The following is a 57,671-nucleotide window of genomic DNA, read 5'->3' on the forward strand; positions in this document are numbered from 1 at the left end:
ATCACAAAAAATTACGGCCGCTAAAAATACATTTGATAACATTCGAATTAATATCGATAATAAAAATACGCTTTACAATGCATACATCGAGTTAGATAGTATCAAAACGCCTTATTATAAGATTCGTGATTTTAATTTGATTAATGTTACATCAAAAGATACGCTCTTTGTACGTTCTGAATTTAAAGGCGGTAATGCAGGTGAAGATTACTTCAATCTCGATTTGTATCATACTATTGACAAGAATAAAAACAATATTGTCGGAATCAAGAAATCAGAGATGAAGTTTAAAGACTATATATGGTATTTAAACGAAGATTCTGAGAAAGATAATCAAATTGTTTTTGATCAGTATTTTAAAAACTTTACGATCGATAATATTATTTTATCGCATGAAAATCAGAAAATTGATTTAAATGGTGTCATTAAAGGAAGTGATTATAAAGATCTCGTCCTGAATTTTGAAGATGTTGACATTAATAAAATTACGCCTCTAAATTCCAAGTTTGTATTTAATGGAAATTTAAATGGAAACATAAATTATAAACAGAATAAGAATGTTTATCAGCCTACCGCGTCTATAAAAATAGATCATCTTGTTTTAAATAATACAGAGCTGGGAACACTTAATTTTGATATTTCTGGAGACGAAACTTTTAGGAAGTTTACGGTCAATTCGTCTATACAAAATGGTTTTACAGAATCATTTAGAGCCGGAGGAACTTTTGCAGTTGAGAACAAAGAAACGATATTGGACATGAACTTAAAACTGGAAGGTTTTAATCTTGCAACTTTAGGAACGGTTGGAGGGGATGTCCTGTCGAATGTGAGAGGTTCTGTTTCTGGAAATGCAGCTGTTGTAGGGAATTTGAAAAAACCAGAAATAAACGGACGATTGTATGTTGAAAAGGCAGGAATGACTGTGCCCTATCTAAATGTCGATTACGAATTAAGCGATCGAACAGTAATTGATTTGACAAATGAGAAATTCTTGTTTAGAAATAATCAGCTGACGGATACTAAATATGGAACAAAAGGTTTGTTGAATGGAAGTATTGAGCATCATAATTTTGGAGATTGGAAATTAGATCTAAACATAACTTCTAAACGATTATTGGCACTTGACACAAAAGATAGTGACGATGCTGCGTATTTTGGTACGGCTTTCATAAACGGATCGGCTAGTATAAGAGGTCCAGTAGAAAGTTTATTTATTAAGGTTGATGCCAAGTCTGAGAAAGGAACTGAAGTTAAGATACCTATTAATAATGTACAAAGTGTTGGAGAGAGTAGCTGGATTCATTTTGTTACGCCAAAAGAAAAATTTAATCTCGCAAACGGAATTGTTGAGAAAACCAGAAATTATAACGGACTTGAACTAGAGTTTGATTTTGATATTACGCCAGATGCAGAAGTCGAAGTTATTCTCGACCGAAATTCTGGCCATGGTATGAAGGGAAAAGGATACGGGTCGCTTTTATTTAAAATTAATACGCTGGGTAAATTTAATATGTGGGGAGATTTCCAGGCATATGAAGGAACTTATAATTTTAAATACGGCGGACTTATCGATAAAAAATTTGCTGTTAAAAAGGGAGGCTCTATTATTTGGGAAGGAAACCCGATGCGTGCTCAGCTGAATTTAGAAGCAGTTTATAAAACTCAGGCCAATCCTGCTGTACTTTTAGATAACACTTCTTCATTCAATAAAAAAGTTCCTGTAGAAGTTGTAATTGGATTGAGAGGAGATTTGGCAAGTCCAGAACCTAATTTTGATATTCAGTTTCCATCTGTGAGTAATGTCTTGAAATCGGAGATACAATATAAGTTAGACGATAAAGATATTCGTCAGACACAGGCGTTATATTTATTATCTACAGGTTCGTTTATGAGTACAGACGGTTTTAGCCAAGGAGATTTCTCTGGTACTTTAACAGAAACTGCATCTAGCTTATTAGGCGGAATTATAAAATCAGATAATGATAAAGTCAACATAGACTTAAACTATATTGCTGCCGATAGAAGAATGGGGCAGGAAGTAGATGGCCAGTTTGTGGCGAATATATCTTCTCAGGTTAACGAAAGAATTACAATCAATGGTAAATTGGGAGTTCCTGTTGGAGGTGTAAATGAATCTGCCATCGTAGGAGATATTGAAATTCTTTATCGTGTTAATGAAGACGGTACAATGAATCTTCGTTTATTCAATAAAGAAAATGATATTAATTATATCGGGCAGGGAATTGGTTATACACAAGGAGTAGGTATTTCTTATGAAGTCGATTTTGATACTTTTAGTGAATTAGTCAATAAGCTGTTTAAGAATCATAAAATTGAAAAAGCTGTAAAAGGTTCGTCAGACGATCTTCAAGATTCTTATTTAAATCCTGATTACGTGAACTTCACCAGTAAAAAGGATGCGGAAAAAAATAAAAAGAAAGCGGAGAAAGAAGAAGAGAAAAAGAAAAAGGAGGAAGAAAAGAAGAAAAAACAAGAACCAGTTAATAATCAAGGTTTAATTCCAGATAACGATTATTAACAGTTTGTTAAAAATATACATTTATAAACCATTATACTTATAATGGTTTTTTTTGTGCTAAATTTAGGGCCTCTATTCGAATTTTTCATGTGAGAGAGAAATTCCGATTTTTATAACACTTCATTTAGGTATTGTTAATTTTGACGATTTAATTAAAAAAATAGCGATTTATTATTTTAAATGAAATTTTTACCTATAAAAAACTTATTAACGAAAACGTTTGAATTTAACATATTTTATTAATTTATAATAATCATAACCTAATAAGTGCTGAATGTTTGCTAATTTTACACTTTAATACTTAAATAATGCCAAAAACAATAAAAAAAGTAGGTGTTCTTACCTCAGGAGGAGATTCACCTGGAATGAATGCTGCAATTAGATCAGTTGTTCGAACTTGCGCATATCATAATATAGAATGCATCGGAATTTATAGAGGGTATCAAGGAATGATTGAAGGAGACTTCAAAGAAATGGGACCTCGTAGTGTAAATAATATTGTAAACAAAGGTGGAACGATCTTAAAATCGGCTCGTTCAGTTGAGTTTAGAACCCCTGAAGGTAGAAAAAAAGCACACGAAAACCTTGTAAAAGCAGGAATTGATGCTTTGGTAGTTATTGGTGGAGATGGAAGTTTTACTGGAGGTTTGATTTTTAATTCAGAATATAATTTCCCAGTTATGGGAATTCCAGGTACAATTGATAATGATATTTATGGTACAAGTTTTACTCTAGGGTACGATACTGCTTTAAATACTGTTGTAGATTGTATTGATAAAATTAGAGATACAGCAAGTTCACATAACCGTTTATTCTTTGTAGAGGTTATGGGTAGAGATGCTGGTCACATTGCACTTAATGCAGGTATTGGAGCTGGTGCAGAAGAAATTCTTATTCCTGAAGAAGATTTAGGTCTTGATAGATTATTAGATTCACTTCAAAAAAGTAAAGCTTCAGGGAAATCATCAAGTATAGTTGTTATTGCCGAAGGAGATAAAATTGGTAAAAATGTATTCGAATTAAAAGATTATGTTGAAGCTAATTTACCTGAGTACGATGTACGTGTTTCTGTTTTAGGACACATGCAGCGTGGTGGTTCTCCATCTTGTTTCGACCGTGTATTGGCGAGTCGTTTGGGTGTAAAAGCAGTAGAGTCTTTAATTGAAGGAAAATCAAATTATATGGTTGGACTTAAAGAAGATAAAGTGATTTTAACGCCGCTTGAGCAGGCAATTAAAGGAAAATCTGAAATCGACAGAGAATTATTAAGAGTGTCTGACATCATGTCAACATAACCTAATATAAAAGTTTAAAAAGAAGAGAAGTTTATTGTGAGGAAATTAGACTTTGAAATAGTGTAATAAAAACAAAAGCAAAAATTTAGTAAAATGTCAAAAGTAAAATTAGGAATAAACGGATTTGGACGTATCGGAAGAATCGTTTTTAGAGAGTCTTTCAATAGAGATAATGTAGAAGTTGTTGCAATCAACGATTTATTAGATGTTGATCACTTAGCTTATTTATTAAAATATGATTCAGTTCACGGTCGTTTCGACGGAACTGTAGAAGTTAAAGAAGGAAAACTTTATGTAAACGGAAGAAATATCCGTATCACTGCAGAAAGAAATCCAGCTGATTTAAAATGGAACGAAGTTGATGTAGATGTTGTTGCTGAATGTACTGGTATCTTCACAACTATCGAAACTGCAAGTGAGCACTTAAAAGGTGGTGCTAAGAAAGTTATCATTTCTGCTCCTTCTGCTGATGCTCCAATGTTTGTAATGGGAGTGAACCACGAAACTGCAAAAGCTTCTGATTTAGTTGTTTCTAACGCATCTTGTACTACAAACTGTTTAGCTCCATTAGCTAAAGTTATCCACGATAATTTCGAAATCGTTGAAGGTTTAATGACTACTGTTCACGCAACTACTTCAACTCAAATGACTGCTGACGGACCTTCTAGAAAAGACTGGAGAGGTGGACGTGCAGCTGCAATCAATATCATTCCTTCTTCAACAGGTGCTGCAAAAGCGGTTGGAAAAGTTATCCCTTCTTTGAATGGAAAATTAACTGGAATGTCTTTCCGTGTTCCTACTGCTGACGTTTCTGTAGTAGATTTAACTGTGAAAGTAGCTAAAGAAACTACTTACGAAGAAATCTTAGCTGTATTGAAAAAAGCTTCTGAAAACGAATTGAAAGGTATCTTAGGATATACTGAAGATGCTGTTGTTTCTCAAGACTTTATTTCAGATAAAAGAACTTCAATCGTTGATGCTACTGCAGGTATCGGTTTAAATTCAACTTTCTTCAAATTAGTTTCTTGGTATGACAATGAGTATGGATACTCAAGCAAATTAATTGATTTATCTGTACATATTGCAGGTTTAAAATAATAATATATATTTTTGCAAAATCCCGTTAGTCAAATAACGGGATTTTCTTATTTTGTTACCTCTATAATTAATGTAAAAAGTACACTTTTAAGTTGAGAATAGGGAAGACCTAATCCAAAAACAAAAAAAAATGAAATTAATAGTTGATAGTGGATCTACTAAAGCCGATTGGATTGCAATTGATGATAATGGAAAAGTATTATTCACGACACAAACCTTAGGATTAAATCCTGAAATTCTTGACGGTCCAGAAATTATTGAAAGATTAAACGATCGTTTTGATATTTTACAAAACAAAAAAAATGCTACTCATTTATTCTTTTACGGTGCCGGATGTGGTACTGATAGAATGAAAACAGCACTATCACAAATTTTCCAAGAGTATTTTGTTAACGCTATTGTTGATGTTCAAGAAGATACTTACGCAGCCGTTTATGCAACAACTCCAAAAGGACAAGAAGCAATCGTTTCTATTTTAGGAACAGGATCTAACTGCAGCTATTTTGATGGTAAAGTATTACATCAAAAAGTACAATCATTAGGATACATTGTTATGGATGATTGCAGCGGAAATGTTTTCGGAAAGGAATTAATTAGAAAATACTATTTTAATAAAATGCCTAAAGAATTGGCTGTTGAACTTGAAAAAGAGTACGACGTTGATCCAGATTTTATTAAAAATAAATTATATAAAGAACCAAATCCAAATGCTTACTTAGCAACCTATGCGAAGTTTTTAATTAAGCACAAAGACACTGAGTTCTGCAGAAAAATTATCTTTAAAGGAATGAAATCTTTCGTTAAGAATTATATTAAACAATTCGATAACTGTAAAGAAGTTCCAGTTCATTTTGTAGGTTCTATTGCATTTTATTTGAAAGATGAATTACAAGAAACATTCAATAAATATGAACTACAATTAGGGAATGTTTTAAGAAGACCTATTGATGGATTAATTGCGTACCATGTTGCTAATCAATAGTTCTGGTTTTATGGAGATTGCCATTATTGCTCATGATGGAAAAAAAGCTGATTTAATTGATTTTTTAATCAAAAATGAAGCTGTTTTGCATAATGAAAAGATAAGGCTGATTGGTACAGGAACTACGGGAGGAAAAGCCGAAGCTGCTGGTTTTAAAACACAGAGAATGCTTTCTGGTCCGCTGGGCGGAGATGCGCAGATTGCGGGAAGAGTAGCGGAAGGAATAACGCAGATGGTTTTCTTTTTTAAAGATCCTTTGTCAAGTCATCCACACGAAGCAGATATCAATATGTTGATTCGTGTTTGCGATGTACATAATGTGCCGCTGGCAACAAATGAAGCAACGGCACAATTATTATTAGATGCTATTGCACAGCAATTATAGAAATCTCAACATTTACATTTTTTGGCAGACAAGCCACTTGAACCGTTTCACGAGCTGGAGCGGTTTTTTCGTTAAAATAAGAACCGTAAACGGTGTTAATAGCGCCAAAGTTATTCATGTCCATAATGAAAATAGTAGACTTCACTACATTTTCAAAAGTCATACCTGCTGCCTCCAAAATAGCTGCAATGTTCTGCATAACCTGATTGGTTTCGTCATTAATGTTAGCTGTAATCAATTCTCCTGATTCAGGATTGATTGCAATCTGCCCAGAAGCATAAAGCGTGTTTCCAGATAAAACGGCTTGATTATAAGGTCCGATTGGAGCCGGAGCTTTCTCGGTAAAGATGATCTTTTTCATAATAAAATTATTTTGATTCGAAAGTAGTTTATCTATTAGAAACGCTTCGTTTGTTCCATTTAATATCACTAAGCATACCAGATTTAATTCCGATGAAGAAATTCCAGTTAGAGTTTGTTCCAAGAGGCTGCCAGTTAAATGCCATTCTCCAGCTTAATAAATCTCTTTCAAAACGGAATTGCGTAAAAGTAACCCCTTTTTGTACGAAATCGTAACCAGTAGAAACCCCGCCTTTCCATTTTGGCGTAATATCTGTGTTAATCGAAATCATAATAGAGTTTCCTGAAATTTCATTTTGCCTGTTGGTATTTGAATACGTTAATGAGTAGGCTAAAGTCATATCCCATGGAATTTTCGAATTAAAGAATTCCGTAATTACATCCTCTTTTTCAGGTTCATTAGCAAACTGACTGTTTCTGCTGTCATTTAAATCTGTATTCGTACCAAATAAGTCATCACTTCGTCCTCCATTCCGCTGACTCTGAGTATTTTTTTCTTTGCCGGTTCCTTTGTTCGAAAATGAATAATTAACCGTTAAATTGGCACTTGTAAGTCTAAATAAACTTCCGCCATTGTCAATATTGAACTTGTCGATTTTTTGGTTACCACTGTCCAGCGCATACGGATCAAGTGTTGCACCAAAATTCATATTCATTTTATTGTCAAAAAACTGTGTTCCACCGCTTACTAAAACAGGCTGCCAGCCGAAAGTAGTTTTTCCGTCAGCATCAAAATTATAACTTGTGCTAAAGTTTAAATTGTTTAGCAGCATTATTTTTTTAGGTTCTGTTTTTGTGCTGTCTCGGTCTCTTACTTTGGCTTCAAAAGTATTACTCAAAGCAAAACCAACTATGTTTGAATTGTCTTTTCCAGGCTGTCCAAAAAGACCGTTTTCAAATCTTGTATATTCAGAAGTAATTCTTCCAGTAGCATCAACCGCATATGTGTCGTAATAACGTTCAAAACTTGGTGTGTAAGCATAAGTAATGCTCGGACGCATTACGTGTCGAATCGATTGAATTCTTTTGTCATCACCAAAATTGAAAGTTCCGTAAATAGTAGTTCCTAAATTGGTACTGAAATTATAAGTTCTAAAAGAGTCAAAACCATTTACAGTTGTATTAACTGCTTTTCCTTCAGCTGAATCGTAATTTTTGGATACGGTTTTATTAACCCACGTTTCTTGATAAGTCGTTGAAGCTCCCGCACTAAAATATTTAAAAATTTTAAAGTTGGTACTAAGCGGAATGGTATGCTGCATTCCTAACTGAGCATCGTTAAACATCTGCGGCTTAAAAAACAAAGAATCTTTTGTTTTAAAATAGTTTTTACCGCTTACGCTATATTGTAAGTTAATGTTTTTAATTAAGCCCTTTTTAACGCCGTCTTTTCCAACAAAAGGGTATACACGGTCAATACTTCCCTGTAATGACGGAAGAGTCATGATAATGTCTTCTGTTTGCGTATTTTGCTGATGCGTTGCCGACAACGAAATACGAGAACCAGGAATAGTGTTAAAAGTTTTATTGTAAGATATCGACGAACTTAATGTGTTGTTCAAATTCGATCCAATATTCGCCTGGTTGATAGATTGTTTAAAGTACTTACTGCTACCCATGTTAACCGATGCAGAAAAGGTTGAATTAGGATTCGATTTCGTATCTTTAGAATGAGACCACTGAATATTATAAATGCCTTGTTTGCTGTAGTCAGGATAGCCGCGTTCGCTGCTAATTAAATTCTCAAAACGAACATTTATATTTCCTCGATACTTATATCTTTTGGCATACGATGATTCAAATCGCATGGCATAACTTCCGTTGGTGTAATAATCTCCAAGTACCGTAAGGTCATAATTGTCGCTAAGAGCAAAATAGTAACCCATATTTTGCAAAGAGAAACCTCTTGTATTAGAGTCATTGTAACTTGGAATGATAATACCAGAAACACTTTTTTCTTGACTCATCGGGAAATAAGCAAAAGGCAGTGCAAGTGGAGTAGGAACATCAGCAATTACCATGTTGGTCAAACCAGTAATTACTTTTTTTCCTGGAATAAATTTTACTTTATTGGTTTGGAAATAATACTCTGGATTGTCAACATCTGTAGAAGTTGTAAAACGGGCGCCTTTTAAGAAGTAAACAGAATCATTTTCTTTTTTAGTAACAGCAGCTTTGATTTTAAATTCGCCTTGTTCAGTTCTCGAATTGTAAATTAAAGCTTTTTTGGTTTTGAAGTTAAAACGAATAGAATCTGGCTGTACTTCGCTGCCTCCTTGTTTGAAATTTGGATATTGAGTCAAAACACCAGCAGAGTCTTTAATTCTTCCAGCGTAAACTTCATCTTTTTCATAATTAAGAACAATTATACCAGATTTTAATTCAACATCTTTATAGTATAATTCAGCTTCATTATACAAAGTAATAAGCTTTTTCTTTTGATCTATCTTGGCGTAATCTTTTGCTTTGTATCTTACTTTTCCATCCAAAAAAGTCTTTTTGGGTTTAACAGTATCAAGCTTTATAGTATCTGTAATTGCAGGAGCTTCTTTATCTGTTTGTTTTACAGCAGGTAAAGGCTTTTTTTTATTTTTTATTTCTTGCGAATATAAATTACCACAACCTATAGTTAGGAAAAATGATATTAAAACGATATTAAATAAGTTTGTATGCAAAGGTTTAAATGCTATTTTTGTAAAATTATGGCTTGTTTTTTGACATGTCAAACTTACATATAATTTTTTGGCAAAAATAATCAATTCTAAAAATTATAACAGCTGCGTTTTATTAAAATTAACTTTTAGATTTATGAATAGAATTAACAAATTTAAGGTAATATTTACTTTATTTCTAACAATACTGTCTTTTTATGCTCATAGTCAGTCAAATGTGTTTAAGGTAACTTTGGATGCCGGACATGGAGATCATGACTTTGGAGCAGTTTATAGTGGGAGAATTGAAAAAAATATTGCTTTAGCTATTGTGTTAAAAGTGGGCAAGATTTTAGAACTTAATCCTAATGTAAATGTAATTTATACTCGTAAAACAGATGTTTTTATAGATTTGGTCGAAAGAGCGAATATTGCCAATAGAGCCAATTCAAATATTTTTGTTTCTATTCACTGTAATGCCAATAAAAATACGGCAGCCGATGGAACCGAAACTTATGTAATGGGTTTGAGTAAAGTTGCCTCTAATCTTGAAGCGGCGAAAAAAGAGAACTCTGTAATTACATTAGAAAAAGATTATAAACGTAAATACGAAGGATATGATCCTAATTCTCCAGAATCAATGATTGGTATGACTTTGATGCAGGAAGAATATTTGGATAATAGTATTTCCTTAGCGAGTAAAATTGAAGAAAACTTTGAAAAATTAGGTAAAAAGCTTCGTCATGGCGGTGTAAAACAAGCACCATTTATGGTACTTCATAAAGCTTATATGCCAAGAGTTTTAGTTGAAACTGGTTTCGTTTCAAATCCGACCGAAGGTAATATTTTAAATTCAGAAGAAGGGCAGGATGATATTGCAAGAGCAATTGCAGAAGCTATCTTAAGCTATAAAAGAGAATATTTTGGTTCTGGAGCACCAGAAGCAGCTGAGAGTCGGCCCATAAGAGATACTACTCCAGCAAAACCAAAAGCAACGGCGCAGGTTGCAGCGGTAAAAAATGCTCCTAAAGGAACATTCTTTAAAGTACAGCTTATTGCCAGTATTAAGAAAACACCTTTAGAACCTAAAAATTTTAAAGGTCTTAAAAATGTAACTATGATCTACGAAAATAATATTTATAAATATTTCTACGAAGAAACTTCAAGTTACGAAACAGCGCAAAAATACTTGCAAGAAGCTAAAAATAAAGGATATGGCGCAGCATTTTTAGTAGCAACTAAAGATGGAGAAAAAATCAGTATTCAGGACGCAATTAAATAATAAGCGTAAGTTCGAATATTTATATTAATTTTGTATAAACACTTAGAATTTTGAAACTAACAAGAGAAATTAAAACGGCTATATTAGTCATCGCATCGATTTTATTATTTATTTGGGGTTATAGTTTTTTAAAAGGCAGAGATCTTTTTACAAATTATAAAGTATTATATGCTGAATATGATAACGTTGAAGATCTATCACCATCAGCTCCAGTAACACTTAACGGACTTGCTGTTGGTAAAGTAAATAAAATTACTATTGATGAAGTAACAGGTAAATTATTAGTTGAGCTTCAGCTTAAAACTGATTTTCCAGTTTCGAAATCAAGCGTAGCTGCAATTTATTCTCCAAGTTTAATTGGAGGTAAACAAATTAAGATTGTTCCAAATTTTGCTGATAAAGAATTAGCAGAAGATGGGCAGAAACTAACTTCTACTGTAGAGCTTGGATTGACGGAATCTTTAGGCGGAAAAATTGAACCAATTCAGCAAAAACTAGATAAAATGCTGATTAATATCGATGTTCTAGTTACAGGTTTAAACAATACTTTAGATAAAACTACACAAGAAAACCTAAAGAAAACAATTGCTGAGTTAAGCCAGACTATGGAGCAGTTTCATAGAGCTTCTGGAAGCCTTAACAATATTTTGGATACCAATAAAGGCCAAATTAGCAGCGTTGTGACAAACTTGAATAAAATGTCAGGTAACTTTAACAAAATATCAGACTCTTTAAACAAAGCAGATTTAGGAAAAACAGTACGTAATCTTAATCAGGCTTTGGCAAAAGTTGATGGTTTAATGAATAATTTAAACTCTGGTAAAGGCACAGCTGGTAAATTATTGAATGACGATGCATTGTATAACAACTTGGCTAAAACTTCAAAAGAGCTTGAATTGTTGTTGCAAGATGTACGTCTTTACCCAACTCGTTATGTAAATGTTTCTCTTTTCGGAAAGAAAAATAAACCATACGTAGCACCAGCAGAAGAAACAAACTCAACTGATAAAAAATAATTATAAATGAGTTATTTAGATAATATTTTATTCGCAATACTTCTTATAGTAGGTTTCGGTTTTTTTGCAGCGAGCGTAAAAAAAATCATCCGAAATATTAATTTGGGAGTTGATATAGATCGAAAAGATAATCCTAAAGCTCGTTGGAAAAACATGGCATTGATTGCTCTTGGGCAGTCAAAAATGGTGAGACGCCCTGTAGCAGGAATACTTCATATCTTTGTATATGTAGGTTTCATAATAATTAATATCGAATTATTAGAAATTATTATAGATGGACTTTTTGGGACACATAGAATTTTTGCACCATATTTGGGTGTTGTTTATGATGTTTTAATTGCTTCATTCGAAATATTGGCAATATTGGTAATTTTTGCTGTCACAGTTTTCTGGATCAGAAGAAATTTTATCAGATTGAAACGTTTTATACATTCAGATTTAACTGGATTTCCAAAAAGCGATGCCAATTATATTTTGTATTTTGAGACTGTTTTAATGATTTTGTTTTTATTAATGAATGCTGCCGATTTGCATTTACAAAATGTTCCAGGCGGTTATTCACATTTTCATAAAGCAGGAAGTTATCCAATAAGTCAGTTTATTGCGCCAATTTTTAATGGTTCGTCTAATGAATTGGTAGGTCTTTTATTCGAAGTTTTCTGGTGGCTGCATATTGCTGGTATTTTAGTTTTTATGAACTATTTATACTTCTCAAAGCATTTACACATTCTTTTAGCTTTTCCAAATACCTATTTTGCAAACTTGAAACCAGAAGGTCAGTTTGATAATTTAGAATCAGTTACAAAAGAGGTTAAATTAATGATGGATCCAAATGCAGATCCGTTTGCTGCTGCACCGCCTGCTGATGAGAATGCTGCTCCGGCTAAATTTGGAGCAAGTGATGTTCAGGATTTAAACTGGGTTCAGTTGTTAAACGCTTATACTTGTACAGAATGTGGACGTTGTACTTCTTCTTGCCCTGCAAATCAAACCGGTAAAAAATTGTCTCCTCGTAAAATTATGATGGATACAAGAGATCGTTTAACTGAAGTTGGTAAAAATATAGATGCTAACAAAGGTGTTTTTGTTCCAGATAACAAGACACTTTTAAATGATTATATTACTCCAGAAGAATTATGGGCTTGTACATCTTGTAACGCATGTGTGGAAGAATGTCCAGTAAACATAAGCCCATTGTCTATTATTATGGATATGCGTCGTTATTTGGTTATGGAGCAGAGTGCTGCGCCAATGTCGCTGAATGCCATGATGACCAATATAGAAAATAACGGTGCACCTTGGCAGTACAGTCAGCAAGACCGATTAAATTGGAAAAACGAGAATTAGAATGTATTGTTTAAACGGTTAATTGTTTTAACTGTTTATCAATTTTAAAATATTTGAGGTTTTTAGTAGGTTATAGTAAGGAGTACGATTAACCAAATAAACGATTAACCGATTTAACAACAAAATAAGATGTCAGAAAGTTTAGTAGTGCCAACAATGGCAGAGATGCTTGCCGAAGGAAAACAGCCAGAAGTTTTGTTTTGGGTGGGTTGTGCAGGAAGTTTTGATGATAGAGCAAAAAAAATTACTAAAGCGTTTGTACGAATTTTAAATCGTACCAATGTTTCTTTTGCGGTTTTGGGTACAGAAGAAAGCTGTACTGGTGATCCTGCAAAAAGAGCTGGAAACGAATTTTTGTTTCAAATGCAGGCCATGATGAATATTGAGGTTTTGAACGCCTACGAAGCAAAAAAAATTGTTACTGCTTGCCCGCATTGTTTTAATACTTTGAAAAATGAATATCCAGAATTAGGAGGAAACTATGAAGTCATTCATCATACAGAGTTTTTAAAATCATTAATTGATGATGGAAGATTAACTGTTGAAGGCGGACAATTTAAAGGAAAAAAAATCACTTTCCATGATCCTTGTTATTTAGGAAGAGCTAATAAAGTTTACGAAGCTCCTAGGGATTTAATTGAGAAATTAGACGTCGAATTAGTCGAAATGAAGCGTTCTAAATCAAATGGTTTATGTTGTGGAGCAGGTGGTGCTCAAATGTTTAAAGATGCCGAACCTGGAAATAAGGAAGTAAACGTTCTTCGTACAGAAGATGCTTTAGAAGTACAGCCGGACATTATTGCAGCAGGATGTCCGTTCTGTAATACGATGTTAACAGACGGAATTAAACATGCACATAAAGAGGGCGAGGTAAAAGTAATGGACGTTGCGGAGTTAATTGCTAATGCGCAGGATTTGTAAAAAAAGGGTCTAAGATTCTAAGGTGTTAAGATGCTAAGTTTTTAACTGAACATGAAACCTTAAACTTGAATCTTGAATCTTGAAACAGATCTAAAATCAACAATCTAAAATCTAAAATTAAAAATGTATATACCTTTTGAAAATTTACCTGGTGAATCCAGAGTTTGGATTTATCAATCGAACAGAAAATTTTCTGAGGAAGAGTTTTCTGAAATCGAAACAGACTTAAAAGCTTTTGTGGAACAATGGGCCGCACACGGAACAAGTCTTGAAGCTTCTTTTTTACTAAAATACAATCGATTTATCATATTGGCTGTTAATCAAGATGTGCAGGCTGCGACGGGTTGTTCTATCGATAGTTCGGTAGAATTTATCCAAAGTTTGGAGAAAAAATATAATGTTGATTTGTTAGATAAAATGAACGTTACTTTTAAACTGGGAGAACATATTGCACATAAACCATTGATCGACTTTAAGAAGATGGTAAAAGATAAATCGGTTTCTGAGAATACGATTGTTTTTAATAATCTGGTTAACAATATCGAAGAGTTCAACGAATCTTGGGAAGTTCCTGCTGCCGACAGCTGGCATAGCAGATTTTTCTAGGAAAAATTTATAAAATATTTGAAAAGGCATGAAATTTTGGTTTTGTGCCTTTTTTTTATTTCAGTAGTTTAAATTGTTTCAAGTTTAAGGTTTCAATTTTTGCTAAAACTTACGGATTAACCATTGTCAAGGTTTTGAACTTTGACAAAGATTGTCATACTGCACTTCTTATGAAAACCAAAACGTCTATTCTAGCCCCAATGGAAGTGATATCCTTTTTCTTGCTTCTTTAGCAAGGAAAAGATTTAACGGACAGCGGGACTACTGGTCTTTTTTGCAGATATTGTGGTGCTGCTAAAAATATTTATTAACTAGAATTAATCTAATTTTGTCAAAAATCTAACAATTTAAAAGCTTAATTGAACGCTATTTTTGAGTAATTTCGTAGAATTAAATTTAATCCATGAAAATAGCAATTGTTTGTTATCCTACTTTTGGAGGTAGTGGTGTAGTAGCCACAGAGTTAGGTCTCGAATTAGCCAGAAGAGGACACGAAATACATTTTATCACATACAGTCAGCCGGTAAGACTGGCACTTTTAAATCCGAATGTCCATTATCACGAAGTAAATGTTCCGGAATATCCATTGTTTCATTATCAGCCGTACGAATTAGCCTTGTCAAGTAAATTGGTTGACATGGTGAAGTTGTACAAAATTGAACTTCTTCACGTGCATTATGCTATCCCTCACGCTTATGCGGGTTATATGGCAAAACAAATGCTTAAAAATGAAGGAATTAATCTTCCTATGATTACTACGCTTCACGGAACAGATATTACTTTGGTTGGAAATCATCCTTTTTATAAACCTGCCGTAACTTTTAGCATTAATAAATCGGATTATGTGACTTCGGTTTCGCAGAGTTTAAAAGATGATACTTTGAAATTATTTAAGATTAAGAATAAAATTAAAGTAATTCCGAATTTTATTGAATTGGATAAGGTTAAAAAAGATCCAACTGCGCCTTGTCATCGTTACGTTATGGCAAATGAAAACGAGAGAATTATTACGCATATCAGTAACTTTAGAAAGGTAAAACGTATTCCGGATATTATTAAGATATTTTATAGTATCCAAAAAGAAATTCCAGCTAAGTTAATGATGGTGGGTGACGGACCTGAGAAGGAAAAAGCAGAGATTTTATGTCAGGAGTTGGGAATTTTAGACAAAGTTATTTTCTTTGGAAACAGCCACGAAATTGATAAAATTTTGTGCATGACAGACTTATTTCTGCTTCCTTCAGAAACAGAAAGCTTTGGTTTGGCTGCTTTGGAAGCAATGGCTTGCGGCGTACCAGTAATTTCTAGTAATTCTGGAGGTTTGCCTGAGGTAAATTTTGATGGTTTTTCTGGATATTTAAGCAACGTTGGAAATGTTGAAGAAATGGCCGAAAATGCTCTTAAAATTTTAAGAGATGATGCGGTCTTGAGTCAGTTTAAGGCAAATGCGCTGGAAGTGGCAAGAAAATTTGATATTAAAAACATTCTGCCTAAGTATGAGGCTTTGTACCAAAAAGCTGTTGATGATTATAAATATGAAAAGCATTAATTTTTAATAAGGATAAATGAAAAAAGTAATTTCTGTTTTAGCAATTTTTGTTTTGGTTTCGTGCGGTGTTAAGAAAGTTGAAAATTCAAATGCTTTGTACGAAGTTTTGACAAAGCAGTCTGACGGCGGCGGTAATATTAAGTTTTTTGAGATCTTGACCGAACCAAATGAGATTAAGATGCTTGAAAACGATCCGCTTTTGGCTGATAAAATGAAGGATCCAAATGTTCATGATTATAATTATGTGATTTTGAATATGGGGGAGAAAAACACAAGCGGTTATTCTATAGACGTTGAAAAGGTCGAAGAAACAGATAAGAATATCATTATTACTGTAAAAGAAAACAGCCCGGCGCAAGATGCAATGACAATGCAGGTGATTTCGTATCCTTACACTGTGGTGAAAATTCATTCTAAGAAAGAGATTATTATTAAGTAATTAGTTTTTTAGTTCTTGGTTCATAGTTCTTAGTGATTAGTACTAGAGTTTGGTACTTAAACTTTAGTACTTATTCTTTGATTTTGTTATTTTAAGTTAAGTGTTATCCTGAGTGAAGTCGAAGGTTTAAGATGTAGAAAGGGCTTCTAGTTCGCTTACCCTGACAAAAACTTTAATCAATAAAAAAAAACCTGTCGCTTTAAACGACAGGTTTCTTCTTACAATTATTTTTTAATTTTTTATTTTAGAATCTGAATTTAACACCTAAACCAACGTCAAATCCAAAATTGTCATCATCATAGTATCCTGAACCAATTTCAGGTCTAGCATCTAATGATAATGTAATTGGCACTTCACTAAATCTATATTCGATACCAATATCTCCTGCTGCGAAAACATAAGTTCCGCTGTCATTATATCTGAAATTATTATTGTAATAGTCATAATCCCAAGCAGCAACTCCACCACCGACACCAGCGTACCAGTTAAATCCTCCGTCGATGTTCCAAACCCATTGGTAAAGGGCAACTCCTTTGATAGCATCAACATCTCTGCTGTTTCTCCAGCCTAAATCAAATTCTAGTCTGTTTTTTTGGTTCAATCCTAATTGGTATGATACTTCTCCTCCGAAACCGTTATTGTCACCTAAACGTAACCCTAACGCATGTTTTGAAATTTCTTGTGATTGAGCCGTAAATGCTAATCCTAAAAGCATAAGGGCTGATAAAATGATCTTTTTCATAAAAATGGTTAATTAATTTTTTTCAAATGTATAATTACAGTCAGATACAGAACGTATAATATTTTTGAAAATTGTTATATAATTCACATTTTCGAAATTAAGATTCTTAAAATTGTTAAAAAATAGGTTTTGGTGAGGTTATTTTAGTATGATTGAAGATATTAATTGGGAAGTTAAAATATCTTCCATTTCAAAAAGATTTTCTTCTTCAACAAAATTAGCTGCTTTGTAAGAGAACAATTTCCAGCGTTTTTTATGGTATTCAAGAGCTGTTAGGTTTTCTACCCAATCGCCAGAATTAAGGTATAAAGTAGAGCCGTGTTTGTTTTCCTTAGTCATAATTTTTGGTTCATGGATATGACCGCAGATTACGTAATCGTAATTTTTTTCGATTGCTAAATCGGTTGCAGTAGTTTCAAAATCAGAAATAAATTTAACTGCTTTTTTTACGCTTGCTTTTATTTTTTTAGAAAAAGAGTAAGGTTCTCGACCGAGCTTTGATAGACACCAATTTACAAATCGGTTTATTAGAATTAAATAATCATAACCTAATCCGCCTAGTTTTGCAATCCATTTTGAATGCTGCACAGAGGCATCAAACACATCTCCGTGAAAAATCCATGCTTTTTTATCGTCTAATTCTAAAACTAATTTGTCGACCAAAGCAAAATTACCCATATTCATATCACTGAATTTTCGAAGTATTTCATCATGATTTCCAGTAATATAATACACTTTTGTTCCTTTAGAAGCCATTCCGATTATACGCTGAATTACTCTTAAATGCGCTTTCGGGAAGTACGATTTACGAAACTGCCAAGCATCAATAATGTCGCCGTTTAAGACTAAAGTTTTGGGTTTAATGCTTGAAAGATAGTTGTTTAGTTCTTTTGCATGACTTCCGTAAGTTCCTAAATGGACATCAGAAAGAACGACCAATTCGACATTTCTTTTTTTCAATTTTTCTTGATTTGAAGTTTTACAAATGAAAGAAAATCTGAGCCGTTTTATTTTATCAAAAGGTTATGAAAAAGCGGATAATTTTACCAAATTGTGATTTTTAATCGGTTTAATGTTTAGTTAATAATACCAGTTTTAAATTTTTTAATTTAATTCATAAAACTTACATTTGCTCAAAACAAAATACAATGGCAGGAAACAGCTACGGCACCCTATATAAAGTTACAACATTTGGAGAATCTCATGGTGAAGCTTTAGGCGGCATTATTGACGGATGCCCTCCAGGAATACAACTTGATTTTGAAGCAATTGAATTGGATATGGCTCGAAGAAAACCAGGGCAGTCGGCAATTGTTACACAACGTAAGGAACCAGATGCAGTTCAGTTCTTATCTGGAATTTTTGAAGGAAAAACTACAGGAACCCCAATTGGGTTTATTATTCCAAATACCAATCAAAAGTCAGATGATTATTCACATATAAAAGATAATTATAGACCAAGCCACGCTGATTATGTTTACGATCAGAAATATGGTTTTCGTGACTATCGCGGCGGCGGACGAAGTTCGGCTAGAGAAACTGCAAGCAGGGTAGTAGCTGGGGCAATTGCAAAACAAATGCTTCCAGAGATTAAGTTTAATGCTTACGTTTCTTCTGTTGGGCCAATTCATTTAGAAACGCCTTATCAAGAATTAGATTTTTCAAAAATAGAAAGTAATCCTGTTCGTTGTCCAGACGAAAAATCTGCAGCGATAATGGAGGAATATATTCGTGATATTCGTAAACAAGGAGATACTGTTGGAGGTGTTGTAACTTGTGTAATCCAAAATGTTCCAGTTGGTTTAGGAGAACCGGTTTTTGATAAACTTCATGCAGAATTAGGAAAAGCAATGCTTTCTATTAATGCTGTAAAAGGTTTTGAATACGGAAGCGGTTTCCCAGGTTCTGAAATGAAAGGAAGCGAGCATAATGATTTGTACAATCCTGACGGATCTACTAAAACCAATCTTTCTGGCGGAATTCAAGGAGGAATCAGCAACGGAATGGATATTTATTTTAGAGTAGCTTTTAAACCTGTAGCAACTATTATGCAGACTCAGGACTCATTAGATAATAAAGGTAACATTACACCAATGACAGGAAAAGGACGTCATGATCCGTGTGTAGTGCCTCGCGCAGTGCCAATCGTAGAAGCGATGGCCGCAATTGTTTTGGCTGATTTTTATTTAATCAACAAAACATATTAATAAAAGGTAAGACAGTGAGGGTCTTATATTTTAATAATTAAAAAGTAAATTAATGCAAGTTACAGAAACTAAAAAAAAATCATTTCTTTCAGGATTAACAGGGCAAATTATAATTGCGATGATTCTTGGAGCTATTTTGGGAATCATATTACACAATTCAATTTCGCCTGAAGCAGCACAATCTTTTAGTACTAAGATAAAAATGCTGGCAACTATTTTTATTCGTTTGGTGCAAATGATTATTTCCCCTTTGGTTTTCACGACTCTGGTAGTGGGAATTGCAAAATTAGGAGATATTAAAACTGTTGGGAGAATTGGAGGAAAAGCTATAGGATGGTTTTTTACAGCTTCATTTATTTCTTTATTAATTGGATTGTTTTACGTAAATATTCTACAGCCAGGTGTTGGTCTAAAACTAGAGCACGTAGATATGGCAGCTGCTACTGAGGTAACTGGTAAAACACAAAATTTATCTTTCGAAAATTTTGTTGAGCATATTGTGCCAAAAAGTATTGTTGAAGCAATGGCAACAAATGAAATCCTGCAGATTGTAGTTTTTTCTATTTTCTTCGGATTAGCTGCAGCATCTTTAGGAGAAAAGGTAAAACCTATTATTGGAGCCTTTGATAAGTTGTCTCACATTGTTTTAAAAATGGTAAACTATGTAATGAACTTTGCTCCAATTGGAGTTTTTGGTGCTATTGCAGCTGTTTTTGCTATTAGAGATGCTGAAGAATTGGTAATTACTTATTTTAAATTTTTCGGATCGTTCTTAATCGGTATTAGTACATTGTGGGTGCTTTTAATAGCTGTTGGTTATATTTTCTTAAAAGGAAGAATGACAGAATTATTAAGACGTATCACTGGGCCATTAGCAATTGCTTTTGGAACAACTAGCAGCGAGGCTGTATTTCCTAAACTAACAGAAGAATTAGAAGGTTTTGGAGTAAAAGATAAAATTGTTTCTTTTATGCTGCCGCTTGGTTATTCGTTTAATCTTGATGGAAGCATGATGTATATGACTTTTGCCAGTATTTTTATTGCACAGTTTTACAATGTACATTTAGATTTGGGAACTCAAATGGCGATGCTGTTAGTATTAATGCTAACCAGTAAAGGTATTGCAGGTGTTCCAAGAGCAAGTTTAGTTGTTGTTGCGGCAACTTGCGGCATGTTTGATATTCCAATTGAAGGTATTGCATTGATTCTGCCTATTGATCATTTTTGTGATATGTTTAGAAGTGCAACAAATGTACTTGGAAATGCACTGGCAACTTCTGTTGTAGGACAGTGGGAAGAAGGTAAAGAATAACAATAAACGAATAAGATTTTAACACTAAGAATATTATTTTTTGGCCTTAGTGTCCTAAATAACAAGTCAAAAGCTGTATTTTTTTATGAAATACAGCTTTTTTTTATTTTAAAGTGTATATTTGATAAAACTAGCCGATTAATGCCCCAAATACGGATATTTTTACTTCTATTCTTTGGTCTGAATTGCTTCGCCAATTCGGCAATTTCTCAATCTAATTGTAATAAAGATCCTAAGATCGATAAGCTGGTTAAAAAAGCACTTTTAAATTTTCGGGAATCTAATTTTGAGCAATCACTAAAAATTTCTAGAGCGGCATTAAATTCTGCAACATTACTAAAAGACTATTGCCTCATTTCTCGTTCCTATAATATTATTGCAGCTAACTATAATGAATTATCAGACTTTGATAAAGCGATTTTCTTCTATAAAAAAAGCTTGTATTATGCCAATAAAACAAATAACGACTCTCTAAAATGCAACCTCTATAATAATCTGGGGAACATGTATTGTTTCGAAAAGAAACAATTTGACAAAGGTATTAGTTATTATAAAAAATCTGTAGCTTATGGTTTGAAAATTAATGATTTAAAAGAAGTTTACTTTACAAATGTAAATATTACCTGGGCATACTTTGATATTAAAAATTACGATCAGGGATATCTTTTTTTAAAATACATTAACAGCACAAAAAACAAATATAGCGACGGATCTACAGAAGTTATCGTAGATATGCTTAATGCGATTTATTTAAGTTACAAAAACGATAATAATGCGGCTAATACTTATTTTTTAAGTGCTATTGAAGCAGGAAAAACATGTGAAGAAAAAACAGATTTATCGAATGTTTATTTAGAATATTCGAAGTTTCTAAATAAAATTAAAAGGCACAAAGAGGCTTATGAAGCTTTAGTGAATCACAATAAAATTTCGGAAGTACTATATAACGAAAAGAAACTAAAAAAAGCTTCGATTGCGGGAATGGGGCTTGAGTTAGATGAATATAAAAGGCAGATTGATAAAATTGAAAGTGAAAAAGTAGAGCAGTCTCAAAGTCTTAAAAAATCAAGGATCATCGTTATTCTTTTTATTTTGATTTCTTTTATACTTCTGTTTTTAATCATCACTTTAGTTAAGAATATTCGATTTAAGAAAAAACATAATTTAGAGCTTCTAAAGGCGAAAGAAATTGCAGAGGAGGCATCTTTGCTCAAAACACAATTTATTTCGACTATAAGCCACGAATTACGCACTCCGCTGTATGGTGTGGTTGGAATTACCAATATGTTATTAGAAGAACATAAAGAAATTTCTAGAAGCCAGCACCTAAGTTCGCTTAAATTTTCTGCCAGATATTTACTGTCTTTGGTAAATGATATTCTGCAGATTAATAAAATTGAAGAAAATAAAGTAGTACTTGAAAATTTGACATTTAATATTTCAGATGAAATCACAGTTATAAAAAACTCACTTTCTTTTCTTTCCCAAAAAAACAACAATAGAATTTCAATAGACATAGATCCTGAAATCCCAGAATATTTAATTGGTGATAAATTAAGACTGGCTCAAATTTTAATGAATTTAGTGAGTAATGCACTAAAGTTTACTAAAGATGGACAAGTCGAAATAATAGTAAAACTAAGCAGGGTTGAAGGAAAACTGAATTACCTGCATTTCTTAATTAAGGATAATGGTGTAGGAATTGCCCTTGTGGACCAAAGTAAGATTTTTGAAAAATTTGTTCAAGTTGGGAGAAAGGATGAAGATTATCAAGGAACTGGATTAGGACTTAGTATTGTAAAAAGACTTCTTGGACTCTTTGGAAGTACTATTACTTTGGATAGTGATCTAGGAAAAGGTACTTCATTTTCGTTTGAAATTGGTTTTGAACATGATTTGGCTAAAACGAAAAGCATTATCGATGAAATCGAAGTTGATTTAACCTCAAATGAAGTTTATAAAATCTTAGTGGTCGAAGATAACTTGATCAATCAGCTGGTGACGAAAAAGATTATTGAGAAAAATAATTATATCTGTAAAGTGGTTGATGATGGTTATGCAGCGCTTAAAATTCTTGAAAACGAAGTCTTTGATTTGATTTTAATGGATATCAATATGCCTTTGATGAATGGTTTTGAAACGACAAAAAGAATTCGTCTGGCAGGAATAGAAACTCCAATTGTTGCTTTAACGGCTTTTGACAAAGATGAAATTACCGATGAAGCACTTTCGTCTGGAATGAATGATATTATAATTAAGCCTTTTGAACCAGTCAAATTATTTAAGATAATCAATTACCTTATAAAAGAAAAAAACGCTGTTTAGTACCAGCGTTTTTTGTTTTTCTTAGAAGTATTTGATTTTCTTGATTTATGAGCTCCACCGCTTCTATTAGAAGAATTTTTTGGTTTTTCTCCAGCTTCAGGACTTCCAGACTGCCATTGATAAGGGTGATCTGCGATTGTTTTTACATCAACTTTAATTAATTTCTGAATATCTTTCCAATATGGAAGTTCATCTTTTCCGCAGAAAGAAATTGCAATTCCGCCATTTCCTGCACGACCTGTACGACCGATACGGTGAACATAAGTTTCTGGGATATTCGGTAAATCAAAATTAATCACATACGGCAGTTGCTCAATGTCAATTCCTCTAGCCGCAATATCTGTAGCAACCAAAACACCAACTTCTTTATTCTTAAAAGCGTCTAAAACTCTTTGTCTTGCATTCTGAGATTTGTCTCCGTGAATGGCTTCTGCTGGAATATCTTTTTTACGAAGCGCTTTAACAACATTGTCAGCACCATGTTTTGTTCTTGAAAAAACAAGCACATTTGATAAATTTTCTTCCTTAATTAAACTATACAACAAGTTTCTTTTTTCAGTTTTATCTACAAAATAAATGCGTTGTTCTACATTTTCGGCTGTTGATGAAACAGGAGATACTTCTACTTTTTCTGGATCCTGCAAAAACATTTCTGCCAGTTCGCGAATTGCAATTGGCATTGTAGCAGAGAAAAGTAAAGTTTGTCTGTTCTTTGGTGTAAGTTTTACGATTTTTTTGACATCATTAATAAAACCCATATCCAGCATTTGATCTGCTTCATCGAGCACTAAAGTGTGCAGATGGTCTAAATCTAGAAAACCCTGTTTATGAAGGTCAAGCAAACGTCCTGGAGTCGCAACTAAAATATCGATTCCATTTTTTAAAGCCTCAACTTGAGGGTTTTGAGATACACCTCCAAAAATTGTCAGCTGTGTTAAATTAGTATATTTAGCATAAGTGTCAAAACTCTGGCCAATTTGTACCGCTAGTTCACGTGTAGGCGTAACTACAAGAGCACGAATTTGTTTCGCTTTTTTTGATGAACCGACAATTCTATGTAATTGATGTATGATTGGAATAGCAAATGCTGCCGTTTTTCCTGTCCCTGTCTGCGCGCAGCCAATTAAATCACGACCTGCTAAAACTATCGGAATAGATTTTTCCTGAATTGGTGTCGGATTTAAATAGCCTTCTTCAAATACGGCTTTTTGTATACTTTTTGAAAGTGATAAATCTTCGAATAACATATCTTAGGTATTAAGTATTTTAGTTTTAAGTACTAAAATGCCGTGCAAAGATAGTTTTATTCGGTTAATCGTTTGTTTGAATTAGCTTTTATTTGGCAAAACAGCTTCGCGTTAGAATTTTATTTGGTCGATTAATTAATCTTTTTCGATGTTTGCTTTGATAAAATCGGTTACTAAATATCCAATTAATTTACCAATTAAATTATTATTAGGCGAATTGTCTAAATCTGGTGCTCCTTCGCAGACATGCAGATAAGCAGCGTTTTTATGTTCGGCGAAAAAAGAAACAAACTGTCTCAATTCTTCAACAGAAAAACCGCTAATTGTCATGGCACTGCTTGCAATGTTAGGAATTGCATCAAGATCAATTTCAATTCCGAAAGCATCATTTTTAACAAAATCTAAAGCGGCAATCATTTCTCGATTGAAATCTTTTTCTTTTCTAATGTTTACACTGTCATAAGTATTATATCGAACTCGGTCTTCTAGTTTTTTAATTATATCTAAAACACTTTTTGAAGTATAATTTTCGTGAAGTCCAAAAATGAAATATTTTTTTAAAAACCCTTCTTCGTAAGCGTATGAAAATCCGTTGCCGCTGTGACGTCCTTCAAGAATTCTAAAATCAGAATGTGCATCAAAATTTATTGCGTTTATAGGTTTTCCTTTGGCTAAAGCCGCTCCTTTAATATTTCCGTAAGCATTATTGTGGCCCCCACCTATGATAATAGGCGTTTTTCCAGCTTTAATTATGGTAAAAATAATATGAGATACTTCTTTATCAATTTTTTCAACCAGCTGACTTAATTTTGAACGATCATCGATATCATTAAAATCAAGATTTTCGACTTCACGCATTTCGTCAGCAACATTAATCTGTCCTAAAACAATAATGTTGCTTCCTTTACAAAACCGATTATGCTGAATGTTGGCAATACTTTTTATCGCGCTCTGCCATGCAGAAGCAGCTCCAGGTCTTCCGTAATTGGCACGTACGCCTATATCTTCAGGAATTCCAAGAAGAACATATTTAGCTTCACTTTCTTTTAAAAAATTGATTTTATCAACTCCAGATGGAATGACAATCATTTTTTCTCCGAACTTTATTTCACCACTTCGATGATTTGTGACTTTTGCTAAATCATTTATAGTGAAAGGGATTAGTTTTTCCATGAAAAAAATTTATTTTCCAAAAATAATATAATTGTAGAAACTTACGTTATTACCTTATATTAATTCTTAAATTTGTTATTAAAGAAAATTATTTAAATATGGAAAACCCAAAGAACAACAATTCAAGTCTAAAGGCGATAATCGCAGTTTTAGCAGTCCTACTGATTGGTAGCTTAGTGTATATTTTTAAATTATCATCTGATACAGATGTAGTTAAAACAGAACTTACAACAACTTTGACAGAGAAAGAATCTGTTATGAAAGATTTGCAAGAGCTGAAAGCGACTTATGATGCTGCAATTGCTGAAAACACTTCTATGTCTGACGAATTAATCCAAGAGAGAGATAAAGTAGTTGCTTTAATGGATGATTTAAACAAGTCTAAAGGAGATGTTTCTAAATACAGATCTCAAGTTCAGGCAATGCAGAGTAAAATGAAAACTTTAGTTGCTGAAAATGATGAGTTGAAAAAACAAAATGGTGTTTTAACTACTCAAAGAGATAGTACTATTGTAGTTCTAGGAGAATCTAAGAAATATAACGAAGTATTAGTTGGTCAAAACGAAGAATTGGCTAAAACAGTAGAAAAAGGTGCGAAGTTATCAGTATTAAATACAAAAACTTCAGCTTATAAATTGAAAAGCTCTGGTAAACAAATTGAAACAGACAAAGCAAGTCGTGCTGATGTTTTAAAAGTTAGTTTTACAATTGCTGAAAATCAAATCGCAAAATCTGGAGATAAAACGTATTATGTACAAGTTATCGATGCTAAGAACAATGTTTTAGGTGAAAAGAAAACTGAAAATTTCGGTGACAATTCATTGACTTACAGTTTTAAAACTACTGTGAAATATGAAAATAAAACTGTAAACGTGAGCGAAGATCTTCCAGGAAAAGATTTTGCTAAAGGAACTTACTTTATCAATATTTTTGATAATGACGAATTAGTTTCTAAAACTAGTTTCAGTTTAAGATAATTTCTGCCAAAGGGATATAATACCACTTAGATATTAAAGGTCTGTGATTTTCACAGGCCTTTTTTTATGGGTAAATTTGAATGTTTTTGTCACTGTTCGGAGAACTGTAAGTTTCCCGTAGTTGAAACTACGGGTTATGTTTGGAATGATTTATTTTTAAAAAGAATAATTGTTTATTCTAGAATTTTTCCTTCAACAAAAACAGATTCTATAAGATTGCTTCCAAAGGCATAAGGAATTTGGTAATAAGAAGAAATGGGTTTTGTTAGAATCAGATTGGCTTTTTTGCCTTTTGTAATACTTCCATGCGTTTCTGAAAGTCCCATGGCATAAGCACCGTTTATTGTTGCAGCATTAATTGCTTCTTCTGGGGTCATTTTCATCTTGATACAAGCCGTTGCAACAACAAAATTCATGTTTCCAGATGGAGTAGAACCAGGATTGAAATCTGTTGCTAAAGCCAAAGGTAAGCCTGCTTTAATCATTTCACGTGCGGGAGTGTACGGAATGCTTAAAAAGTAAGAGCAAGACGGTAAAGCTACAGGCATTGTCTCGCTATCTTTTAAAGCTTCAATATCTTCTGATGTCATAACTTCAAGATGATCAACAGAAAGTGCTTTAAATTTAATACCAGCCTGAATGCCGCCAATAGAATTAAATTGATTGACGTGAATTTTTGGTTTTAGACCAAATTGAATTCCTGCCTGCATAATTTTTTCGGTTTCTTCCACAGAAAAGTAACCGCTTTCACAAAATACATCTACATATTCGGCTAATTTATTTTGAGCAATTTCTGGAATCATTTTAGTGATGATTTCTTCAATATATCCAGCTTTATTTTCTTTATAATGCGTTGGAAAAGCATGCGCTCCTAAAAATGTAGCTTTAATTGAAATTGGATAATTTTCAGACAGTTTTTTAATAACACGAAGCATTTTTAATTCTCCTTCAATAGTTAGCCCATATCCAGATTTTATTTCAACAGCACCAGTCCCTAAATGCATAACTTCTTCCAGGCGAAGTTTTGACTGCTCGTAGATTTCTTCCTCAGAAGTTTCGTTGAGTTTTTTAGCCGAATTTAAAATACCGCCTCCGCGATTTGCTATTTCTTCATACGAAAGTCCATTAATACGGTCCACAAATTCTTGTTCGCGATTTCCTGCGTAGACAATATGCGTGTGACTGTCGCACCAAGAAGGAAGAACAACTTTGCCCGTAGCATCAATAATTTTATCAGCTTTAATTTCAGGAAGATCTTTCATTAAACCAAAATCAGCAATTAGATTGTCTTTTAAAACTAGAAAAGCATTTTTAATTGTTGGAAGTTGAGCCATTTCAGAACCTGAAACCTTATCAATTGAAGTTTCTCGAACTTGTAGTAATTCTTGTATGTTGGTAATTAAAGTAACCATTAATATGAGTTTGTTATATTTAGATAAGTCTATAAAAGCACAAATTTCACAAATTATCACGAACTAATCCGTGAAATCTGTGAAATTCATGTTTAGATTTTGAAATTAAAATTTTGAAATTTTATTTCAAAATTATTCTGAAACTGTTATTTCAAAAATTTTGTCCCAGTATTTTCCAGTAACAAAAATAGTTTTCGTAGCAGGATTATAGGCAATTCCATTAAGGACTTCTGCATTTTTAGCTTTAATAGATTTGCGCAGATCTGAAAGATTTAATATTCCTTCAACAGCTCCCGAAGTCGGATTTACAACAGCAATCGCATCTTTCTGCCAAACATTTACATAGAATTTTCCGTTGATTAGTTCTAACTCATTAATAGCTTTAATTTTTGCAGATCCAGAGTAAACGTTTATGTAGTCAATCAACTTTTGAGTAGCTGGATCCATTTTCCAGATTTTTTCTGTTCCGTCAGAATGATAAATGTATTTATCATCATGTGTCATTCCCCAGCCTTCGATATCTTTATCGTATTTAAAGGTTTTTTCTAGCTTAAAAGTATTGGCATCATAAATAAAACCAGTTTTTTCCTGCCATGATAGTTGGTAGATTTTACCATTGAAAAAAGTGATTCCTTCTCCAAAATATTCTTTAGGAAGATCCACTTGTTTAATCACTTTTCCTGTTTTATAGTCTACTTCTCTAAAATAAGAATCTTCTTTTTGTCCTGTACTTTCAAAAAGTCTTCCGTCATGAAATTCTAAACCTTCTGTAAATGCTGTAGTATCATGGGGAAAAGTATTTACTACTTTGTATTTTAATAGTTTTGGTTCAATATCAGAAATCACTTCAATTCTTTTAGTAGCATCTGAAGAATCGCCGCCAAAATAGGCAGTAGCTTTTAAGTATTGATAACCTAGTTTTTGTTCTTTTAAATCAAATTTAAATTTCTCAGCACCTTTTGTGCTTCCTACTCTTTTATCATTTACAAAGTAAGCAATACTGTCAATTTCTTTCGAATTTGGGTTTAAAATTCCAATTGAAACTGATTCTTTTTGCGTAAAATGAGCCGGAAAAGCAGAATCATCGATAGTAAACAAAGAATTTTCACCTTTTTTTGTGTCTCCACATCCAATTAATGTGATTCCTAATAAAATGAAAGTTAGGAAGTTATATTTTTTCATAGTTTAAAATTTGAATAAGCCAATATACAACGATATTTTTATAGCAACAAAGGTCTTGCAAAAATATAAAAAGGTTGTATATTTGCACCGGCAAGTCCTACACGACCAGCTCCTGCAGACTCCCCCAGGATGGGAACATAGCAAGGGTACGTGGTTGAGCGGTGCGATGTAGGTCGCTTGCCATTTTTTTAGAATAAATTTAATTTGTAATCTTCCTTATCAGGAGGATTTTTTTATTTTTGGGACTTCGTAAAGTTAAAAGTTATTAGTTAGAGGTTGAAAGTTTACCTCAATGAACCAACTCATAACTTATAACTCAAAACTCATAATTCATAACTTTTCAAAATGAACAAAGTTGTTTTAATTACCGGAGGATCATCAGGGATTGGGAAATCTATTGGTGAATTTTTACATCAAAAAGGTTTCGTTGTGTATGGAACCAGCAGAAATCCTGAGAAAGTTTTAAATTCAGTTTTCCCTTTGGTGGCTTTAGATGTACGAAATTCTGATTCTATTCAGAAAGCAGTTTCTAAAATTATTGAAACTTCTGGTAGATTAGATATTGTTATAAATAATGCTGGAGTTGGAATAACAGGGCCTTTAGAAGAAATTCCGACTGAGGAAATCCGAAATAATTTTGAGACTAATTTTTTTGGACCAATTGAAGTAATGAAAGCTGCTTTACCGCAAATGCGTAAACAAAATTCTGGACTTATTATAAATATTACTTCTATTGCAGGTTATATGGGACTTCCATACAGAAGTGTTTATTCGGCATCAAAAGGGGCTTTAGAATTGATTACTGAAGCTTTAAGAATGGAAGTTAAATCTTTTGGAATTGAAATTACCAATGTTGCGCCTGGAGATTTTGCTACAAATATTGCTGCTGGCCGTTATCATGCGCCAGTTATTAAAGATTCTGCTTACGAAAAAGTTTACGGAGAGGTTTTGGCAACGATGAATGATCATGTTGACGCAGGAAGTAATCCGAATGAAATGGCTGAGGCAGTTTACAAAATTATTCAGACCAAAAAGCCAAACGTGCATTATAAAGTTGGTGCTTTTATGCAGAAGTTTTCGATCGTTTTAAAACGTGCTCTTCCAGATAAGATGTACGAAAAAATGTTAATGAATCATTATAAATTGTAATACTATGGATAAGATTTCAGAGTTTTTGCCTACTATTTTTGCTGTTTTAATTTTTCTGTTTATTTGGTTTGTAATTCGCAGGATTTTAAGTTCTTTAAGCGATAAGATTAATAATTCTGAAGTTTATAAAGAAGATACTCTAAAGGTGCTTGAAGAAATTAGAGATGAATTGAAAGAATTAAACAGAAAAAATTCTTCGGCGAGTTTATAATGATAAGTTTAGCCGAATTTGAAACATTAAAGCCAGATTTTTAAAATTAAGTAAAATTATTGTTTGCAATTTATTTTGTGAATTTTAATGAAATTTGCAAATTGATTTGGTTTTTGAAATTGTTATTGGTATTGATTTCGTAATTTTGCAGCTGAATTTGCGTGAGGGATAGAAGCTGATCCGCAGGAGCGGAGCGGAATAGTCCAGAGAGATTTAAAAAAGGCGCTCATTAGCATCTTGTTGAGTGCGACTTTTTTATAAATGTTGTCACGCCCAGTTAATCAACACAATTTAAATAATATAAATTATGAAATTTTTTATTGACACAGCTAATTTAGCTCAAATTAAAGAAGCACAAGCTTTAGGTGTTTTGGATGGTGTAACAACTAATCCATCATTGATGGCAAAAGAAGGTATTACTGGAAAAAACAATATTTTAAAGCATTATGTTGATATTTGCAATCTTGTAGAAGGTGATGTAAGTGCTGAAGTTAATGCCCTTGATTTTGACGGAATGGTTAAAGAAGGTGAGGAGCTTGCTGAATTACATGACCAAATCGTTGTAAAACTTCCTATGACTAAAGAAGGTGTTATGGCGGCAAAATATTTTTCTGATAAAGGAATTAAAACAAACGTGACTCTTGTTTTCTCTGTAGGACAAGCGCTTTTAGCTGCTAAGGCTGGTGCTACTTATGTTTCTCCGTTTGTTGGTCGTCTAGATGATATTTCTACTGATGGATTGAATTTGATTCAGGAAATTAGAGAGGTTTATGATAACTACGGTTACGAGACTCAAATTTTAGCAGCTTCTGTACGTCATACAATGCATATTGTAAATTGTGCAAAAATTGGTGCTGATGTTATGACTGGACCACTTTCTGCAATTTACGGATTGTTGAAACATCCTTTAACAGATATCGGTTTAGCGCAGTTCGTAGCTGATTTTGAGAAGGGAAATAAATAATTCTCAAATAATTATAAAATTAAAATCGTCTTTTTTCTAACGAGAAGAGACGATTTTTTTTACTTTTATATGAACCTTAAATAGTTGAATATGAAAGTTATATTGATATTGTTGTCTTTTTTTGCAGCTAGCTTTTCAGTAAATGCTCAGGCAAAAGTTATTACTTCTGTAAACGATGCAGGCGACGTCGCAACTTACGAGTTGGATTCTTCTGTGAAATTTCAAACCCTCGCTAAAGGTCTACGTTACAATATTACGCGGCACGAATTTAAAGGTCCGGAAATGAAGAACAGTTATAGACTGCTTTTGGTTATGGATGGTTTTTATTCGAAAACTTTAAATAAAGAAATGACTATTTCTGCAGTTCTTAGTGATGGATCTGTTATTGAAGCCAGAAAGATTATTGAAGATGACGGTTTTTTTGACGGTGCATGCACATTGAAAATAAAAGACCCAGAAGCTCTTTTAAAGGCAGATATCAACAAAGTAATAGTTCATGCGGATAAAGATGTTGTTTATTCATTAACGGCTGAAAATAAAGCTGTTTTTAAAAAGAATCTTAGCGATATTATTAATGCAAAGTGAAATTAAGGTACTAAGGGTCTAAGATGCTAAGGCTCTGAGGTTATTAATGTCGATTACTATTGGTTAAAATAAAAATTCCAAATCCCAATTACTATAAATTGGAATTTGGAATTTAAAAATTTGGATTTTTATAAAGTTTAGTGTCCTCCGCCGCCACCTTCAACGTGGTTGATACCTTGTCTTTTTAATATTTTTGGGCAGTAATAGCCATAAAATCCTAGGTAAGCAAAACCTAAAAGCGGTACGATATAAGAGAAATGTGTCCAAGTGATTCCGAAGATTCCTCCTGGGTGAGAAATGTCAAAGTCGCAAATACTTCCTTGAATTAATGGAATTACACCACCTCCAAGAATCATCATGATTAAGAAAGAAGATGCTTTTCCTGTGTTTTTTCCTAAACCTGCAATGGCTAAATCGAAGATTGAAGGCCACATGATAGATAAGAATAAACCTCCTGAAATAAAGAAGAATTTAGCTATTTCTGGGTTTGGCCATACTAATCCTAATACCATCATTAGTAATCCTGAGATTCCGAAAAGCATTAAAGTTTTTCCTGCGTTTTTACCTCCTACAAAACTTACTGCAATGAATAATAAGATCCAGATTGGGTAAATATAGAATGAAGAAACATCATGCGCAGCAAAGATATTTGCTCCAATAATAACCCCAAATGCTAAAGCTGGAACGATAAATTTCAATGCTGTGTTTACAAGATTTGAAGTGTTGAAAACGTTAACTCCACCATTCCAACGGCCAATCATTAAACTTCCCCAATAAAGGGCAATGAATGGAGCAATGGCATCTTCTAAAACGTTTCCGAATTCTGCAGTATGAAGTAAAGCTGGTAAATTACTGATAATAGTAACCTCAGTTCCAACATAAATGAAGATTCCTAACATTCCTAAATAAAGTTGTGGGTAATCTAGTATATTAAATTTTTCGTGTGCTGTTTTAACTACTTCAACTTCTTCTTTTTCAGGATCTTCGATTTTAGAGAAGTTCATAAAAACGGCTACAACAATAAATGCTAGTCCAAGGATGATGAAAGGTAATTTGATGTCTTCTAATGAAAGTGTAGTGTTTTTATTATCTCCCATTCCAAACAAAGCAATTCCTAAAAGAATAGCTCCAATTGTTGTTCCGAAAGAGTTAATACCTCCAGCCAATGTTAAACGGTGTGCTCCAGTTGCAGGACTTCCCATTTTAATAGCTAATGGATTAGCAACAATTTGTTGTATTGAAAATCCTAAACCTACAGTAAATAAAGCTGTTAAGAAGAAAGGGAAACTTTCCATTGTTGCGGCAGGAATGAATAAAAATGATCCTACTGCTGAAAGGAGCAAACCAGCTGAAAGGGTTTTTTTATATCCGAATTTTTGTAAAACGTCCATTTTCAAGGATACTAAAAAGAAAATAATAGATCCTACGAAGTATGCAGCATAAAATGCCCACGCAACTAATTGTGATTGTACTTGAGATAAAGTGAATACTTTTTTGAATACTGGAATCAGGATGTCATTGGCAGAACCAACAAAACCCCAAAAGAAGAACACGATTATCAAAGAGATAAACTGCCCCCATTTGGTTTGCACATTTTCTGAACTCATAATAATAAGGTTAATTTTTTATTTTATTGTTTTTTGAAGACCGTAAATATATTTGTTAGGATTATCAAAAAAAAATAAAAAGGTATAAATAATGTTAAATTTATACCAACGACACTCTTTTTTCAACAAAGTGTTAATTTTAACCTGTTTAGAAAATGTAATTCATAAATATATTTACTCTAAAATTTTATTTTTAACCTCTTTGCTGTAGTTTCGGCCTATCGGAATGTTATAAGATTGGATTTGAACACGGTTTCCTTCGATAGATTTTACCTTATTTAGTGCAATTACATAAGATTTATGGATTCTAAGAAAGCGATCTGCCGGCAATTCTTCAGACAAGGATGTAAGAGATTTATGTGTAATATAAGTTTTATCCGGTGTGACAACTTTTATGTATTCCTTCATTCCTTCCACAAATAAAATTTCTTCAATATTAATTTTCATCATTTTTTTATCGACTTTGATAAAAATATGAGAATCACCTTTTGTGGTTTCAACTTTAATATTGTTTTTGAGATTGTATTCGGTAGTAATTTTATTGATACATTTAATAAATCTCGGAAGCGGAATAGGTTTTACTAAATAATCTAAAACATCTAAATCATAACTTTCAGCAGCGAATTCTCTAAAAGCAGTTGTAATGATAACTTTAGTTTTGCTTTCAATAAGGCTGATAAGTTCAAAACCTGTCATCATAGGCATGTTGATATCTAAAAAGACGGCATCAACAGCTGTACTGTTAATAAAATCGAGCGCCTCTAAAGAGTTATTGAATGTTGCTATAACTTCAAAATCTGTAAAATTGGTGAAATAATTTTGCAGGACTTTGATCGCTAAAGGCTCATCATCAATTAACACGCATTTAATCTTCATTCTGAGTAGGTATTTGTAATCTGATTATGTAGAAATTTAGTTTGGTTTTGTGTTTAAGACTAAAATTGTTTCTGTAAATTAGTTTTAATCTCTTTTTTGTGTTTACTAAACCAATTCCTCTTTTCGGATTATGATTTTGTGAAATTACAAAATTATTTAAGATTTCAAAATCGAGGATTTTGTTGTCTATAACTTTACAATTGATTTTAATCTTCAAATTTTTGTTGTTTACTCCACCATGTTTAAAAGCATTTTCTACCAATGAGATAAATATTAGAGGTGGCACAACAACATCTTCGATATTCGATTCGAGATTTATAGTTACTTCAACATTTTCAAAACGAAGTTTTTCGATTTCAATATAATTCTGAATATAATCGATCTCTTTTATTAACGGAACAAATTTAGTTCCTTTTACATCGTAGAGAACATATTCCATTAAGTTCGAAAGTTTGATAATTACATCAGGAACTTTTTTTGAAGATTCTAGTGAAAGTGCATATAAATTATTTAAAGTATTAAAGAAAAAATGCGGTTGAATCTGGTTTTCAAGATACTTTAATTTTATTTTAAATTGATTTTCCCGTAAAGATCTGTTTCTTTCTCTTTCTCTTAGCCAGGTTAAAGTAAGATAAACAGAAGATGCCATTGCAAGAACATACAATTCACCAATACAAACTGCTACAATGTGATTAATTTCAAACGGATGGTATTCTCTGTTTGCTTCAGGCCAAATATTTTCGGAAATGATATAATAGGTAAGGGCGGTTTTTAATAAATAGATTCCAAAAAGACTCACTAAAAGCCATGCAGTATATTGAATGTATTTTTGTTTAAGAACATATTTTGGAACCAAAACAAATAAATTCAAATATACTAAAGGGATAACCAATGAGAATTCAATCAAATTTGATTTGAAAGCGTACGGATAATCATTAAAGTAAGCTCCCCATCTTAAAAAGTTTAATGTAAAATAGACTCCCCAAAACCAAATATGATTTTGCAGTTTAATATCAAATTTAACTTTTCTAATTTCTTTCAATTGGTTTTAAGCTATTTGTGTTTTTAGTTTTTCTTAACAATACTGAAATATTGTGCAACTTTAAACAATTAACTGCAAAGCGACAATTTTTTTGAATAAAATTTCGAAAAAAAACGATATTGGTGTTTTATTTTTTAATTAGAACGTTTTCGTAAAGCGTATTATTGAATGATTTATGTCGTTGGTTTAAATTTTGTTGTCGTTGGTTTAATTTATTTTTTTTAACAATGTCTTAAGAATAATTTTACCTCATAACTAACAAAATAAAATAAACATGAAAAAAATTTTCTTAATCTTTATGATTGTTTTTACGGCGCAAGTTTCGCTTGCACAAGTAAAAAGTGTCAAGGGTGTGATTACAGATTCTGATGGTATGCCATTACCAGGAGCTTCTGTTGCAGTGCAAGGAGGTCAAAAGGGAACTACTACCGATTTTGATGGATTGTACACAATTGAAGCTCAAAAAGGTCAGACTTTAGTTTTTACTTATGTAGGGCTGGAAACTCAGACAATTGTTGTAGGAGATGCTGCAACTATTAATGTAAAATTGGTTCAAGGAGCGTCAAATGCATTAAACGAGGTTGTTGTAACTTCTTTAGGTATTAAAAAGACAAGAAAATCTTTAGCATATGCAGCTCAAGAGTTGAAAGGCGAAGAATTAACTCGTGTTAAAGATGCCAATCTAATTAATACTGTAGCTGGTAAAATTGCTGGTGTTGCAGTAACTAAAAGTTCTTCTGGAGCTGGAGGTTCAACAAAAGTTGTAATTCGTGGTAATTCTTCATTTGTAAATAACCAGCCATTATATGTAATAGATGGTATTCCATTGGTTAGTTCTGGAGCGGCACAGCCAAATGGTACATTTGGTGATTTAGCAGGAGGTAACCGTGACGGTGGAGATATTGTCTCATTAATTAATCCTGACGATTATGAAGGAATGACAGTTCTAAAAGGAGCTGCTGCATCTGTATTGTATGGTTCTCAAGGAGCTAATGGTGTAATTTTACTTTCTTCTAAAAAAGGAAAAGTTGGAAGTGAAACTTTTAATGTAAATTCAGTTACTACATTTGATTCTGCAGCATACTTACCTAAATTTCAATCAGATTATACTTCAGACCCTGGGGATTCAAGATCTTGGGGAGCTAAACAAAAAGTTGAAGGTGATATAAAAGATTTCTTTGAAACGGGAGTTACACAAATTACTTCTATGGCTTTTTCCAAAGCCTCTGAAGGTTCTGCTACAAGTTTAACTTATGCTAATACTGATGCTTCAGGAATTGTTCCAGGAAATCATTTGAAGAAGAACAATTTTGGTATTCGTCAATCAGGTAAATTTTTCGATGATAGATTAAATGTTGCTGTTACAGGTAATTATGTTAATCAAACTATTGATAACAGACCTGTTAACGGATTATACTTTAATCCAATCAGTGGTGTTTATTCACATCCAAGAGCTTTCAGTCTTAATGATTTGAAAAACTATGAAGTTTATGATCCATCGAAAAACTGGATGGCTCAAAATTATCCAGGCTTTGAAACTGCACAAATTAATGAAAGCAATGAAAACCCATATTGGCAGATTAATAAACAAAAATCTGTTGATTATAACAATTTCTTTAACGGGGCTATTGCTTTAGATTATAAAATCAATGATTGGTTGCATTTGACTTCTAGATATAGTTATAATAGAAATGAAAGTAATTTCCAAAAACGCATGTTTGCAACTTCTGCTTCATCATTAGTACATCCTAAAGGAAGATATATTAATTCTACATTAATTACAACTCAAAACTATGCTGATTTATTGGCTTTAGTAAATACCAAATTATCTGATAATTTTTCTTTAAATGCGACCCTTGGTACAAGTATCAATAATGGTAAAAGTGCTGGTGTAGTTCTTGACTCCGGAATTGGTGGAGGATTAGCAAACGCAAATATATTCACGTTAGGAAACTTCGTAAATAATAATGGAAACGTTCAAACTGCTTATCAAAGAGAAGTTCAGTCATTATTCGCTGCTGCAACATTTGGTTATAAAGATTACTTGTTCTTAGACGTAGCAGGAAGAAATGACTGGTCATCAACTTTAGTAAATACAAATGATGCAAGTTATTTTTACCCATCTGTTGGTGCGACAGCTATCTTAAGTGAAATGGCTACAATGCCAGAATTCATTAACTATGGAAAAGTTCGTGCAACATATGCTCAAGTAGGTAATGATATTGCTGCTTTTATCACTAATCCGACATATTCAATCGTAGCAGGAACACCTATTAATCCACCAGCTGGACCAAGACCTGGTACTACATTAAAACCAGAATTGAAATCAGAAGTTGAGGTTGGTACAGAATGGAGAATGTTTAATAATAGATTTGGTTTTGAATTATCATATTACAATTCAGAAACGAAAAATCAATATATGTTAGTTCCTGCAGAATCTACAAACGAGAATGGATACACTAATTATGCTATAAATGCAGGAAGCATTTCAAACAAAGGATTTGAGGTAGTATTATTTGCTGACATCATTAGAGGAGAGAAATTTAATTGGGAATCAAGAATCAACTATTCTCAAAATAAGAGTAAAGTAAACGATATCCCTGCTCAAAATGCAGAAGGAAGAATTGTTTTAACTGATCCAGGTTCTAATAGTTACAGATATTCACTAGTTGAAGGAAGACCATTTGGAGTAATCGAAGGATATAACTTTAAAAAAGATGCTCAAGGAAGAATCTTAGTTAATGATGATAATACAATTCAAAGAACTGACTGGGAAGAACTTGGTAACGCAAATCCTGATTTTATGTTAGGATGGTCTAATACTTTTAAGATCGGAGCGTTTACAGCAAACATTTTAATAGATGGACGTTTTGGAGGAGAAGTTTTAAGTTTAACTCAAGCTATAAATGATCAAAATGGAGTTTCTAAAGCTTCTGGAGATGCGAGAAACGCTGGAGGAGTTAAAATTAATGGAGTTAGAGCTAGTGACGGAACTACGCCTGTAAATACAATGGATGCAAAAGAATATTACAATACAGTTGGAGGAAGAAATGGAGTAAGTGGAGAATATATTTATGACGCTACAAATGTAAACGTAAGAGAGGTTTCTATTGGTTATACTTTTAACAAATCTAAAATTCCATTTGTTCAATCTGCATCAATCTCGTTGATTGCAAGAAACTTATTCTTTATTTACAAAAAAGCTCCTTTTGATCCAAATGTGGCGCTTAGTACAGGAGAAGGATTACAAGGTGTTGATGTTTTTGGAATGCCATCAACAAGAAACATCGGTCTTAATTTAAACATAACATTCTAATCTTACTATCATGACACTAAATAAATTTAAAAAAACAGCAATTTGCTTCTCTTTACTAGCAGCTGTAGGTTGTACAGATAATTTTGAGGAGATTAATACAAATCCCACTGGGGCTACAACAGAGCAATTAGATCAAGATTATAATAGTATAAAAAGCTTGTTTAAACCTGCTTTTAACAGAATGTATATTTGTGATGTAACTTGGCAATATCAATTGCAGCAAAGTTTGCAGGCAGATGGTTGGTCTGGTTATATGACTACACCAGTTCCTTTTGGAGCATTTAATAATCATGATTATGCTCTAAATGTTGGATGGAACAGTTATGCTTGGGACGACGCTTATGTAAACATTATTGCATATTTATACAAAGTAGAGCAAAGATCTAAAGGTAAATTTGATCAGTTTTATGCATGGTCTTTAATATTTAAAGCGGCTACAATGCAGAGAATTACGGATATGTATGGACCTGCAGTTTACTCTAAATTTGGAAGTGAAGTAGCGACATACGATTCTCAGCAGGAAATTTACACTCAGATGTTTAAAGATCTGGATTTCGCAGTTGCGGAATTGTCTAAAAGAATTGCGGCTAATGAAAAAACATCGTTTGATGAAACAGATTTATCTACTTACGAAGGAAGCTATGAGAAATGGGTAAAATATGCGAATTCTCTTCGTTTAAGAATGGCAATGCGTATCTCAAAAGTAGATCCTGCACTAGCAAAAACAGAAGCAGAAAAAGCAGTAAATAATCCTATTGGTGTTTTCACAACGGTTGCAGATCTTATGAAAGTTAAGTCTCCAGTAGATTTAAATGTGATCGATGTAATGAGCCACGCTTGGGCTGGTTTATTTATGGGAGCAGATATGGAGTCTATTTTAGGAGGGTATGAAGATCCTCGTATGGCTAAATATTGGGAGACTTCTGAAGTTACTCCAGGGGAATACAAAGGAGTTAGAACAGGTATTGTTTATCCAACAGGAACGACTTATGGTAAATTTTCTAAAACTGCCTCAAGAACTAAAACAGGAGAAATTACATGGATGTCAACATCTGAAGTTTATTTCTTAAGAGCTGAAGGTGCTTTAAGAGGTTGGAACATGGGAGGAACTGCTAAAGATTTATATGAAGCTGGTATAAAAGCATCTTTTGACCAAAATGGTGTTGAAGGAGCAGCTGCTTATATTGCAGACAATACTAAAAAACCTAAAGATTATGTTGATCCGCTTAATGCAGCCAACAACGCAGCAGCTGTTTCTAAAGTTACTGTCGCGTGGGGAGCAACTAATGAGGAAAATCTTGAGAAAATTATTACTCAAAAATGGATTGCGACTTATCCTGATGGTCAGGAAGCCTGGTCAGAATTCAGAAGAACTGGTTATCCAAAATTGTTTAGAATTACCAATAATAAAAGTGGTGGTTTAATAAGCACTGAATTAGGAGTTCGTAGATTAGGTTTTTCACAATCAGAAATTAACAATAATAAAGAAGGTATCGAATCTGGTTTAAGTAAACTTGGCGGTCCAGATAATGGAGCTACAAGACTTTGGTGGGATGTTGATAAAGCAAACTTCTAAAAAAAACAAAGATATTGAGTTTGGTTAGTAGTATGGTATAGGCGGCGAAAGTTGTCTATACCATTCTTAAAACCAAAATGGTAATTACTACAAAAAAAGAAAAGAAATGAAAAGTGCTTTAGAAATAAAACCTGATATCAGTTACAAAAGCGCGGGAAAATTTGAGGAAACTCGGTTTGAGAAAATTCATAACGAAATCTTCAAAGGCTCAATAGAAGCTTCTGTAATTGTGGCACAGGAAATTGCGCAGCTAATTAGATCTAAACAGGAAAAAAATAAATCTTGCGTTTTAGGTCTTGCTACAGGTTCTTCGCCTATTAAAGTTTATGAGGAACTAGTGAGAATGCACAGAGAAGAAGGACTAAGTTTTAGCAATGTAATTACTTTTAATTTGGATGAATATTATCCGATGACTAAAGAGAACAATCAGAGCTATCACTATTTCATGCATCAGCATCTTTTTAATCATATTGATATTAAACCCGAGAATATTAATATTCCAGACGGTACAGTAGGAATTGACGAAATCAATCAATATTGTATCGATTATGAAATGAATATTAAAAATGCAGGCGGTCTTGATTTCCAACTTTTAGGAATTGGACGTACAGGGCATGTTGGTTTTAATGAGCCTGGTTCGCATATCAATTCTGGAACCCGAATTATTACACTGGATCATATCACGAGAGTAGATGCTTCATCAGCTTTTAACGGTATTGACAATGTACCGAAACGCGCCATTACAATGGGAGTTTCAACCATTATGAGATCAAAACGTATTGTTTTGATGGCATGGGGACAAAACAAAGCCGATATCATTAAGAGAACTATTCAAGGAGATATCAGTTCAGAAGTTCCAGCAACATTTTTACAAAATCATCCAAACGCAACTTTCGTTTTAGATCAGTCTGCAGCTTCAGAACTAACCCGTTTTAAAACGCCTTGGTTAGTGGGCGAATGTCTTTGGACACCTGAATTAAAAAGTAAAGCAATTGTTTGGTTGTGTCAAAAAACAAAACAATCTATTTTAAAATTGACTGACCGTGATTACAACAATAACGGAATGTCTGATCTTTTGGCACAGGAAGGTTCTGCTTATGATATGAACATCAATATGTTTAATATTTTGCAGCACACTATTACTGGTTGGCCGGGAGGAAAACCAAACACAGATGATTCGCATCGTCCGGAGAGAGCAAATCCTGCAAAAAAGAGAATAATTCTTTTTAGTCCGCACCCCGATGATGATGTTATTTCTATGGGAGGAACATTTTCAAAATTAATCAAGCAGGGTCACGATGTTCATGTGGTTTACCAAACTTCAGGAAATATTGCCGTTACAGATGACGAAGCATTAAAATTTGCAGAAGTTGCCAGTGATTTTATTGGTAAAGGTGAATCTGATATCAATTTTAAAGAAGTAATTAAATTTCTAAACAATAAATCAGAAAATCAAATTGATTCTCTTGAAGTTAGAAAACTGAAAGGACTTATTCGAAGAAGAGAATCTTATGCTGCAACAAGATATATTGGGTTGAAAGATGAGAATACACACTTTTTAGATCTTCCTTTTTATGAAACTGGACAGGTTAAGAAAAATCCATTAGGTCCAGAAGATATTGCCATTGTAAAAGATATTATTGCTAAAATAAAACCACATCAAGTGTTTGCTGCTGGAGATCTTGCAGATCCACACGGAACTCATGAGGTGTGCCTAAATGCGATATTCGCTGCGTTAAAAGAACTTAAACATGAGCCTTACATGGACGATTGCTGGTTATGGCTTTACAGAGGAGCTTGGCACGAATGGGATATTCATGAAATTGACATGGCCGTTCCATTAAGCCCTTCAGAAGTTTTATTAAAACGCCATGCGATTTTATACCATCAGTCTCAAAAAGACAGGGTTATGTTTCAAGGAAATGATTCTAGGGAATTCTGGGTTAGAGCAGAAGATCGAAACAAAAATACAGCCATATTATACGATGAATTAGGTTTGGCTGAATATGAAGCAATAGAAGCTTTTAAACGTTTTGATTACTAAAATTTTTTCCGATTCATTTAAAAATGAATCAAATAACAAAATTCAGATTGGTCTCATCGCAAAAGTGAGGTAATGCAGAAATCTGTCTGAGTTTTGTTTTTTTAATAAATTTAGGATACTTAAAAACTATCCAAACCAAAAAAAAAGAAAAATGAAATATCTATTTGTACTATTATTTGCAGGTATATCTGCAGGTGCTCAAATTCAGAAAGAGCAGCTCAATCTTATGCCTTGGCCTCAGAACGTTGTTATTAATGAAGGTAATTTTAATTTGACTAAAAATTTTAAAGTAAACATTACTGGTAATCCAAATCCAAGAATTTTTGGTGGAGTAACTCGTTTTTTGCGTCGTTTAGATGGTAGAACAGGTATATTTTTTGAACAAGGTTTTATTTCCAAATTAAATGAAGTTCCGAATGCAGAATTGCAGATCAATTGTACAAAAAATGGTAAAATTGGTTTATATGAAGATGAAAGTTACCATTTAGATATTGCTTCAAATAAAATTATTTTAAATGCTTCGAGTGATTTAGGAGCTTTGCATGGACTTGAGACATTATTGCAGATACTTCAAAACAGTTCAACTTCGTTTTATTTTCCAGCTTCAAAAATTTCAGATTTTCCAAGATTTACATGGAGAGGTTTAATGATCGATGCTTCAAGACATTTTCAGCCAGTTGATGTTATCAAAAGAAATATTGATGCTTTGGCAGCCATGAAAATGAATGTTTTTCATTGGCATTTGGTTGATGATCAAGGCTGGAGAATCGAAATGAAAAAACACCCAAAGTTTACCGAATTAGCTTCGGATGGACTTTATTACACACAAGAGGAAATTAAAAATATCGTAAAATACGCAGATGAGCGTGGTATTTTAATAGTTCCAGAAATAGATGTTCCAGGTCACGGATCAGCAATTTTAACAGCTTATCCAGAAATAGGAAGTAAAGTAATTACTTTGACAGGAGGGACATCCGAAAAAAATATTCAAGGTACAGCAATCGCTACCTATGGAATTGAAAGAAATGCTGGTATTTTTTCGCCTACATTAGATCCTTCAAATCCTAAAACATACCAACTTTTAAGTGAAGTTTTTGATGAGGTTTGTCCGTTATTTCCAGGGGCTTATTTCCACATTGGAGGAGATGAAAACGAAGGAAAAGATTGGGATGCAAACCCTAAAATTCAAGAATTTAAAAAGAAACACAACTTAAAAACCAATCACGAGTTACAAACCTATTTCACGATGCAGCTGGCTCCAATGTTAAAGAAACACGGAAAACAGTTAATGGGATGGGAAGAAATTTTAACCAAAGATTTATCTAAAGAAGCTATTGTACATTCATGGAGAGGTCCAAACGAAGGAATGGCGGCTGGACAGTCTTTGGTAGACGCGGTAAAAAAAGGTTATAAAACAGTTTTATCAAATGGTTATTATATCGATTTGATGTATCCAATTGCAAGTCATTATTTAAATGATCCAATGCCAAAAGGAGCGAATTTAACCGCAGAAGAAAAGGCTAGAATCCTTGGCGGAGAAGCTACAATGTGGACAGAATTAGTAACCTCTACAACAATAGACTCTAGACTTTGGCCAAGAACAGCTGCAATTGCAGAAAGACTTTGGTCTGCAGAAGATGTTGCCGATGTAGAGAATATGCGTAAACGTTTAGAATCGGTTTCTTTCAGATTAGAAGAATTAGGACTTACACATATTCGAAATAAAGATGTGATTTTAAGAAATATTGCCAATAATCAAGATATTAAAGCGCTTGAAGAATTTTCAAATGTTACTGAACCGCTAAAAGGATATACACGTAACAAAGGCGGAACGGAATATCAAATGTATTCTCCATTTACCTTATTTGCAGATGCATGCGGACCAGATGCCAAAGATGCTTTAGGATTTAACGCGGCTGTAAATCAATATTTAGCAAATAAATCGGCAGATAATAAAGCTAAAGTAGCAGCCTATTTTACAAAATGGATTGCAGTACATCAGGAGCTGACAAAACTAAGTGCAAATGCTCCATTAGTACAGCCATTACTGCCTTTGTCAAAAAAATTAAATGATGCGTCACAAGAATTATTATTGGTTTTAGATAATAAATCGACATTAAAGACAGCAGATCTAAAAGGTTTAATAGAACAATGCAACACAAAAGATCATGCAGATGTAGAATTATCTGTTTATGAGAGTTTGAAGAAATTAATTTAAAGTTGGATTTGAATTAGTATTTAGTACGTTTTTAAAGCTGCTAATGTTTTTTTAAGAGTGGTGATTATCTCTGCCATAATTATTTGGCAGAGGTAATTACAAATTAGAATTTTAAAATGAATTCAAGTCATAAGTAAGTATAAAAAATAACCAATAATAGAGTATTAACCTTTAAAAAACTAAATAGAAAGAATAAAAAAACATGACAAAAAGAAGAGTATAGATTGATGAGTCGTCCCAAATTTATCATTTGTATTTAATATTAATTTTTTAAAAATTATAAATAAATATCAATCACTACTATTTGCTATTGATTATAAAAAAATCGGTAATAGTAATATTTATCTATAGAATGTAATTTGAGTTTATTTCCCAGTCGACAGCAGCCTTCCAACCTGCAGTTGAGCGAAACCCAGATGCTTTTGAGATCTGCGGCCCAATTATTTATTTTCTATTAATCAAATATTTATTAACTATGAAACATTATTACAGATTGCTCTTTTTGTTACTGTTTCCCATGCTCGCGTTGGCACAACCAGCTCACGGAAAAAAAGTAGTGGGATATTATGCACAATGGTCTATCTATGCTAGGGATTTTAATATTCCCAAAATTGATGGAAGTAAATTGACGCATTTGAATTATTCTTTTTATGGCACAAGTTATGATCCTGCCCATCCTGAGAATACAAAATTACAATGCTTGGATACCTATGCTGATTTTGAGCATATGGAAGGTGGAATTCCGTGGGATGCTCCTGTTAAAGGTAATTTTTATGACCTAATGAAACTCAAACAAAAGTATCCTCATTTAAAAGTTTTAATTTCTGTAGGAGGTTGGACGAAAGGTCAGGATCTTTCTCCAATTGCAGCAAGCCCGGTGGCAAGAGCTGCTTTGGCTGCAGATATGGCAAACTTTATTGTTACCTATCCTTTTATTGATGGTTTTGACATTGATTGGGAATATCCTCTTTCTGGAGGAACTGATGGTACAGAAGTGATTAACGGAGCTCCAATTCCTCCGCAAAAATACAGTCCTGATGACAACAAAAACTTGGTATACTTATTAAAAGCTATGCGTCAGGCAATGCCAAATAAATTAATTACAATTGCTGCTGGAAACAACGTTAGAAAAGTAGCACAGCAATATTTAGGACCAACAAACAGATCACAATACGGAATGACAGAAGATATTTCGACATATTGCGATTATATAACTTATTTTGGATATGATTTTGGTGGGAACTGGTATGACAAAACATGCTACAACGCACCTTTATATTCAAGTGGAAACACAAACGATCCGCTTTATGGCGCAACACAGTCAGAATCATTAGATGAACTAACAAATCAATATTTAAACGTAGTTGGTTTTCCTGCAAATAAATTAATCATGGGGCTTCCTTTCTACGGAAAGAAATTTGACCATGTGGCAAATAACGGAACCAATCCAAATTTACCTGGATTATTCGTTTCTGCACCAAGAGATATTGTTGCTGGATGTACCAATCCGCAAAATCCAACAGGTACATGGGATGGTCCTGCAGCGTGTGAAAAATCAGGAAGTATTGAAATCTGCGATTTAGTTGGAAATCCAGTTACAAATTCTCATCCTTATTTAGATCCAAATACCATGTTAGTTACTCCAGCTGCGGCTTCAGCAGGATGGGTACGTTACTTTGATAATACAACCAAAGTTCCTTATTTGTACAATTCGACTCTAAAACAGTTTATCTCTTATGAAGATAAGCAGTCAATGGATTTAAAAGTACAATATATAAAATCAAGAAATTTAGCTGGAGGTATGGTTTGGGAATTATCTCAGGATACCAGAGGTTCAGTTCCAAATTCTTTACTAACACAGGTTGATACTTCTTTCGGAAGCATTGTTGCTGGAACAGTAAGTATCTCAGGTTCTGTAAAAAACGGATCAGCTTTAATTCCAGATGTTACGGTTGAATTGCGTAATGCAAGTAATACTGTTATTCAAACTGTGGTTTCTACAGGAGGAAATTTTACATTCAACAATCTAACTTCGGGACAAAACTATACATTAACAGCTTTAAAAACGACTTATAGTTTTACTCTTGTAACTTTAACAAACGTTACAGTTAATCAAACCGCAGTAGTTATTAATGGAACTCAGCCAACATATACAGTTAGTGGAACAGTTTTAAATGGAACAACTCCAGTTTCTGGCGTAACTGTTTCTGCAGTTTCAGGAAGTACAACATTAACAGCAGTTTCAAACGCAAGCGGTGTTTACAGCATCACAGGTTTAACAGCAGGACTTAACTTTACAGTTACAGCTGCAAAAACTGGATTCTCTTATGCTCCGGCTTCAACAGTTTATAATGCTATCGACGCAAACAAAACGTTGAATTTTACACAAGGTGCAGCAGTTGTTAATTATACCGTAAGCGGAACTGTTTTAAACAATACAACTCCCGTTTCAGGAGTAACTGTTACAGCTTCTTTTACAGGAGGAAGTTATGCTGCTGTTACAAATGCAAGCGGTACTTATTCACTTAGCTTACCGTCAGGCGGAAATTATACAGTAACCGCAGCCTTAACAGGTCAAACGTATACGCCGGCTTCGACAGTTTATTCTAATTTGAATGCCAACAAAACATTAAACTTCTCTCAAGATGTAGTGGTAGTTGGAACGAACAAAATTAGCGGAACGGTTAAAAATGGAACAACTCCAGTTGCTGGTGCCAAAGTAGAATTGGTTTTACCTTGGACAGACAGCACACACAACTGGAAAAGCGTTATTGCTGTAACCGATGCGCAAGGAAAATACAGTTTTGATAATTCAGTTGTAGCAGGTTATACAACAGTTACAAGTTTAAAATTAAATACTTGGGAAAACGGAGAAGTAAATTATTTTCCAAATAATCTAGCAAACTTCCCTGTTCCTGCCAATCCAACGGTTTATAATTTCAATACCAGTTCAACAGCTAAAGCAGCGTTAGCAATGGCTGCAAATTTAATTAGCGGAACTGTGAAAAATGGTTCAACCCCAGTAGCAAATGCTAAAGTTGAATTGGTTTTACCATGGACAGATAATACTCATAACTGGAAAAGTGTTTTGGCAACAACAGATGCATCAGGAAATTATACTTTTGATAATTCAGTTGTAGCCGGTTATACACAGGTTTTAAGTTTGAAATTAAATTCATGGCAAAATGGAGAAGTAGCTTATTTTCCAAATAATCTGGCAAACTTTGCTGTTCCGACAACGCCGACAGTTTATAATTTCAATACACAAGCGGTAGTTACGACTAAGCCTGTGGTTGCTATTACAGCACCAACAGCTTCGGCGATTGCTATAAATTTAGGATCATCGATTAATTTTGTTGCAAGTGTTGGATTAAGTGCTGCAGATGCCACTACAATTTCTTCTGTTGCATTTAGTTTAGACGGACAAAATTTGAGCGCTACTAATTCTTCTGGAACTTATACAGCGGTTTGGACACCAGCTGCAAATCAGTTTTCGCTTTCTCATACATTAACGGTTACGGCTACAGCATCAAATGGAACAACAGATTCAAAAACATATAGTTTTACATTGACTTGTTCAGGTGCAAACTGTCCAAATGCAGTGCCTGTCATTACTTGGAATTCACCATCGAACACAACTGTAAACCAAAGTTCTTTCCAAGTTGTGCCAATTTCTGTTACAGCTGTTGATAGTGACGGATCAGTTTCGGGTGTTACAATTACAATAAACGGAGGTACATTTAACATGACAGCAGGTACAAATAATACTTATACGTATAATTTTACACCATCTGCATATCAGGATTATCCAGTTGTAATCAAAGCGACGGATAATAAAGCTGCGGTAACTACATTCAACAATACTATTAAAATTGCTCCAGTGAGCACGAATAGATTCATTCCGCTTCCATCTAAAGTTATTTTAGGATATGCACATTCTTGGGAAAATACTGCTGCTCCATTTTTATATTTTTCTCAAATGGTGGGAAGTAAGTTTAACGTAGTGGATTATTCTTTCGTAGAAACAGTGAATCGTGATGGTTATACACCAGTATTAACTACAAATGATACTAGATATTTGACTAATGGTGTTTTCAATAAACAATTATTAAAAAACGACATAAAATCCTTAAGAGACAGCGGAGTTCCTGTTATTGTTTCTATTGGAGGTCAAAATGGACATGTTGTTTTAGACAATGTAACTCAAAAAAATATTTTTGTTAATGGTCTAAAAGCAATTATTGATGAGTATCAATTTGATGGAGTTGATATTGATTTTGAAGGCGGATCGATGAATTTTAGTGCAGGAAATTTAAGAGATATTTCGTATGCGGGTATTTCTGCTTATCCAAGATTGAAAAACGTAGTAGATGCTTTTAAAGAATTAAAAGCATATTATGGCCCTGGATTTTTATTAACCGCAGCTCCAGAAACACAATATGTACAAGGAGGATATACTACTTATACGGATACTTTCGGATCATTTCTTCCAATCATTCAAAACTTGCGTAATGAACTGGATTTGTTAGCTGTACAGTTATATAATACGGGAGGAGAAAACGGATTAGATGGTCAATATTATGGAACGGCTAAGAAAGCAAACATGGTAACAGCCTTAACTGATATGATAATAAAAGGGTACAACATTGCTTCGACGGGAATGCATTTTGATGGTTTACCAGCCTCAAAAGTTCTTATTGCATTACCAGCTTGTCCGAGCGCAGCAGGCAGCGGTTACTTAACTCCTACAGAAGGAATTAATGCTATGGATTATTTAAGAAACGGAACTACTTTTTCAGGAAGAACATACACTCTGCAGCCAGGCGGGCCATATCCTTCTTTAAGAGGTTTAATGACTTGGTCTGTAAACTGGGATGCATCTTCTTGCGGTAATTCATCTGAATTATCTAAAGCGTACGCGGCTTATTTTGCGTCACAAGCTACAGCAAAAACATTAGCGGTGGACGATATTTCGGCTGAAAGTAATGCGACAGTAGCTTATTTTAAAAACAATACCTTATCAGTAGCGAATGAAACAGGAGATATTACTCAAGTTGACGTATTTAATACAATAGGGCAAACTGTTACAAGTCATAGAAATATTCAAAACAACAAAGAGGTACTACTTAATAGCCCGAGTTTTGCTAGTAAACAAATTTTTGTTGTAATAGTAACAGATAAATCAGGTCACAAAAAGTCATTGAAAGTAATGAACTTTCTAAACTAATATAAATGATTGAAAATTTAGAAATAAGAAAATTGGGACGGTTAAAATTGAGTTTGGTTATTTATTTTTTAACCTAATTTTTATTTCTTAAATGCTGTGAATTGAGGTAATTTGTTATTTGGTTTTTGCCTCAACTAGCGCATTATGAACCTGGCAATTTTTATTGCCAGGTTTTTTTTAGTGCATTCCTCCCAATGAAAAATTTGCAGCACATGTACCAAAGCCAATTACAAAACCAATCACAGAATACAAGATTATTTTTAATGATGTATTTTTGTCATCTGATATAAATATCAAACGGAATAATCCGATAAAAAAAGCAAGTACACTTGCTAAGGCAGCTAGACATCCTGCTGAAGCTAAAAAATCTCCCATATTTAGATCTTTTTCTAGGTGAGTTAAATTATAAAGTTACAGACCGCTTATTATTAATGCACATGTTCCAAATCCAATTACGGTAATGACAATAGGAATTAACATTAAGGTTAAATAAAATTTTTTGTCTTCTTTTCTAAAAATTAAACCAATTAGACCAATCAAGAACATTGCTGTAAAAATAACGCCAATAAGTATTAATGCTTCCATATTTCAGACTAATTTAAATAACTAGACAGTTAATTCTTGTCGGATTTTTTCAATTTTATTATCCCTGTAAAATAAATTCATGGTTTCGAATGGAATAATTTTCATTTTATCGCTTACAATGTGAACACATGATTTTTTTACAGCTCTTACATCAAAATCATGGGCATCCATAAAATTCATAATTAAAATTCGAAATAAGTTATTATAATTCAAGGTATCTGACTGAACTCTTGGCAGACAGCACATCAATTCATTAAATTCTCCTTCTGCACAATCCACAGAAATACCAGTACTAAATAAGTTAAGCATATGTGTTTTTAGTTTTTCATCATGCTCAAAAACAATTGTATTTTTTGAGTTGTTTAACAAATCTTCTGGGTTTATTAAATGAGTCATTGGAAAAACTTCGCCATCTATTTTAAGAGCATATGCCATACACAAAGCGTCTGGATTACAAGGAACAGGAATGAGGTCCTGAGGTGTAAAAAGTGGATATTGCTCGTAAATTTTTCTTCGTACTTCTGTCAAGGTTATTCTTCCCGAAATATCATCATAGTTGTCATTTCTGCCTGCAACCTGTGTAGGTTGAAAAGTGACACCACGAACACATTTCTGTTGTAATGCATACTCAATTATTTTTCCAATCTCATCGTCATTTTCTCCTTTTTGCAGTGTGATTACTAGTGTGGTTGAGATATTAAACTGATTTAAATTTTCTATTGCTTTTTTGCGTACTTCTGTTAGGTCTTCGCCTCGTAATTTTTCTAATACTTCTGGTTTAAAACTGTCAAACTGCAAATAAATTTCAAAGTCAGGCATATACGTAGCCAATGTTTCTACAAATTTGATGTCTTTTGCAATTCGAATACCATTTGTATTAAGCATTAAATGCTTGATTGGTTTGCTTTTGGCTATATCTAAAATTTTAAAAAATTCTGGATGTACTGTTGGTTCTCCTCCAGAAATCTGAACAACATCGGGTTCTCCTTCATTAGCCACAACAGCATCAAACATTTTTTCTATTTCTTCTAAAGTCCGGTGTCTTCCATAGTTTGGAGCTGAGTTTGCATAGCAAGTAGGACATGCTAAATTACATCGGTCTGTAACTTCTACAATCGTCAGACAAGAATGCTGTTCATGATCTGTACATAATCCGCAGTCGTAAGGACATCCGTAATGCACTTTTGTATTGAATTTTAGGGGCATTTCAGACTGCTTGTTGTAATTACGTAATTGTTTATAATAATTTACATCATCCGCAATCATCGACTTTGATTCACCATGTGTTTTACAATGTTTGAGCATCCAAACTTTATCGTCCTGAAATACAATTTTTGTATCTACAAGTGCCAGACATTGATGACATAGACTCTTGGTGTAATCGTAAAATATATAGTCGCGAGTTTTCATTAAAATATTTTTATGTTATAAAGTACGTTTTTTATTTATAGCTAAAGGAAAATTCCCTGTAAAGAAATTTCCAATAGTAAACAAAAATTAAGATAGAGCTCCATTGTATACTGCTCAAATTAAGCAGCAAAGGCTCGTATGGTTTTAAAAATTCAATTAAAAAACGAAATAGAAAATATAAAATCATAAAGATTTTAAAACGGTCACCATTCAGCAGCGCTTTATTTTTTATACTTTGAAAAAAGATGAAAAGCAGAATCATGAAAAACATTTCATATAATGCAATAGGATGTCTTTTTAAACCGTCACCTAAATTAATTCCTGTAAAAAAGTTAGTTTCTATGCCGTAAGTAGGTTCTGCCATTCCCATCGAAAAACATCCAATACGTCCAATAAACAAAGCAGTTATTATTGGAATTACGTATAAATCTCCCGACGAAGATTTTTCTCTAATCGCTTTTTTTATAAGCTCGACACCAAATAATCCTCCTAGAAACCCGCCTGCAACCGTTTTATTTTGATATAAGGTTAAAAAAGTTTGATGGGTTATTTGAGATGGATTTTCTAATAAAGCAATAAATCGCGATCCGATCAACGCTCCAACCATTGCTCCGATCATAATAACTAAACGATTGGTGTCTGATATTGAATCTTGAGTTCTCTTTTTTAAAAAATAATACATTCTTATTCCAACAAAAAAAGCTAACGTTTCAAATATAAAATGCCAGTAAAAAGTTTTTTCAAAAATTTCAAATTGAAAAGGAAACGTCATTTTTAGTCAGAATTTTTTGCGAATATAAGGAAATCGCATTAACATTTAAATAAACTTTCAAAAAAGAATGACAATCTGTTTAATTTTATTTTTTACACAGTGAAATTGTCAAAATTAGCCAAGCTGTCATTTGTAGTTGTAAAAAAGTAAAAGTTTTGTTCTAAAAACTCCATAGATTTTTAAGTACTTTTGAATCTCATTATATCTGATTAAAACTCATGCATAAATTCATTTACATAAATACTTTTCTTTTAATTCTTAATTTCTGTTCGGCCCAAAACAAATTCGGAAATCCTGAAGTTGATCCCATTCAAATTCAGAAAAGTTATACTGAATGGTCGGTTTATCAGAATAAAAAAATAATGCTTTCGCGAGATTTTACAGCTCTTGATTCTTCTTCTAAAGAAATTTCGAAAGAGGCTTTTTTGGATCAATTAGCAAATGGAAATTTTATTCCAATTCGGTTAAAATCAGATAACTCTACATACTATTATAAGTTGTTCAAAATTCTGCCAAAGACAGATACAAGCATAAAAGCGACAATCAATCAGATTGGTTTTGACTCTTACAAAAATTATAAAATGGAAGGAACTGTTTTTCCGAAATTCTCCTTTAAGGATTTAAATGGAAATTTAGTGACCAACGAATCCATGAAAGGAAAAATTATCGTGATAAAATGCTGGTACATTCATTGTACACCTTGTATAAAAGAATTTCCGCAAGTCAATAAATTGGTTGAAGAATACAAAGATCGAAAAGATATTGTTTTTATGAGTTTAGCCGAAGATTCACCAGAACAATTAAAAACATTTTTGGCTAGAAAACCATTGTCATATTCGGTAATTCCAGATATGAAAGAATATATGAATGAATCTTTGCAGTTGAATTCATTTCCAACACATTTTATTCTTAATAAAGAAGGTTTAATTTCTAAAGTCCTTCCGAATTTTGAAAGTCTGGAAGTTGCGCTGGCTAAGGAAAGTAAATTGTAAAAGCTTAGAAGTTAGAAGTTTTTAGGGTAATCATTTCATATTTTACAATTTACATTTCACATTCCGACATCTTTGCAACTCTGAACCTTTTTCCGTACTTTTGCACCAAATTAATTAAAAAGACATTCATGTTAACAGTCAATAATTTATCAGTTCAATTTGGCAAACGAATTTTGTTTGACGAAGTAAATACCACTTTCACTCACGGAAATATTTACGGCGTTATTGGAGCCAATGGTGCTGGAAAATCAACTTTCTTAAAAGTTATTTCGGGTGATATCGATCCGACTTCTGGGCACATTCATTTAGAGCCGGGAAAACGTATGTCGGTTTTAAACCAAAATCACAACATGTTCGACGAACATACTGTTTTGGAAACCGTTTTAATGGGGAATAAAGTTTTGTATGCTGTTAAAAAAGAAATGGATGAACTTTATTTAGATTATAACGATGCCAATGCAGACAGAATAGGGGAGCTTCAGGTTCAGTTTGAAGAAATGAACGGATGGAACGCAGATTCTGATGCAGCTGCGATGTTGTCTAACTTAGGTATCACAGAAGCAGATCATTATACTTTAATGGGCGATATGGAAGGAAAAATGAAAGTTCGTGTGCTTTTGGCGCAGGCGCTTTTCGGAAATCCCGATTTGCTTATAATGGATGAGCCTACCAACGATCTGGATTTCGAGACAATCGCTTGGTTAGAAAACTTCTTGGCAAACTACGAAAACACTGTAATCGTTGTATCGCACGACCGTCACTTTTTAGATGCGGTTTGTACACATATTTCTGATATTGATTTCGGAAAAATTAATCACTACTCAGGAAACTATACATTCTGGTACGAGTCTAGCCAATTAGCGGCAAAACAACGTGCACAGCAGAACAAAAAAGCAGAAGAGAAGAAACAAGAATTGGAAGAATTTATTCGTCGTTTTAGTGCAAACGTTGCGAAATCTAAACAAGCAACTTCTCGTAAAAAAATGATTTCTAAATTGAACATTTCTGAAATCAAACCATCAAGCCGTCGTTACCCTGCCATTATTTTTGATCAGGACCGTGAGGCTGGAGATCAGATTTTAAATGTAGAACATTTATCTGCATCTGTGGATGGGGAAGTTTTATTTAAAGATGTTCATTTGAATATGGCAAAAGGCGATAAAATCGTTCTTTTCTCTAAAGATTCACGTGCTACAACAGCTTTCTACGAAATCTTAAACGGTGAACAAAAAGCAGATTCTGGAACTTTTGACTGGGGAATTACAACTAACCAAGCTTATTTACCAGCTGAAAACCACAAGTTCTTCGAAAACGATTTGACTTTAGTAGATTGGTTACGCCAATATGCGAAAACAGAGGAAGAGCGTGATGAGGTATTTATTCGTGGTTTCTTAGGAAAAATGATTTTCTCTGGAGAAGAAGCTTTAAAAACGTCTAGAGTTTTATCTGGAGGAGAAAAAGTGCGTTGTATGCTTTCTAGAATGATGATGGAGCGTGCTAACGTTTTAATGCTGGACGAGCCAACAAATCACTTAGATTTGGAATCTATTACAGCTTTTAACAACTCGTTGAAAAACTTTAAAGGTTCTGTAATTTTCACCACTCATGACCACGAGTTTGCACAGACTGTTGGTAACAGAATCGTAGAGTTGACACCAAACGGAGTTATCGATCGTTACATGACATTTGATGAATATCTTGATGATGAAAAAATTCAGGAACAAAGAAAGAAGATGTACAATCTTTAATTTTTTAAATTCCAATATTAATCCCGAAGCTTCGGGACCAAATTCCAATTTTGGGAGCTTTGATAAAAGATAAATTATAAAGTTGATTAGCGCATTTTTGTCATTTCGACCGAAGGGAGAAATCTTCACGAGAAGCTCCGCAAAGATTGACTTTATTCTACACTCATAAAAAAATCCCAAACTCCAATTTAAATTTGGAATTTGGGATTTTTTAATTTTTTATTTGTGTCTATTTACGTCCGAACATTTTTGCGAAAATCCAGATTATAATCGCAACAATAAAAATTACGATAAATATTCCGAATCCCATTCCGGCTTTAAAAATGTCTCCTACTAGTTCGCAGCTTGTAAATGAAAATAGTATAACGAATACCATTAACAATCTTAGTATTTTATTTTGCATGATGTTGAGTTTTTAAGTTCAATAATAAAATTACTTCAACAATCAGGAAAATGTTTTATACAATTTTTGGAAAAAGTTTTAGGATTGGGATATGATGTAATAAGTACAATTGCTGTTCGAAGTCTTATGATTTCTAACCTACTAATTATAATCTGTTTATTAAATTACTGTGAAGTCGGAACTTCACAAAGGTTTACTAAGAATTTTCTATTATAAGATAATCACTGTAATTTTTCAAGTATTCAATTTGTTCGGAAGTGAAATTTATTTCAATACCATTATTTGCGAAGTTTTTTTTTGTTAGTAATGTTCTTTTGATCGGTATTGCTAATGGTGCAAATTCATTTTGAAAAGTTTTTACAAATGTATTATCATTGATTATTTCTGATACTAAATTTATAAAATTTCCAGATTGAATTTGATTGTCTATATATTCTAAAAAACTTGGATGTTTAGGCTCGTTAAAATATCTTTCCTGATAGTTAACTTGTTCTCTTTTCTTCATTAACCATTCATAAGCATTTAGACCGTCTATGTTTTGAGATAATAAAATATCAGATCTATTAAATAAATCTTTATAATAATTAATCGCGGATTTATGATCTCCAGAATAATTAGATCTGTTATTCCCTCGAATGCCTTTTGTTACTGGTGTTGCGCCATCTTTTGCTTCTAAATAATAAATTGCTTTATGTCTTATTAGTCCATAATCTCTAATTGCTAAATCTGCTTTAATCATATAAAAAACAGAATAATATCCTTTTATTATAGCCCAAGAATAATTTCTATTTTGAAAACTATTAAGACTATCTAATAGCGTCAAATATCCTTTGTAATAAAAATCACTAGCATCTTCTTGTAATGAATTTCTAAAAGCATAGGCATCTGCTCTATTTAGAGTTAATGTTTCAAAGTTAGATAAGCGAAAAGAATTAAAATCTGCACAACCAAGAAGATTTTCACATAATGTCTGTGCTCTATATCTATCAAAACTCATATTCATCTTGATTAGGAAGAGATTTAAGGTAATTTTCTTGTAAAAAATCAACTATTGCTTTTCTTTGAGATTTTCCTTCAAGGTTTCTTAAGTCGGTTCTTTGTATTAGTTCTCCTTTTGGTAAATCAAGTAGGGATTTAAAATCCTCTACTTTAAAAGATTTTTTCTCTGCACACTTAATTAAAAGATTTTTTATTAAATGTTCAATTGCTCCGAAAAAGCCTGCGTTTGTTAAAAAAGGATTTTTGCTTTTGTTTGTCCATATATCTTCTTTATCATAATAGAATTTCAATGCAGTAAAATAATTCAATATTACAACTTTTTGATTTTGAAGATTTGTAAGTTTATGGCTGGCAAAAACACCATCAGATTCAAGATGCTTTTTAAGAGAACTCACAACGGTCGATAAATCTACAAAACCAACTCCTTTAGGTTGGCCAGGATATTTAATTGCTCCATAATATGGTGATTCGGTATTTTCATTCAATTCTTCAGCAATATCTGTTGAACGATTTATAGAGTGGTTTGTATCATTTTCTATTTCTCCAAACAGATCATAGATTAAACTCATTGGAACAGGTCTTTGTTCAGAATTTATGTTTATAAAAATTCTTGCAGCCTCTTTTGTTGTTAGGTTTAAGCTTAATGTAACAAGTATTTCTTTTTCGCCAATTGTATCATCTTCTTTTAAAGCTTCTGCTAAACCCACAAGTCGATGTTGGCCATCAATTGCTTGGGCAGCAGAGGGAACTATTGGGATTGAAATTTCATCGTTTTTAAAATCAGGTTTTAGCTTTGTATCTGTCCAATTTAATATAAATGTGCTGTAAAAAACATTACCTTCTAAAACATATTTTTTAATAGAATTTATTCTTTGTTTGTTTAATACTCTTTGAACAGAG

45 protein-coding genes and 1 other RNA gene (2 of these 46 cut by a window edge) are annotated in these 57,671 nt (G+C 33.1%); 28 read left to right on the top strand and 18 right to left on the bottom strand.

Annotated features, from left to right (window positions below; genetic code table 11):
* From EDB96_RS08290 to EDB96_RS08310, 5 genes are all read left to right on the top strand, one after another.
* Nucleotides 1-2,539, top strand: partial view of a translocation/assembly module TamB domain-containing protein gene (locus EDB96_RS08290; protein ID WP_134140129.1) — the 3' portion only. 1,988 nt of this gene lie to the left of the window's left edge; 2,539 of the gene's 4,527 nt are visible here — the last part of the coding sequence; its start codon lies off the left edge, out of view; the stop codon is at nucleotides 2,537-2,539.
* 308 nt (nucleotides 2,540-2,847) lie between these two features.
* A complete protein-coding gene (pfkA, locus tag EDB96_RS08295; protein ID WP_057116497.1) occupies nucleotides 2,848-3,834 on the top strand; it encodes a 6-phosphofructokinase in 987 nt (328 codons plus the stop codon).
* Between the two features lie 93 nt (nucleotides 3,835-3,927).
* Nucleotides 3,928-4,932 carry a type I glyceraldehyde-3-phosphate dehydrogenase gene (gene gap, locus EDB96_RS08300; protein ID WP_057116496.1) on the top strand — a complete coding sequence of 335 codons (1,005 nt, stop codon included), beginning with the start codon at nucleotides 3,928-3,930 and terminating at the stop codon, nucleotides 4,930-4,932.
* 130 nt (nucleotides 4,933-5,062) lie between these two features.
* Nucleotides 5,063-5,914 (top strand): N-acetylglucosamine kinase, encoded by an 852-nt coding sequence (locus EDB96_RS08305; RefSeq protein ID WP_057116495.1) that lies wholly within the window; start codon nucleotides 5,063-5,065, stop codon nucleotides 5,912-5,914.
* A 10-nt stretch (nucleotides 5,915-5,924) separates the two neighbouring features.
* Nucleotides 5,925-6,299, top strand: coding sequence for a methylglyoxal synthase (locus EDB96_RS08310; RefSeq protein WP_044048067.1), 375 nt, complete (start codon nucleotides 5,925-5,927; stop codon nucleotides 6,297-6,299).
* On the opposite strand, the gene EDB96_RS08315 is transcribed toward EDB96_RS08310, so the two are convergent.
* Both EDB96_RS08315 and EDB96_RS08320 read right to left on the bottom strand, forming a co-directional pair.
* Nucleotides 6,280-6,660 carry a RidA family protein gene (locus EDB96_RS08315; RefSeq protein ID WP_057117004.1) on the bottom strand — a complete coding sequence of 127 codons (381 nt, stop codon included), beginning with the start codon at nucleotides 6,658-6,660 and terminating at the stop codon, nucleotides 6,280-6,282. The two genes, EDB96_RS08310 and EDB96_RS08315, sit on opposite strands and share 20 nt — an antisense overlap.
* A gap of 28 nt (nucleotides 6,661-6,688) precedes the next feature.
* The gene (locus tag EDB96_RS08320; RefSeq protein ID WP_057117003.1) at nucleotides 6,689-9,385 is read right to left on the bottom strand and encodes a putative LPS assembly protein LptD; all 2,697 of its coding nucleotides are present in this window, start codon (nucleotides 9,383-9,385) and stop codon (nucleotides 6,689-6,691) included.
* Between the two features lie 82 nt (nucleotides 9,386-9,467).
* On the opposite strand from EDB96_RS08320, the gene EDB96_RS08325 reads away from it, so the two are divergent.
* The 7 genes from EDB96_RS08325 (at nucleotide 9,468) to EDB96_RS08355 (ending at nucleotide 16,470) form a co-directional block, all read left to right on the top strand.
* Nucleotides 9,468-10,592 carry an N-acetylmuramoyl-L-alanine amidase gene (locus tag EDB96_RS08325; protein WP_057117002.1) on the top strand — a complete coding sequence of 375 codons (1,125 nt, stop codon included), beginning with the start codon at nucleotides 9,468-9,470 and terminating at the stop codon, nucleotides 10,590-10,592.
* 50 nt (nucleotides 10,593-10,642) lie between these two features.
* Nucleotides 10,643-11,608 carry an MlaD family protein gene (locus EDB96_RS08330; protein ID WP_134140130.1) on the top strand — a complete coding sequence of 322 codons (966 nt, stop codon included), beginning with the start codon at nucleotides 10,643-10,645 and terminating at the stop codon, nucleotides 11,606-11,608.
* A 6-nt stretch (nucleotides 11,609-11,614) separates the two neighbouring features.
* Complete coding sequence (locus tag EDB96_RS08335; protein ID WP_134140132.1) at nucleotides 11,615-12,955, top strand: (Fe-S)-binding protein; 1,341 nt, start codon at nucleotides 11,615-11,617, stop codon at nucleotides 12,953-12,955.
* 129 nt (nucleotides 12,956-13,084) lie between these two features.
* Nucleotides 13,085-13,876, top strand: coding sequence for a (Fe-S)-binding protein (locus EDB96_RS08340; RefSeq protein ID WP_134140133.1), 792 nt, complete (start codon nucleotides 13,085-13,087; stop codon nucleotides 13,874-13,876).
* A gap of 123 nt (nucleotides 13,877-13,999) precedes the next feature.
* Nucleotides 14,000-14,482, top strand: a complete 483-nt coding sequence (locus tag EDB96_RS08345; protein ID WP_057116491.1) for a hypothetical protein — start codon at nucleotides 14,000-14,002, stop codon at nucleotides 14,480-14,482.
* Nucleotides 14,483-14,885: 403 nt separating this feature from the next.
* A complete protein-coding gene (gene bshA, locus EDB96_RS08350; RefSeq protein ID WP_057116490.1) occupies nucleotides 14,886-16,031 on the top strand; it encodes an N-acetyl-alpha-D-glucosaminyl L-malate synthase BshA in 1,146 nt (381 codons plus the stop codon).
* A 16-nt stretch (nucleotides 16,032-16,047) separates the two neighbouring features.
* Complete coding sequence (locus EDB96_RS08355) at nucleotides 16,048-16,470, top strand: protease complex subunit PrcB family protein (protein ID WP_057116489.1); 423 nt, start codon at nucleotides 16,048-16,050, stop codon at nucleotides 16,468-16,470.
* 244 nt (nucleotides 16,471-16,714) lie between these two features.
* Here the strand turns inward: EDB96_RS08355 and EDB96_RS08360 are convergent, their stop codons facing one another.
* Together EDB96_RS08360 and EDB96_RS08365 are read right to left on the bottom strand one after the other, a co-directional pair.
* Nucleotides 16,715-17,212, bottom strand: coding sequence for a hypothetical protein (locus EDB96_RS08360; protein WP_057116488.1), 498 nt, complete (start codon nucleotides 17,210-17,212; stop codon nucleotides 16,715-16,717).
* A gap of 138 nt (nucleotides 17,213-17,350) precedes the next feature.
* Complete coding sequence (locus EDB96_RS08365) at nucleotides 17,351-18,172, bottom strand: UDP-2,3-diacylglucosamine diphosphatase (RefSeq protein WP_057116487.1); 822 nt, start codon at nucleotides 18,170-18,172, stop codon at nucleotides 17,351-17,353.
* A 188-nt stretch (nucleotides 18,173-18,360) separates the two neighbouring features.
* On the opposite strand from EDB96_RS08365, the gene aroC reads away from it, so the two are divergent.
* From aroC to EDB96_RS08380, 3 genes are all read left to right on the top strand, one after another.
* On the top strand, nucleotides 18,361-19,419 hold the full coding sequence (gene aroC / locus EDB96_RS08370; protein WP_113679383.1) for a chorismate synthase: 1,059 nt from the start codon (nucleotides 18,361-18,363) through the stop codon (nucleotides 19,417-19,419).
* A 52-nt stretch (nucleotides 19,420-19,471) separates the two neighbouring features.
* Nucleotides 19,472-20,731, top strand: a complete 1,260-nt coding sequence (locus EDB96_RS08375; protein WP_134140134.1) for a dicarboxylate/amino acid:cation symporter — start codon at nucleotides 19,472-19,474, stop codon at nucleotides 20,729-20,731.
* A gap of 141 nt (nucleotides 20,732-20,872) precedes the next feature.
* Nucleotides 20,873-23,056 carry a response regulator gene (locus EDB96_RS08380; protein WP_057116484.1) on the top strand — a complete coding sequence of 728 codons (2,184 nt, stop codon included), beginning with the start codon at nucleotides 20,873-20,875 and terminating at the stop codon, nucleotides 23,054-23,056.
* On the opposite strand, the gene EDB96_RS08385 is transcribed toward EDB96_RS08380, so the two are convergent.
* Nucleotides 23,053-24,303 (bottom strand): DEAD/DEAH box helicase, encoded by a 1,251-nt coding sequence (locus tag EDB96_RS08385; RefSeq protein WP_057116483.1) that lies wholly within the window; start codon nucleotides 24,301-24,303, stop codon nucleotides 23,053-23,055. The genes EDB96_RS08380 and EDB96_RS08385 overlap by 4 nt on opposite strands.
* 135 nt (nucleotides 24,304-24,438) lie before the next feature.
* Entirely contained in the window at nucleotides 24,439-25,476 is a 1,038-nt protein-coding gene (locus EDB96_RS08390) for a formimidoylglutamase (RefSeq protein WP_057116482.1), read from the bottom strand.
* A 98-nt stretch (nucleotides 25,477-25,574) separates the two neighbouring features.
* Here EDB96_RS08390 and EDB96_RS08395 point away from each other — a divergent pair, with 98 nt between their 5' ends.
* Nucleotides 25,575-26,453 carry a hypothetical protein gene (locus EDB96_RS08395; RefSeq protein WP_057116481.1) on the top strand — a complete coding sequence of 293 codons (879 nt, stop codon included), beginning with the start codon at nucleotides 25,575-25,577 and terminating at the stop codon, nucleotides 26,451-26,453.
* 173 nt (nucleotides 26,454-26,626) lie between these two features.
* Here EDB96_RS08395 and hutI read toward each other — a convergent pair whose 3' ends face one another.
* Nucleotides 26,627-27,865 carry an imidazolonepropionase gene (gene hutI, locus EDB96_RS08400; RefSeq protein ID WP_134140135.1) on the bottom strand — a complete coding sequence of 413 codons (1,239 nt, stop codon included), beginning with the start codon at nucleotides 27,863-27,865 and terminating at the stop codon, nucleotides 26,627-26,629.
* 132 nt (nucleotides 27,866-27,997) lie between these two features.
* Entirely contained in the window at nucleotides 27,998-29,047 is a 1,050-nt protein-coding gene (locus EDB96_RS08405; protein ID WP_134140137.1) for a glutaminyl-peptide cyclotransferase, read from the bottom strand.
* A gap of 88 nt (nucleotides 29,048-29,135) precedes the next feature.
* On the opposite strand from EDB96_RS08405, the gene ffs reads away from it, so the two are divergent.
* From ffs to EDB96_RS08430, 5 genes are all read left to right on the top strand, one after another.
* An RNA gene (ffs, locus tag EDB96_RS08410) (signal recognition particle sRNA small type) lies at nucleotides 29,136-29,233 on the top strand.
* Nucleotides 29,234-29,392: 159 nt separating this feature from the next.
* Nucleotides 29,393-30,196 carry an SDR family oxidoreductase gene (locus EDB96_RS08415; protein WP_057116478.1) on the top strand — a complete coding sequence of 268 codons (804 nt, stop codon included), beginning with the start codon at nucleotides 29,393-29,395 and terminating at the stop codon, nucleotides 30,194-30,196.
* Between the two features lie 4 nt (nucleotides 30,197-30,200).
* Nucleotides 30,201-30,407: a hypothetical protein gene (locus tag EDB96_RS08420; protein ID WP_057116477.1), complete on the top strand. Its 207-nt coding sequence runs from the start codon at nucleotides 30,201-30,203 to the stop codon at nucleotides 30,405-30,407.
* A gap of 307 nt (nucleotides 30,408-30,714) precedes the next feature.
* A complete protein-coding gene (gene fsa / locus EDB96_RS08425) occupies nucleotides 30,715-31,371 on the top strand; it encodes a fructose-6-phosphate aldolase (RefSeq protein WP_057116476.1) in 657 nt (218 codons plus the stop codon).
* A gap of 90 nt (nucleotides 31,372-31,461) precedes the next feature.
* On the top strand, nucleotides 31,462-31,956 hold the full coding sequence (locus EDB96_RS08430; protein WP_113679374.1) for a hypothetical protein: 495 nt from the start codon (nucleotides 31,462-31,464) through the stop codon (nucleotides 31,954-31,956).
* 137 nt (nucleotides 31,957-32,093) lie between these two features.
* Here EDB96_RS08430 and EDB96_RS08435 read toward each other — a convergent pair whose 3' ends face one another.
* From EDB96_RS08435 to EDB96_RS08445, 3 genes are all read right to left on the bottom strand, one after another.
* Complete coding sequence (locus EDB96_RS08435; protein ID WP_057116474.1) at nucleotides 32,094-33,563, bottom strand: MFS transporter; 1,470 nt, start codon at nucleotides 33,561-33,563, stop codon at nucleotides 32,094-32,096.
* A 174-nt stretch (nucleotides 33,564-33,737) separates the two neighbouring features.
* Complete coding sequence (locus EDB96_RS08440; RefSeq protein WP_057116473.1) at nucleotides 33,738-34,439, bottom strand: LytR/AlgR family response regulator transcription factor; 702 nt, start codon at nucleotides 34,437-34,439, stop codon at nucleotides 33,738-33,740.
* Entirely contained in the window at nucleotides 34,429-35,481 is a 1,053-nt protein-coding gene (locus tag EDB96_RS08445) for a sensor histidine kinase (RefSeq protein ID WP_057116472.1), read from the bottom strand. The genes EDB96_RS08440 and EDB96_RS08445 overlap by 11 nt, the downstream gene beginning before the upstream one ends.
* Nucleotides 35,482-35,755: 274 nt before the next feature.
* Here EDB96_RS08445 and EDB96_RS08450 point away from each other — a divergent pair, with 274 nt between their 5' ends.
* The 5 genes from EDB96_RS08450 to chiA all read left to right on the top strand — a co-directional run bounded on the left by EDB96_RS08450 (nucleotide 35,756) and on the right by chiA (nucleotide 49,862).
* Entirely contained in the window at nucleotides 35,756-38,797 is a 3,042-nt protein-coding gene (locus EDB96_RS08450) for a SusC/RagA family TonB-linked outer membrane protein (RefSeq protein WP_134140138.1), read from the top strand.
* 10 nt (nucleotides 38,798-38,807) lie between these two features.
* The gene (locus EDB96_RS08455) at nucleotides 38,808-40,373 is read left to right on the top strand and encodes a RagB/SusD family nutrient uptake outer membrane protein (protein WP_057116470.1); all 1,566 of its coding nucleotides are present in this window, start codon (nucleotides 38,808-38,810) and stop codon (nucleotides 40,371-40,373) included.
* Between the two features lie 106 nt (nucleotides 40,374-40,479).
* Nucleotides 40,480-42,417 (top strand): glucosamine-6-phosphate deaminase, encoded by a 1,938-nt coding sequence (nagB, locus tag EDB96_RS08460; RefSeq protein ID WP_057116469.1) that lies wholly within the window; start codon nucleotides 40,480-40,482, stop codon nucleotides 42,415-42,417.
* 151 nt (nucleotides 42,418-42,568) lie between these two features.
* The gene (locus EDB96_RS08465; RefSeq protein WP_134140139.1) at nucleotides 42,569-44,635 is read left to right on the top strand and encodes a beta-N-acetylhexosaminidase; all 2,067 of its coding nucleotides are present in this window, start codon (nucleotides 42,569-42,571) and stop codon (nucleotides 44,633-44,635) included.
* 475 nt (nucleotides 44,636-45,110) lie between these two features.
* A complete protein-coding gene (chiA, locus tag EDB96_RS08470; protein ID WP_134140141.1) occupies nucleotides 45,111-49,862 on the top strand; it encodes a T9SS-translocated chitinase ChiA in 4,752 nt (1,583 codons plus the stop codon).
* A 177-nt stretch (nucleotides 49,863-50,039) separates the two neighbouring features.
* Here chiA and EDB96_RS08475 read toward each other — a convergent pair whose 3' ends face one another.
* From EDB96_RS08475 to EDB96_RS08485, 4 genes are read right to left on the bottom strand one after another with little or no spacing between them, the layout of a single operon-like run.
* Nucleotides 50,040-50,237, bottom strand: a complete 198-nt coding sequence (locus tag EDB96_RS08475; RefSeq protein WP_057116466.1) for a hypothetical protein — start codon at nucleotides 50,235-50,237, stop codon at nucleotides 50,040-50,042.
* 36 nt (nucleotides 50,238-50,273) lie between these two features.
* Complete coding sequence (locus EDB96_RS21035; protein ID WP_157848506.1) at nucleotides 50,274-50,447, bottom strand: hypothetical protein; 174 nt, start codon at nucleotides 50,445-50,447, stop codon at nucleotides 50,274-50,276.
* A gap of 21 nt (nucleotides 50,448-50,468) precedes the next feature.
* Complete coding sequence (locus EDB96_RS08480) at nucleotides 50,469-51,857, bottom strand: radical SAM protein (RefSeq protein WP_134140142.1); 1,389 nt, start codon at nucleotides 51,855-51,857, stop codon at nucleotides 50,469-50,471.
* 31 nt (nucleotides 51,858-51,888) lie between these two features.
* Nucleotides 51,889-52,629, bottom strand: a complete 741-nt coding sequence (locus tag EDB96_RS08485; RefSeq protein WP_134140144.1) for a prolipoprotein diacylglyceryl transferase family protein — start codon at nucleotides 52,627-52,629, stop codon at nucleotides 51,889-51,891.
* 218 nt (nucleotides 52,630-52,847) lie between these two features.
* Here EDB96_RS08485 and EDB96_RS08490 point away from each other — a divergent pair, with 218 nt between their 5' ends.
* Together EDB96_RS08490 and EDB96_RS08495 are read left to right on the top strand one after the other, a co-directional pair.
* Entirely contained in the window at nucleotides 52,848-53,621 is a 774-nt protein-coding gene (locus tag EDB96_RS08490; RefSeq protein ID WP_134140146.1) for a TlpA family protein disulfide reductase, read from the top strand.
* Between the two features lie 128 nt (nucleotides 53,622-53,749).
* Complete coding sequence (locus EDB96_RS08495; RefSeq protein ID WP_057116462.1) at nucleotides 53,750-55,369, top strand: ABC-F family ATP-binding cassette domain-containing protein; 1,620 nt, start codon at nucleotides 53,750-53,752, stop codon at nucleotides 55,367-55,369.
* Nucleotides 55,370-55,598: 229 nt separating this feature from the next.
* Here EDB96_RS08495 and EDB96_RS21040 read toward each other — a convergent pair whose 3' ends face one another.
* From EDB96_RS21040 to EDB96_RS08505, 3 genes are all read right to left on the bottom strand, one after another.
* The gene (locus EDB96_RS21040) at nucleotides 55,599-55,772 is read right to left on the bottom strand and encodes a hypothetical protein (protein ID WP_166669280.1); all 174 of its coding nucleotides are present in this window, start codon (nucleotides 55,770-55,772) and stop codon (nucleotides 55,599-55,601) included.
* Nucleotides 55,773-55,968: 196 nt separating this feature from the next.
* Nucleotides 55,969-56,769 (bottom strand): hypothetical protein, encoded by an 801-nt coding sequence (locus EDB96_RS08500; protein WP_134140147.1) that lies wholly within the window; start codon nucleotides 56,767-56,769, stop codon nucleotides 55,969-55,971.
* Nucleotides 56,759-57,671 carry the 3' portion of a DGQHR domain-containing protein gene (locus EDB96_RS08505; RefSeq protein ID WP_208326188.1) on the bottom strand. 140 nt of this gene lie beyond the right edge of the window, so only the last 913 of its 1,053 coding nucleotides appear in the window; the start codon falls outside the window, past its right edge; it ends in the stop codon at nucleotides 56,759-56,761. Before EDB96_RS08505 ends, EDB96_RS08500 begins: the two co-directional genes overlap by 11 nt.

Origin of the sequence: Flavobacterium sp. S87F.05.LMB.W.Kidney.N (assembly GCF_004366435.1) — a bacterium.
In the GTDB taxonomy this organism is placed as follows: Bacteria; Bacteroidota; Bacteroidia; order Flavobacteriales; family Flavobacteriaceae; genus Flavobacterium.

Bases quoted from the DNA above. Each gene is read 5' to 3' on its own strand.
- pfkA (WP_057116497.1), top strand. From the start codon at position 2,848: ATGCCAAAAACAATAAAAAAAGTAGGTGTTCTTACCTCAGGAGGAGAT.
- gap (WP_057116496.1), top strand. From the start codon at position 3,928: ATGTCAAAAGTAAAATTAGGAATAAACGGATTTGGACGTATCGGAAGA.
- EDB96_RS08305 (WP_057116495.1), top strand. From the start codon at position 5,063: ATGAAATTAATAGTTGATAGTGGATCTACTAAAGCCGATTGGATTGCA.
- EDB96_RS08310 (WP_044048067.1), top strand. From the start codon at position 5,925: ATGGAGATTGCCATTATTGCTCATGATGGAAAAAAAGCTGATTTAATT.
- EDB96_RS08315 (WP_057117004.1), bottom strand. From the start codon at position 6,660: ATGAAAAAGATCATCTTTACCGAGAAAGCTCCGGCTCCAATCGGACCT.
- EDB96_RS08325 (WP_057117002.1), top strand. From the start codon at position 9,468: ATGAATAGAATTAACAAATTTAAGGTAATATTTACTTTATTTCTAACA.
- EDB96_RS08335 (WP_134140132.1), top strand. From the start codon at position 11,615: ATGAGTTATTTAGATAATATTTTATTCGCAATACTTCTTATAGTAGGT.
- EDB96_RS08340 (WP_134140133.1), top strand. From the start codon at position 13,085: ATGTCAGAAAGTTTAGTAGTGCCAACAATGGCAGAGATGCTTGCCGAA.
- EDB96_RS08345 (WP_057116491.1), top strand. From the start codon at position 14,000: ATGTATATACCTTTTGAAAATTTACCTGGTGAATCCAGAGTTTGGATT.
- bshA (WP_057116490.1), top strand. From the start codon at position 14,886: ATGAAAATAGCAATTGTTTGTTATCCTACTTTTGGAGGTAGTGGTGTA.
- EDB96_RS08355 (WP_057116489.1), top strand. From the start codon at position 16,048: ATGAAAAAAGTAATTTCTGTTTTAGCAATTTTTGTTTTGGTTTCGTGC.
- EDB96_RS08360 (WP_057116488.1), bottom strand. From the start codon at position 17,212: ATGAAAAAGATCATTTTATCAGCCCTTATGCTTTTAGGATTAGCATTT.
- aroC (WP_113679383.1), top strand. From the start codon at position 18,361: ATGGCAGGAAACAGCTACGGCACCCTATATAAAGTTACAACATTTGGA.
- EDB96_RS08375 (WP_134140134.1), top strand. From the start codon at position 19,472: ATGCAAGTTACAGAAACTAAAAAAAAATCATTTCTTTCAGGATTAACA.
- EDB96_RS08380 (WP_057116484.1), top strand. From the start codon at position 20,873: ATGCCCCAAATACGGATATTTTTACTTCTATTCTTTGGTCTGAATTGC.
- EDB96_RS08385 (WP_057116483.1), bottom strand. From the start codon at position 24,303: ATGTTATTCGAAGATTTATCACTTTCAAAAAGTATACAAAAAGCCGTA.
- EDB96_RS08390 (WP_057116482.1), bottom strand. From the start codon at position 25,476: ATGGAAAAACTAATCCCTTTCACTATAAATGATTTAGCAAAAGTCACA.
- EDB96_RS08395 (WP_057116481.1), top strand. From the start codon at position 25,575: ATGGAAAACCCAAAGAACAACAATTCAAGTCTAAAGGCGATAATCGCA.
- hutI (WP_134140135.1), bottom strand. From the start codon at position 27,865: ATGGTTACTTTAATTACCAACATACAAGAATTACTACAAGTTCGAGAA.
- EDB96_RS08405 (WP_134140137.1), bottom strand. From the start codon at position 29,047: ATGAAAAAATATAACTTCCTAACTTTCATTTTATTAGGAATCACATTA.
- EDB96_RS08415 (WP_057116478.1), top strand. From the start codon at position 29,393: ATGAACAAAGTTGTTTTAATTACCGGAGGATCATCAGGGATTGGGAAA.
- EDB96_RS08420 (WP_057116477.1), top strand. From the start codon at position 30,201: ATGGATAAGATTTCAGAGTTTTTGCCTACTATTTTTGCTGTTTTAATT.
- fsa (WP_057116476.1), top strand. From the start codon at position 30,715: ATGAAATTTTTTATTGACACAGCTAATTTAGCTCAAATTAAAGAAGCA.
- EDB96_RS08430 (WP_113679374.1), top strand. From the start codon at position 31,462: ATGAAAGTTATATTGATATTGTTGTCTTTTTTTGCAGCTAGCTTTTCA.
- EDB96_RS08435 (WP_057116474.1), bottom strand. From the start codon at position 33,563: ATGAGTTCAGAAAATGTGCAAACCAAATGGGGGCAGTTTATCTCTTTG.
- EDB96_RS08440 (WP_057116473.1), bottom strand. From the start codon at position 34,439: ATGAAGATTAAATGCGTGTTAATTGATGATGAGCCTTTAGCGATCAAA.
- EDB96_RS08450 (WP_134140138.1), top strand. From the start codon at position 35,756: ATGAAAAAAATTTTCTTAATCTTTATGATTGTTTTTACGGCGCAAGTT.
- EDB96_RS08455 (WP_057116470.1), top strand. From the start codon at position 38,808: ATGACACTAAATAAATTTAAAAAAACAGCAATTTGCTTCTCTTTACTA.
- nagB (WP_057116469.1), top strand. From the start codon at position 40,480: ATGAAAAGTGCTTTAGAAATAAAACCTGATATCAGTTACAAAAGCGCG.
- EDB96_RS08465 (WP_134140139.1), top strand. From the start codon at position 42,569: ATGAAATATCTATTTGTACTATTATTTGCAGGTATATCTGCAGGTGCT.
- chiA (WP_134140141.1), top strand. From the start codon at position 45,111: ATGAAACATTATTACAGATTGCTCTTTTTGTTACTGTTTCCCATGCTC.
- EDB96_RS08475 (WP_057116466.1), bottom strand. From the start codon at position 50,237: ATGGGAGATTTTTTAGCTTCAGCAGGATGTCTAGCTGCCTTAGCAAGT.
- EDB96_RS21035 (WP_157848506.1), bottom strand. From the start codon at position 50,447: ATGGAAGCATTAATACTTATTGGCGTTATTTTTACAGCAATGTTCTTG.
- EDB96_RS08480 (WP_134140142.1), bottom strand. From the start codon at position 51,857: ATGAAAACTCGCGACTATATATTTTACGATTACACCAAGAGTCTATGT.
- EDB96_RS08485 (WP_134140144.1), bottom strand. From the start codon at position 52,629: ATGACGTTTCCTTTTCAATTTGAAATTTTTGAAAAAACTTTTTACTGG.
- EDB96_RS08490 (WP_134140146.1), top strand. From the start codon at position 52,848: ATGCATAAATTCATTTACATAAATACTTTTCTTTTAATTCTTAATTTC.
- EDB96_RS08495 (WP_057116462.1), top strand. From the start codon at position 53,750: ATGTTAACAGTCAATAATTTATCAGTTCAATTTGGCAAACGAATTTTG.
- EDB96_RS21040 (WP_166669280.1), bottom strand. From the start codon at position 55,772: ATGCAAAATAAAATACTAAGATTGTTAATGGTATTCGTTATACTATTT.
- EDB96_RS08500 (WP_134140147.1), bottom strand. From the start codon at position 56,769: ATGAGTTTTGATAGATATAGAGCACAGACATTATGTGAAAATCTTCTT.